General features: G+C 59.3%; 57 protein-coding genes, 4 tRNA genes and 1 pseudogene (2 of these 62 running past the window's edge). 37 read left to right on the forward strand and 25 right to left on the reverse strand.

The window, feature by feature from the left end:
• Together KGA98_RS01110 and KGA98_RS01115 are read right to left on the reverse strand one after the other, a co-directional pair.
• Positions 1-479 carry the start of a DUF4105 domain-containing protein gene (locus KGA98_RS01110; RefSeq protein WP_223500341.1) on the reverse strand. Its footprint begins 1,375 nt before the window's first position, so only the first 479 of its 1,854 coding nucleotides appear in the window; its start codon is at positions 477-479; the stop codon falls past the left edge of the window.
• A gap of 232 nt (positions 480-711) precedes the next feature.
• Positions 712-1,200 carry a DUF3015 domain-containing protein gene (locus tag KGA98_RS01115; protein WP_007970900.1) on the reverse strand — a complete coding sequence of 163 codons (489 nt, stop codon included), beginning with the start codon at positions 1,198-1,200 and terminating at the stop codon, positions 712-714.
• 420 nt (positions 1,201-1,620) lie between these two features.
• On the opposite strand from KGA98_RS01115, the gene KGA98_RS01120 reads away from it, so the two are divergent.
• On the forward strand, positions 1,621-4,059 hold the full coding sequence (locus KGA98_RS01120) for a Lon protease family protein (RefSeq protein WP_223500343.1): 2,439 nt from the start codon (positions 1,621-1,623) through the stop codon (positions 4,057-4,059).
• A 302-nt stretch (positions 4,060-4,361) separates the two neighbouring features.
• A complete protein-coding gene (locus KGA98_RS01125) occupies positions 4,362-4,703 on the forward strand; it encodes a hypothetical protein (RefSeq protein ID WP_008052055.1) in 342 nt (113 codons plus the stop codon).
• Between the two features lie 6 nt (positions 4,704-4,709).
• On the opposite strand, the gene KGA98_RS01130 is transcribed toward KGA98_RS01125, so the two are convergent.
• Positions 4,710-6,539, reverse strand: coding sequence for a hypothetical protein (locus KGA98_RS01130; RefSeq protein WP_223500346.1), 1,830 nt, complete (start codon positions 6,537-6,539; stop codon positions 4,710-4,712).
• 171 nt (positions 6,540-6,710) lie between these two features.
• Here KGA98_RS01130 and KGA98_RS01135 point away from each other — a divergent pair, with 171 nt between their 5' ends.
• From KGA98_RS01135 to KGA98_RS01145, 3 genes are all read left to right on the forward strand, one after another.
• Positions 6,711-7,199: a TIGR00645 family protein gene (locus KGA98_RS01135; protein WP_007970904.1), complete on the forward strand. Its 489-nt coding sequence runs from the start codon at positions 6,711-6,713 to the stop codon at positions 7,197-7,199.
• 216 nt (positions 7,200-7,415) lie between these two features.
• Complete coding sequence (locus tag KGA98_RS01140; protein ID WP_218497994.1) at positions 7,416-7,706, forward strand: DUF6482 family protein; 291 nt, start codon at positions 7,416-7,418, stop codon at positions 7,704-7,706.
• A gap of 121 nt (positions 7,707-7,827) precedes the next feature.
• Entirely contained in the window at positions 7,828-8,445 is a 618-nt protein-coding gene (locus KGA98_RS01145; protein ID WP_008022510.1) for an FKBP-type peptidyl-prolyl cis-trans isomerase, read from the forward strand.
• 132 nt (positions 8,446-8,577) lie between these two features.
• Here the strand turns inward: KGA98_RS01145 and KGA98_RS01150 are convergent, their stop codons facing one another.
• The 3 genes from KGA98_RS01150 to KGA98_RS01160 form a co-directional block, all read right to left on the reverse strand.
• Positions 8,578-8,835 (reverse strand): hypothetical protein, encoded by a 258-nt coding sequence (locus tag KGA98_RS01150; RefSeq protein WP_008052059.1) that lies wholly within the window; start codon positions 8,833-8,835, stop codon positions 8,578-8,580.
• 199 nt (positions 8,836-9,034) lie between these two features.
• Positions 9,035-9,376: a zinc ribbon domain-containing protein YjdM gene (locus KGA98_RS01155; RefSeq protein WP_008154270.1), complete on the reverse strand. Its 342-nt coding sequence runs from the start codon at positions 9,374-9,376 to the stop codon at positions 9,035-9,037.
• 203 nt (positions 9,377-9,579) lie between these two features.
• A complete protein-coding gene (locus KGA98_RS01160; protein ID WP_154910669.1) occupies positions 9,580-10,548 on the reverse strand; it encodes a polyprenyl synthetase family protein in 969 nt (322 codons plus the stop codon).
• 239 nt (positions 10,549-10,787) lie between these two features.
• Here KGA98_RS01160 and rplU point away from each other — a divergent pair, with 239 nt between their 5' ends.
• From rplU to KGA98_RS01185, 5 genes are all read left to right on the forward strand, one after another.
• Complete coding sequence (gene rplU, locus KGA98_RS01165; protein WP_003176051.1) at positions 10,788-11,102, forward strand: 50S ribosomal protein L21; 315 nt, start codon at positions 10,788-10,790, stop codon at positions 11,100-11,102.
• Positions 11,103-11,137: 35 nt separating this feature from the next.
• A complete protein-coding gene (gene rpmA, locus KGA98_RS01170) occupies positions 11,138-11,395 on the forward strand; it encodes a 50S ribosomal protein L27 (RefSeq protein ID WP_003281574.1) in 258 nt (85 codons plus the stop codon).
• 195 nt (positions 11,396-11,590) lie between these two features.
• Positions 11,591-12,814, forward strand: coding sequence for an Obg family GTPase CgtA (cgtA, locus tag KGA98_RS01175; RefSeq protein ID WP_223500355.1), 1,224 nt, complete (start codon positions 11,591-11,593; stop codon positions 12,812-12,814).
• A gap of 137 nt (positions 12,815-12,951) precedes the next feature.
• Positions 12,952-14,070 carry a glutamate 5-kinase gene (gene proB / locus KGA98_RS01180; RefSeq protein WP_057713234.1) on the forward strand — a complete coding sequence of 373 codons (1,119 nt, stop codon included), beginning with the start codon at positions 12,952-12,954 and terminating at the stop codon, positions 14,068-14,070.
• A gap of 12 nt (positions 14,071-14,082) precedes the next feature.
• The gene (locus KGA98_RS01185; RefSeq protein ID WP_223500357.1) at positions 14,083-14,547 is read left to right on the forward strand and encodes a CreA family protein; all 465 of its coding nucleotides are present in this window, start codon (positions 14,083-14,085) and stop codon (positions 14,545-14,547) included.
• Between the two features lie 184 nt (positions 14,548-14,731).
• Here KGA98_RS01185 and rpsT read toward each other — a convergent pair whose 3' ends face one another.
• The gene (gene rpsT, locus KGA98_RS01190) at positions 14,732-15,010 is read right to left on the reverse strand and encodes a 30S ribosomal protein S20 (protein WP_007970922.1); all 279 of its coding nucleotides are present in this window, start codon (positions 15,008-15,010) and stop codon (positions 14,732-14,734) included.
• Positions 15,011-15,262: 252 nt separating this feature from the next.
• Here rpsT and murJ point away from each other — a divergent pair, with 252 nt between their 5' ends.
• From murJ to ispH, 6 genes are all read left to right on the forward strand, one after another.
• The gene (gene murJ, locus KGA98_RS01195; protein WP_057713236.1) at positions 15,263-16,801 is read left to right on the forward strand and encodes a murein biosynthesis integral membrane protein MurJ; all 1,539 of its coding nucleotides are present in this window, start codon (positions 15,263-15,265) and stop codon (positions 16,799-16,801) included.
• Between the two features lie 129 nt (positions 16,802-16,930).
• Positions 16,931-17,869: a bifunctional riboflavin kinase/FAD synthetase gene (gene ribF, locus KGA98_RS01200; protein ID WP_173677972.1), complete on the forward strand. Its 939-nt coding sequence runs from the start codon at positions 16,931-16,933 to the stop codon at positions 17,867-17,869.
• 13 nt (positions 17,870-17,882) lie between these two features.
• Positions 17,883-20,714, forward strand: coding sequence for an isoleucine--tRNA ligase (gene ileS / locus KGA98_RS01205; RefSeq protein WP_218497997.1), 2,832 nt, complete (start codon positions 17,883-17,885; stop codon positions 20,712-20,714).
• A complete protein-coding gene (lspA, locus tag KGA98_RS01210; protein WP_007970932.1) occupies positions 20,707-21,219 on the forward strand; it encodes a signal peptidase II in 513 nt (170 codons plus the stop codon). Before ileS ends, lspA begins: the two co-directional genes overlap by 8 nt.
• A 7-nt stretch (positions 21,220-21,226) precedes the next feature.
• Positions 21,227-21,664 carry an FKBP-type peptidyl-prolyl cis-trans isomerase gene (fkpB, locus tag KGA98_RS01215; protein WP_172435403.1) on the forward strand — a complete coding sequence of 146 codons (438 nt, stop codon included), beginning with the start codon at positions 21,227-21,229 and terminating at the stop codon, positions 21,662-21,664.
• Between the two features lie 106 nt (positions 21,665-21,770).
• Positions 21,771-22,718, forward strand: a complete 948-nt coding sequence (gene ispH, locus KGA98_RS01220; protein ID WP_223500359.1) for a 4-hydroxy-3-methylbut-2-enyl diphosphate reductase — start codon at positions 21,771-21,773, stop codon at positions 22,716-22,718.
• Here the strand turns inward: ispH and KGA98_RS01225 are convergent.
• A complete protein-coding gene (locus KGA98_RS01225) occupies positions 22,687-23,226 on the reverse strand; it encodes a GspH/FimT family pseudopilin (protein ID WP_154947287.1) in 540 nt (179 codons plus the stop codon). The two genes, ispH and KGA98_RS01225, sit on opposite strands and share 32 nt — an antisense overlap.
• 130 nt (positions 23,227-23,356) lie before the next feature.
• Between KGA98_RS01225 and KGA98_RS01230 the strand changes: the two genes are divergently transcribed.
• From KGA98_RS01230 to thiO, 7 genes are read left to right on the forward strand one after another with little or no spacing between them, the layout of a single operon-like run.
• The gene (locus tag KGA98_RS01230; RefSeq protein WP_223500361.1) at positions 23,357-23,830 is read left to right on the forward strand and encodes a GspH/FimT family protein; all 474 of its coding nucleotides are present in this window, start codon (positions 23,357-23,359) and stop codon (positions 23,828-23,830) included.
• Positions 23,827-24,276 (forward strand): type IV pilus modification protein PilV, encoded by a 450-nt coding sequence (pilV, locus tag KGA98_RS01235; protein WP_223500373.1) that lies wholly within the window; start codon positions 23,827-23,829, stop codon positions 24,274-24,276. The genes KGA98_RS01230 and pilV overlap by 4 nt, the downstream gene beginning before the upstream one ends.
• On the forward strand, positions 24,273-24,980 hold the full coding sequence (locus KGA98_RS01240; protein ID WP_223500376.1) for a PilW family protein: 708 nt from the start codon (positions 24,273-24,275) through the stop codon (positions 24,978-24,980). The genes pilV and KGA98_RS01240 overlap by 4 nt, the downstream gene beginning before the upstream one ends.
• Before the next feature lie 10 nt (positions 24,981-24,990).
• Positions 24,991-25,470 carry a PilX N-terminal domain-containing pilus assembly protein gene (locus tag KGA98_RS01245; protein WP_223500378.1) on the forward strand — a complete coding sequence of 160 codons (480 nt, stop codon included), beginning with the start codon at positions 24,991-24,993 and terminating at the stop codon, positions 25,468-25,470.
• Complete coding sequence (locus tag KGA98_RS01250) at positions 25,457-25,870, forward strand: hypothetical protein (RefSeq protein ID WP_154862177.1); 414 nt, start codon at positions 25,457-25,459, stop codon at positions 25,868-25,870. Before KGA98_RS01245 ends, KGA98_RS01250 begins: the two co-directional genes overlap by 14 nt.
• 14 nt (positions 25,871-25,884) lie before the next feature.
• A complete protein-coding gene (locus tag KGA98_RS01255) occupies positions 25,885-26,286 on the forward strand; it encodes a type IV pilin protein (protein ID WP_223500380.1) in 402 nt (133 codons plus the stop codon).
• Positions 26,287-26,342: 56 nt separating this feature from the next.
• The gene (gene thiO / locus KGA98_RS01260; RefSeq protein WP_223500383.1) at positions 26,343-27,443 is read left to right on the forward strand and encodes a glycine oxidase ThiO; all 1,101 of its coding nucleotides are present in this window, start codon (positions 26,343-26,345) and stop codon (positions 27,441-27,443) included.
• 128 nt (positions 27,444-27,571) lie between these two features.
• Here thiO and KGA98_RS01265 read toward each other — a convergent pair whose 3' ends face one another.
• The 4 genes and pseudogenes from KGA98_RS01265 to KGA98_RS01280 all read right to left on the reverse strand — a co-directional run bounded on the left by KGA98_RS01265 (position 27,572) and on the right by KGA98_RS01280 (position 30,636).
• A complete protein-coding gene (locus KGA98_RS01265) occupies positions 27,572-28,909 on the reverse strand; it encodes a sigma-54-dependent transcriptional regulator (protein WP_150813480.1) in 1,338 nt (445 codons plus the stop codon).
• Positions 28,906-29,223 (reverse strand): annotated as a pseudogene (locus KGA98_RS01270) (hypothetical protein); the annotation flags it as partial. The pseudogene KGA98_RS01270 and the gene KGA98_RS01265, both read right to left, overlap by 4 nt.
• Positions 29,224-29,254: 31 nt before the next feature.
• A complete protein-coding gene (locus KGA98_RS01275; protein ID WP_057713250.1) occupies positions 29,255-29,488 on the reverse strand; it encodes a PP0621 family protein in 234 nt (77 codons plus the stop codon).
• A 125-nt stretch (positions 29,489-29,613) separates the two neighbouring features.
• Entirely contained in the window at positions 29,614-30,636 is a 1,023-nt protein-coding gene (locus tag KGA98_RS01280; protein ID WP_057713251.1) for an outer membrane protein assembly factor BamD, read from the reverse strand.
• 151 nt (positions 30,637-30,787) lie between these two features.
• On the opposite strand from KGA98_RS01280, the gene rluD reads away from it, so the two are divergent.
• The 7 genes from rluD (at position 30,788) to KGA98_RS01315 (ending at position 36,040) form a co-directional block, all read left to right on the forward strand.
• Positions 30,788-31,750, forward strand: a complete 963-nt coding sequence (rluD, locus tag KGA98_RS01285) for a 23S rRNA pseudouridine(1911/1915/1917) synthase RluD (RefSeq protein WP_008052092.1) — start codon at positions 30,788-30,790, stop codon at positions 31,748-31,750.
• Entirely contained in the window at positions 31,747-32,466 is a 720-nt protein-coding gene (pgeF, locus tag KGA98_RS01290) for a peptidoglycan editing factor PgeF (protein ID WP_223500392.1), read from the forward strand. Before rluD ends, pgeF begins: the two co-directional genes overlap by 4 nt.
• A gap of 295 nt (positions 32,467-32,761) precedes the next feature.
• Entirely contained in the window at positions 32,762-35,326 is a 2,565-nt protein-coding gene (clpB, locus tag KGA98_RS01295) for an ATP-dependent chaperone ClpB (protein ID WP_057713253.1), read from the forward strand.
• A 300-nt stretch (positions 35,327-35,626) separates the two neighbouring features.
• Positions 35,627-35,702, forward strand: a tRNA-Asn gene (locus KGA98_RS01300).
• A gap of 9 nt (positions 35,703-35,711) precedes the next feature.
• A tRNA-Pro gene (locus KGA98_RS01305) sits at positions 35,712-35,788 on the forward strand.
• A gap of 5 nt (positions 35,789-35,793) precedes the next feature.
• Positions 35,794-35,869 (forward strand) — tRNA-Lys (locus KGA98_RS01310).
• Between the two features lie 94 nt (positions 35,870-35,963).
• A tRNA-Pro gene (locus tag KGA98_RS01315) sits at positions 35,964-36,040 on the forward strand.
• 175 nt (positions 36,041-36,215) lie between these two features.
• Here the strand turns inward: KGA98_RS01315 and KGA98_RS01320 are convergent.
• The 4 genes from KGA98_RS01320 to KGA98_RS01335 are packed head-to-tail and all read right to left on the reverse strand — an operon-like array spanning position 36,216 to position 38,952.
• Positions 36,216-37,514, reverse strand: coding sequence for an NAD(P)/FAD-dependent oxidoreductase (locus KGA98_RS01320; protein ID WP_090451465.1), 1,299 nt, complete (start codon positions 37,512-37,514; stop codon positions 36,216-36,218).
• Positions 37,515-37,574: 60 nt separating this feature from the next.
• Positions 37,575-37,748 carry a DUF3094 domain-containing protein gene (locus tag KGA98_RS01325; protein WP_007970531.1) on the reverse strand — a complete coding sequence of 58 codons (174 nt, stop codon included), beginning with the start codon at positions 37,746-37,748 and terminating at the stop codon, positions 37,575-37,577.
• A 53-nt stretch (positions 37,749-37,801) separates the two neighbouring features.
• Positions 37,802-38,329, reverse strand: coding sequence for an MOSC domain-containing protein (locus KGA98_RS01330; RefSeq protein WP_057713255.1), 528 nt, complete (start codon positions 38,327-38,329; stop codon positions 37,802-37,804).
• Entirely contained in the window at positions 38,326-38,952 is a 627-nt protein-coding gene (locus KGA98_RS01335; RefSeq protein ID WP_007970534.1) for a DUF1780 domain-containing protein, read from the reverse strand. Before KGA98_RS01335 ends, KGA98_RS01330 begins: the two co-directional genes overlap by 4 nt.
• A gap of 219 nt (positions 38,953-39,171) precedes the next feature.
• Between KGA98_RS01335 and KGA98_RS01340 the strand changes: the two genes are divergently transcribed.
• From KGA98_RS01340 to KGA98_RS01350, 3 genes are read left to right on the forward strand one after another with little or no spacing between them, the layout of a single operon-like run.
• On the forward strand, positions 39,172-40,515 hold the full coding sequence (locus KGA98_RS01340; protein WP_223500398.1) for an aromatic acid/H+ symport family MFS transporter: 1,344 nt from the start codon (positions 39,172-39,174) through the stop codon (positions 40,513-40,515).
• Between the two features lie 3 nt (positions 40,516-40,518).
• Entirely contained in the window at positions 40,519-41,739 is a 1,221-nt protein-coding gene (locus KGA98_RS01345) for a benzoate/H(+) symporter BenE family transporter (protein ID WP_223500400.1), read from the forward strand.
• A gap of 16 nt (positions 41,740-41,755) precedes the next feature.
• A complete protein-coding gene (locus tag KGA98_RS01350) occupies positions 41,756-43,024 on the forward strand; it encodes an OprD family porin (RefSeq protein ID WP_223500402.1) in 1,269 nt (422 codons plus the stop codon).
• Between the two features lie 9 nt (positions 43,025-43,033).
• Here the strand turns inward: KGA98_RS01350 and KGA98_RS01355 are convergent, their stop codons facing one another.
• Positions 43,034-43,276 (reverse strand): DUF2790 domain-containing protein, encoded by a 243-nt coding sequence (locus KGA98_RS01355; protein ID WP_223500404.1) that lies wholly within the window; start codon positions 43,274-43,276, stop codon positions 43,034-43,036.
• A 121-nt stretch (positions 43,277-43,397) separates the two neighbouring features.
• On the opposite strand from KGA98_RS01355, the gene KGA98_RS01360 reads away from it, so the two are divergent.
• Together KGA98_RS01360 and KGA98_RS01365 are read left to right on the forward strand one after the other, a co-directional pair.
• Complete coding sequence (locus KGA98_RS01360; RefSeq protein WP_223500406.1) at positions 43,398-44,330, forward strand: LysR family transcriptional regulator; 933 nt, start codon at positions 43,398-43,400, stop codon at positions 44,328-44,330.
• Between the two features lie 71 nt (positions 44,331-44,401).
• Entirely contained in the window at positions 44,402-45,091 is a 690-nt protein-coding gene (locus tag KGA98_RS01365) for an energy-coupling factor ABC transporter permease (protein ID WP_007990394.1), read from the forward strand.
• A gap of 35 nt (positions 45,092-45,126) precedes the next feature.
• Here KGA98_RS01365 and yacG read toward each other — a convergent pair whose 3' ends face one another.
• The 4 genes from yacG to KGA98_RS01385 are packed head-to-tail and all read right to left on the reverse strand — an operon-like array spanning position 45,127 to position 48,035.
• Positions 45,127-45,327, reverse strand: a complete 201-nt coding sequence (yacG, locus tag KGA98_RS01370; RefSeq protein ID WP_007970539.1) for a DNA gyrase inhibitor YacG — start codon at positions 45,325-45,327, stop codon at positions 45,127-45,129.
• Positions 45,324-45,947, reverse strand: coding sequence for a dephospho-CoA kinase (gene coaE, locus KGA98_RS01375; protein ID WP_218498013.1), 624 nt, complete (start codon positions 45,945-45,947; stop codon positions 45,324-45,326). Before coaE ends, yacG begins: the two co-directional genes overlap by 4 nt.
• Positions 45,944-46,816 (reverse strand): prepilin peptidase, encoded by an 873-nt coding sequence (locus tag KGA98_RS01380; protein WP_223500408.1) that lies wholly within the window; start codon positions 46,814-46,816, stop codon positions 45,944-45,946. The genes coaE and KGA98_RS01380 overlap by 4 nt, the downstream gene beginning before the upstream one ends.
• Position 46,817: 1 nt before the next feature.
• Positions 46,818-48,035, reverse strand: a complete 1,218-nt coding sequence (locus tag KGA98_RS01385) for a type II secretion system F family protein (protein WP_057713263.1) — start codon at positions 48,033-48,035, stop codon at positions 46,818-46,820.
• A gap of 227 nt (positions 48,036-48,262) precedes the next feature.
• Here KGA98_RS01385 and KGA98_RS01390 point away from each other — a divergent pair, with 227 nt between their 5' ends.
• The gene (locus KGA98_RS01390; protein ID WP_057713264.1) at positions 48,263-48,682 is read left to right on the forward strand and encodes a pilin; all 420 of its coding nucleotides are present in this window, start codon (positions 48,263-48,265) and stop codon (positions 48,680-48,682) included.
• A gap of 300 nt (positions 48,683-48,982) precedes the next feature.
• Entirely contained in the window at positions 48,983-49,339 is a 357-nt protein-coding gene (locus tag KGA98_RS01395; protein WP_223500415.1) for a BON domain-containing protein, read from the forward strand.
• A 267-nt stretch (positions 49,340-49,606) separates the two neighbouring features.
• Here the strand turns inward: KGA98_RS01395 and KGA98_RS01400 are convergent, their stop codons facing one another.
• From KGA98_RS01400 to KGA98_RS01415, 4 genes are all read right to left on the reverse strand, one after another.
• The gene (locus KGA98_RS01400; RefSeq protein ID WP_173677975.1) at positions 49,607-49,900 is read right to left on the reverse strand and encodes a DUF2845 domain-containing protein; all 294 of its coding nucleotides are present in this window, start codon (positions 49,898-49,900) and stop codon (positions 49,607-49,609) included.
• Complete coding sequence (locus KGA98_RS01405; RefSeq protein ID WP_223500425.1) at positions 49,900-52,857, reverse strand: DUF748 domain-containing protein; 2,958 nt, start codon at positions 52,855-52,857, stop codon at positions 49,900-49,902. Before KGA98_RS01405 ends, KGA98_RS01400 begins: the two co-directional genes overlap by 1 nt.
• 93 nt (positions 52,858-52,950) lie before the next feature.
• Positions 52,951-53,967: a class I SAM-dependent rRNA methyltransferase gene (locus KGA98_RS01410; protein WP_223500435.1), complete on the reverse strand. Its 1,017-nt coding sequence runs from the start codon at positions 53,965-53,967 to the stop codon at positions 52,951-52,953.
• Between the two features lie 182 nt (positions 53,968-54,149).
• On the reverse strand, positions 54,150-54,712 hold the 3' portion of the coding sequence (locus tag KGA98_RS01415; protein WP_223500450.1) for an oxygenase MpaB family protein. Its footprint extends 307 nt past the window's final position; only the last 563 of its 870 coding nucleotides appear in the window; the start codon falls outside the window, past its right edge; the stop codon is at positions 54,150-54,152.

A 54,712-nucleotide genomic window follows, 5' to 3' on the forward strand; every position in this document is an offset into this window, starting at 1 on the left:
TTCACCTCGGCCTGGTCGATGCGCAACAGGGTATGGCCGAACATCGAGGACGGGCTGTTCAGGTAAGCCGCCGGGAAGATCATCACCGCGCTGTCGGGCGAGACGTCCTTGAACCATTGCTTGAACCCGGCGCAGTCCGGCGTCGGCAGTCCGGCCAGGCCGAGTTGGTCTTTCAGCCAGCGGGTGCGGGCAGGGTAGACGCATTGAGCGTGTGTTTCACCGGCACTGGCCGGGGCGTACAAGGCTTGTACAGTCGCCGCCAGTTCATGGTCCGGATGTTCATTGCCGTCAGCGGCGAGGAAGAACTTGCGGTCACTGACATAGCTGCGCCAGCCGCCGAGCTTGGCGGTTTCGTAATGGCCCAGGGATATCCAGAAAGGGTCGTTGGCCAGTTGCTGCAAACGTTGTGGTTCGATGTGAGGCGCGGCGGATAGCGGGGCGCAGACACACAGCGCCAGCCAGGCAAGGCGTTTGAGCATAGAAGGCAACTTAAACAGGGAAAAATAAAGACCCAACGAGGTGGATGCCGTTTGCCTGTAGGAGCTGGCTTGCCAGCGATGGTTTCAAAGGCGCTGTGTTTATCCAGTAAACACGCGTGATCGTTAACGACCATCGCTGGCAAGCAAACTCCTACAGTCAGAGACATTACCCAAAGAGGGGCAGGTCCAAAAAACAAAACCCGCTTCCCGAAAGAAGCGGGGCGGGTCGAGCTTAAGCCTGAGTCGCGTACTTGGCCAGACGAGGGTCGGCTTTGAGCACGGCCAGGGTATTGGTATGCACGTCTTCTGCGGTCACGTCAGCCTTGCTGAAGATCTGCTGGAAGTGCTCGTGAGTGACTGCGGCGAAGTGCGCACGGTCTTCCGGCGCCACGCCCAGTACCACGGCATAGGTGGTCAGCGCTTCGCCCTGACCCTTGGCCATGTCTTCGGACAGCTCGTTCATCATGCCATTCATGGCAAACCAGGATTTGCCGCCATAGGTCAGCGACGCATTGGTTGCGCAACCGTTGGTGCCGGAGGTCATGCCGAAGGTTGCGTTGCCGGAGGTGCCGTTGGTGGTGGATGCCAGGAAGTGAGCTGGAGTACCACGCTGGCCTTCGAACAGCATGTTGCCCCAACCGCAATCCGGACCGCCAGGCGCTTGCGCCATGGCATTGATGGATACAGCGGTGAAGAGAGTACCAAGAAGAATCCGTTTCATAGCTTTGTTCTCTTTGTGTGCGTACCAATAGACAAGGGAGTCTGGCCCCGGCTCTGCATGCAAACTGCCTGCGCGACGATCATGCTGCGTTGAAAGCAGGCTCGGAATGCTCATGTAGGCCCCTACACTCCGCTTCCTCGCCTGCTTTCGCCTTGCCTGATCGCCGCTCGGCGAGTTTTCCTGCAGACCCTTCCGCTGCCAGTGGGCCGGTCATTAGTCCAGCCGCGCAGTTTGGAGTTTAGGCACGATCACAGGGTTCCGTGATTTTTTGCAAAACATTCATGGAAAACGGCCGCGCAAGCCCGGCCCGCCTGGGGTTGGCCGGTTGACGGTGATCAGGCCTGCGGCGCTCCTTGCCAGTCGGGCATGGGCGGCGCCAGAATGCTGCCATCTGCCCCGCCTGATTGTTAAGGAAGCCCGATGCCTGATCCTGTTGCTGCCAGCTTGCGTCTAGCGCCCGAAGCGCTGACCCGTCCGTTTTCCGCTGAACAGTTCAGCTTCTCTACCACCAATGATCTGGAGCCCTTTCGCGGTGTGCTTGGCCAGGAACGTGCGGTCGAAGCCTTGCAGTTCGGTGTGGCCATGCCACGCCCCGGTTACAACGTATTCGTCATGGGCGAGCCCGGTACTGGCCGGTTCTCGTTCGTCAAACGCTACCTCAAGGCCGAAGGCAAGCGCCTGCAGACCCCGGCGGACTGGGTCTACGTCAACAACTTCGATGAACCGCGCGAACCACGTGCCCTGGAGTTGCCGTCGGGCACTGCCGGTAACTTCATTGGTGATATCAACGGTTTGATCGACAACCTGCTGGCGACATTTCCGGCAGTATTCGAGCATCCGTCCTACCAGCAGAAGAAAAGCAGTATCGACCGCGCCTTCAACCAGCGCTACGACAAGGCCCTGGACGTCATCGAGCGACTGGCGCTGGAAAAGGAAGTTGCGCTGTACCGCGACGCCAGCAATATCGCCTTCACCCCGATGAGCGACGGCAAGGCGTTGGACGAAGCTGAGTTCGCCCAGTTGCCGGAAGCCGAGCGCGAGCGCTTTCATGAGGATATTTCGGCACTGGAGGAGCGCCTGAACGAAGAGCTCGCCAGCCTGCCGCAATGGAAACGCGAGTCGAGCAACCAGCTGCGTCATCTGAACGAAGAAACCATTACCCTGGCCTTGCAGCCATTGTTGTCGCCATTGTCGGAGAAGTACGCCGAGAACGCGGCGGTATGCGGTTATCTGCAGGCGATGCAGGTGTACTTGCTCAAGTCCGTGGTCGAGCAGCTGGTAGACGATAGCAAGACCGACGCTGTCGCCCGCAAGTTGCTGGAAGAACAATACGCGCCGAGCCTGGTGGTCGGTCACTCGGCCAGCGGCGGTGCGCCGGTGGTGTTCGAGCCGCACCCGACCTACGAAAACCTTTTTGGCCGGATCGAATACAGCACCGATCAGGGTGCGCTTTACACCACCTACCGCCAACTGCGGCCGGGTGCCTTGCACCGGGCCAATGGCGGTTTCCTGATCCTTGAAGCGGACAAAATGCTCAGCGAGCCGTTCGTGTGGGATGCACTGAAACGCGCCCTGCAATCACGCAAACTGAAAATGGAATCGCCGCTGGGGGAGATGGGCCGTTTTGCGACCGTAACCCTGACGCCGCAACACATTCCGTTGCAGGTCAAAGTCGTCATCATCGGTGCCCGTCAGCTGTATTACACGCTGCAAGACCTCGATCCGGACTTCCAGGAGATGTTCCGCGTCCTGGTGGATTTCGACGAAGACATCCCGATGGTCGACGAGAGCCTGGAGCAGTTCGCCCAGTTGCTCAAGACCCGTACTTCCGAAGAAGGCATGGCACCGCTGACCGCTGATGCGGTGGCACGCCTGGCGACCTACAGTGCACGTCTGGCCGAGCACCAGGGGCGCTTGTCGGCGCGTATCGGTGACTTGTTCCAACTGGTCAGCGAGGCGGACTTCATCCGACATCTGGCCGGCGATGAACGGACCGACGCGGGGCATATCGAGCGCGCGCTCAAGGCCAAGGCCACACGGACCGGTCGTGTGTCAGCGCGGATTCTCGATGACATGCTGGCCGGGATCATCCTGATCGACACCGCGGGCGCGGCGGTCGGCAAGTGCAATGGTTTGACGGTGCTGGAAGTCGGCGACTCGGCCTTTGGTATACCGGCGCGGATTTCCGCCACCGTGTACCCGGGCGGCAGCGGTATCGTCGACATCGAGCGCGAGGTCAACCTCGGTCAGCCGATCCACTCCAAAGGCGTGATGATCCTTACCGGTTATCTGGGCAGCCGTTACGCCCAGGAGTTTCCGCTGGCGATTTCCGCGAGCATCGCCCTGGAGCAATCCTACGGTTATGTCGATGGCGACAGCGCTTCTTTGGGTGAGGCTTGCACCCTGATCTCGGCCTTGTCGAAAACCCCGCTCAAGCAGTGCTTTGCCATCACCGGTTCGATCAACCAGTTCGGCGAAGTGCAGGCGGTCGGCGGAGTCAACGAGAAGATCGAGGGCTTCTTCCGTTTGTGCGAAGCCCGCGGGTTGACCGGCGAGCAGGGGGCAATCATTCCTCACGCCAACGTCGCCACCCTGATGCTCGATGAGAAGGTGCTGGCGGCGGTGCGTGCGGGTCAGTTCCATGTCTACGCGGTCCGTCAGGCCGACGAAGCCTTGAGTCTGCTGGTCGGCGAGCCGGCCGGCGAACCGGACGAGAATGGCGAGTTTCCTGAAGGCAGCGTGAACGCGCGGGTCGTGGAGCGCCTGCGGGTTATCGCGGAAATGATCAGCGAAGATGATCTCAAGGAAGCCGAGAAGGAGTTGGCGCAAGAGGCTTTGGCGGAAACCAAGCCGGCCTGATGCAGTAACCCATGTGGGAGCGGGCTTGCTCGCGAAAGCGGTGAATCAGCCAACATAAATGTTGGATGTTTTGACGCTTTCGCGAGCAAGCCCGCTCCCACATTTGTTTGTGTGAACACTGGAGAAGCGTCGTCGAAATGACGTCAATATTCACACTATGACCATTCGGCGCCTTTCGGTCTTGCCTCGGCCTGCAAGGCAGACTTTTCTTCTATTCTCTGCTCAAGGATATCGACGTAATCACAGGATCGAAACAGCCTTCCCATGGGGGCTGAATACCGGATCTACCGAGGGTCGCCGCCATGTCGCGCAACCTCTGCCTCACCCGTCAATGCCTGGGCCTTGTGACCCGTATCGAATGTGCCATCCGTCCATTGGCGGGAGATACGGGCATGTGGACTCTGTTGTTCGCCGCCGGAATGGCCGGTGAACAACCTTCGGCCATCAAGGCCCAAGGCCCGTTCCACGGTCCGTTCGTCGCTGAATCAATCCTCGACACCATCGTTGAAAGCCTGACCCTGCACGGCTACGAGTTGGCCGACGATCCGCAAATCTGGTGCCTGCACCTGCAAGCCCAACTGCGGGAAATCAACGGTGGTCGCTGCCGGAACATGGGCGGCTTCGAGTTTCACCCCGAGCACTGAGTGGCACTATTGATCAAGGCGCGTCATGTCGGCCTTGTCGAGTTTGACTTCGAAACCATATTGCACGGTGGTGAGATCAGTGCGCTGATAGGTTTCCAGGCGCGTAGGCTGCCCGTAGAAGTAATGCACGGCAAACTGCGCCGGCCCCTGTGCGCTCGCGCCATGACTGACCGATAGAATCTCCTTCAAGTAACTACCGCTGTCGTCCTTGGCGAAAAAGCGCCAGTCCTGGGCGGGAAATACCTTCAGGTCCACCACCAGTGCATTGTCTTTGAGCGCGAGGCCCTTGGGCAGTTGACGGGCTTCGACGGTTTGCTTGTCGACCGTGGCCAGGAACAACGGCATCGAGCCCACCGCATAGGCCGGGGTTTGTGGAAACAGATTCAGATCGTAAGTGATGATGCCGCGCAGGGGATCGATCTGGTACGCCTCTGACGGCAGTTCGATCGGCTCGTCGCGATTGCCACGAGTGTCTTCGGTAAAGAAGCTCACCGGACTTTCACCGGGGTTGAACGATGTGCCGAGCAGCTCATCGTTGAAGGTACGCAGGTGAGTGAATTCGATTCGCGCAGCGCTGGGGTCGTCGACCGACTGACTGATGCTGACGTTCTTTTTCAGCTGATCCTCACTCAGCGTTGCCCCTTTCAGCCAGCCCGCCGCCTGGTCGTCATAGACCACCACGGACAGGTTCAAGGGCTGGATGGACTTGTCCGTGGTATAGGCATCGAAGCGCCGGATCGGCAGGTCGAGGTCCTTTCGGGTGACCGTGACGGCGGAAAAATCCAGCATGCTGACTTCGAGAGTTTCGATTATCCCGTTGAAGTACACCTTCGAATAATGTCGAGCCTGCTGTTTCTCAAAATTGCGTTGTTCTTCATCGAGCTGTTTTTCCAGGGACTCGCTCCAGCTCTTTTGCTGCTGCATCTTGGCCAGTTGCTGCTGATAGAAGGCAATTTGTACCGAGGTTTCGTTGATTGAACCGGCGCGCGCGATGAATTGCCCGGTGCTGTCCCTGGCCTGGACGATCAGCGGGTTGAGCGGTGCTTCACTGACTTCGGGGGCCAGCGGCGTGCTGTTGTTGTATTCGATTTCCGCGTAGTTGTTCGTCAATGTGAGGAGGGTGACGCTCAGGTTGTCATTGGTGCGGGTCTGGCCTACGTCCTTTTTCGTCAGGTCGAAGCTGTAGAGGCGCCGTGGCGCGATGACTTCGACTTTGCCTTGCAGGCTCACCGGTTGCGGTTGCTGCTTTCTGTCAATGTCGAGGCCTTCGATGAAGGGGTAGGCCACGGTCAGGTCATCGGGGTTGGTCAGGTTGGAGCTCGATGGGCTGAGCTGAATGCCGGGGTCGGTTTCCGACCATTCCGGCTGGAAGGGAATCACTCGTTTGTTGCTTAGCGTGACCGACTGCCATTCCAGGCCATGGGGAAACAAAAACGCGGCAGGAACGCTGAACGTGAAGGGGAACACGGGCTGCAGATCGATCAGATAGTCGGAACTGGAGTCCTTTTGCAGCACGAACAACCCGTTGATGTAGGTGTCGACCAGGGCCTGCGGGCTCGGGTAGTGCTTGAGCATGGCGAGGGCGTCTTCGCCGTATTCGGTTTCCACCGGCTTGCTGTCGAGCTTGAGTTGCGCGCGTTCGAGCAGCAGCAGTGAGCCACCCAGTTCCGACACGGCATCCTTGAGCTTCGGATCCTGAATGGCGTCCAGCGACTTTTCGAACTGCGCGGTTTTTTCTTCGAGGCTGACCTGGCGTTTTTCTTCGCTGGGTGAGCAGCCGCTCAGCAGCAGCGCCAGGCAAATTCCGGCACTCGTCAAAGGCAATTGCACATCCATTTCCAGTCTTCCTGTCCGACATCACTGAGCAGTCAATGATTTGGACACTAGCAGAAAAACTTTGATACACAGGCGCAGGTGACGGATTTTTCGACGGTTTCTGGCTGCTTCTGGGTATGGACGGGTGGCTGGTATACTCGCCGCCATTTCCAGTCCAACGTGTGAGATTCAATGGAACGCTTTATCGAAAATGCAATGTACGCCTCGCGCTGGCTGCTGGCGCCGATCTATTTCGGCCTGTCCCTCGGACTGCTGGCGCTGGCACTGAAATTCTTCCAGGAAGTCTTCCACGTCATCCCGAACGTGTTTTCGATGGCCGAATCGGACTTGATCCTGGTACTGCTGTCGCTGATCGACATGGCCCTGGTGGGCGGTTTGCTGGTGATGGTGATGATTTCCGGCTACGAAAATTTCGTCTCGCAACTGGACATCGACGACAGCAAGGAAAAACTCAACTGGCTGGGCACCATGGACTCTTCGTCGCTGAAGATGAAGGTGGCCGCATCGATCGTGGCGATCTCGTCCATTCACCTGCTGCGCATCTTCATGGACGCCAAGAACGTCGATCCCGAGCATTTGCAGTGGTATGTGATCATCCACATGACCTTCGTGGTCTCGGCCTTCGCCATGGGTTACCTGGATAAAGTCACCAAGCACTGATTTACCCATCTGCTGTAGGAGCGAGCCCGCGATGGACTCAAGATCGCCGCGGGGTGTCAGGTTTCCCGCGTCATCGTTGGCAAGCATCGCGAGCGAGCTCGCTCCTACAGAGGGGCGTGATGAAACAGACGGGCGGCGTCGTTTGTGGCTTGTGCTTTGATGCGCCGAGGCCTATCCCTGTAAGTATGTTGGTTCGCCACTGCGTGAGGTGCGTTCATGACCCTGAATGAGTTGAATGCGTATGCCGTCGCCGGGAAGGTCGATGAGCTGAACCTGATCTCGATGGAGGGGGGCATCTACCTGCTGGAGGCGCGGATGCATGGCGCGGCGTATCCATTGAGCGATACCCACGGACACATGATGAGCCTGCGTTCGGTGGAGCATGCCCGTGATGTGCTGCGCTCCTTTCCCAAGTTGCACTTCAACCTTGTGCACACGGTCGTGCACGACGAAATGTGCGGTCTGGTTGCCGATGTTGAGGAAAACCTGAAGGTGCCGATCGCCTGAGGTCCCTCATCAAAGGCATGACATCTGTGCTAGTCTGCTGGCCCTTTTGGTTCCGGGCGCTCCGGGACGCGCTGTGCACGCATGGCAAGTTCCCGAGCCGTCCGCACAGCGGAGCAGTGTCATGTCCGAAGTAAATCTGTCCACCGACGAAACCCGCGTCAGCTACGGTATTGGCCGTCAGCTGGGCGACCAACTGCGCGACAACCCGCCACCGGGCGTAAGCCTGGACGCGATCCTGGCGGGTCTGACCGACGCATTCGCCGGCAAGCCAAGCCGTGTGGGTCAGGAAGAAATGTCCGCCAGCTTCAAAGTCATCCGCGAAATCATGCAGGCCGAAGCTGCAGCCAAGGCTGAAGCGGCTGCTGGCGAAGGCCTGGCCTTCCTGGCTGAAAACGCCAAGCGTGAAGGCATCACCACTCTGGCTTCCGGCCTGCAGTTCGAAGTCCTGACCGCTGGCGAAGGCGCCAAGCCATCCCGTGAAGACTCCGTGCGTACTCATTACCACGGCACCCTGATCGACGGCACAGTGTTCGACAGCTCCTACGAGCGCGGCCAGCCTGCGGAATTCCCGGTTGGCGGCGTGATCGCCGGCTGGACCGAAGCCCTGCAACTGATGAACGCCGGTAGCAAATGGCGCCTGTACGTGCCGAGCGAGCTGGCATACGGCGCTCAAGGCGTTGGCAGCATTCCGCCGCACAGCGTACTGGTATTCGACGTCGAACTGCTCGACGTTCTGTAAGACCCGCTGATTACCTGTAGGAGCGAGCCTGCTCGCGATGGGCGTCAACGATTACGCGGCCATACTGAATGAACGCGGTGTCTTTGAGTTTTTCGCGAGCAAGCTCGCTCCTACAGAGTCTTGCAGTGATTTTCATATTTCGATCTTGTGGTGCAGTTCACTGTGCGGGCGCAACGCCCGGGCATAGCAGAACAGAAACAGATTTCGCACCAGTTCCTTGAGCACCACCGGCTCGCTGGAACTCAGGCCATTGAGGTCAAGATCACCTTGGTCCTGCAGTTCGCTCAAGGCTTCCTCTTCAAGCACTGCACAGACTTCCCCGGTTTCCCGATGCAGGATCCTGAGGTAAGGGTGTGGGCGGTCCAGCCAGGCATCGATCAGATAAGTCATGGTTCTCATCTCCATTGAAGGTTTGATGAGAATAATTCTTATTCATCAAATAGCAAGGGCCTATTGGCGGTTTGCGCTTTTTTCCGGGTAAAGATTGCGTCAGGTCAAACCGATCGGCGTTTGGCTATTGCGAGGATTTATTGGGTGAAGCAGGGAGGGAGGGCATCCCGCGCCAGGCGCGGGATGGATAACAGCAGGCTCAGACTTTTCTGACGAACTCGGACTTGAGTTTCATCGGGCCGATGCCGTCGATCTTGCAGTCGATGTCGTGATCGCCATCGCACAGGCGGATGTTCTTGACCTTGGTGCCGACCTTGACCACCAAAGACGTACCCTTGACCTTGAGGTCCTTGATCACGGTGATGGTGTCGCCGTCTTGCAGGACGTTGCCGACCGAATCCTTTTTCACTGTGTCATCGGACACCGCTTCGGCTTCACCGCTGGCGGACCATTCGTGGGCGCACTCGGGGCAGATCAGCTGGGCACCGTCTTCATAGGTGTATTCGGAATTGCATTTTGGGCAGGGTGGCAACGTGCTCACTAAGGCTCCTTGGATTCAGGATCGCTAAAAAGCGCACATTGTATAGGGTTTTAGCAGGGAGGGGTGCAGCGCAGGAAAACCTGTGGGGAACAAACCTGTGGGAGCGAGCTTGCTCGCGATGGCGTCCTTTCAGTCAACAACAATGTTGAATGTAAGTGCCTAATCGCGAGCAAGCTCGCTCCCACAGGGGGCTTGCAGTGTTGTCAGTGCGTACGCGCGACCGCGAACTCGCTCAGTTCAACGAGTGCATCGCGGTACTCGCTGGCAGGCAGCGCTTCGAGACACTGGATTGCGCGTGCCACATAGTCGCGTGCCAGTTGCGCGGTGTACTCCAGCGAGCCCGAGGCTTCCACGGCTTCGCGGATGCTTTCCAGGTCTTCGATTCCGCCTTTCTGGATCGCCTTGCGCACCAGGGCGGCCTGTTCCGGCGTACCTTCGCGCATGGTGTAGATCAGTGGCAGGGTCGGCTTGCCTTCGGCCAGATCGTCACCGACGTTCTTGCCCAGGGTTTCGGCGTCGCCTTTGTAGTCGAGCAGGTCGTCGACCAGTTGGAAGGCCACGCCCAGGTGATCACCGAATGTACGCAGGGCTTCGGCCTGTTCCGGCGTGGCCTGGCACAGGGCGGCGGCGCTGTGGGTCGAGGCTTCGAAGAGCATCGCGGTCTTGCCGCGGATGACTTCCATGTAGGTTTCTTCGGTGGTGCTGACGTCCCGCACCTTCGACAGCTGCAATACTTCGCCTTCGGCGATGATGCGCGTGGCTTGCGAAAGGATCTTCATCACCGGCATCGAGCCAAGTTCGACCATCATTTCGAATGAGCGCGAATACAGGAAGTCACCGACCAGTACGCTTGGCGCGTTGCCCCACATGGCGTTGGCGGTCGAGCGGCCACGGCGCATGCCGGACATGTCGACCACATCGTCATGCAGCAGGGTGGCGGTGTGCAGGAATTCAATGGTCGCGGCCAGCAGGCGCAGGTCATCGCCTTCGCGGCCCAGGGCCTTGCCACACAGCAACACCAGTAAAGGACGCAGGCGTTTGCCGCCGGCCGAGGTAATGTAATCGCCGATTTTCGATACCAGCGGCACTCGGGAAGTCAGCTGCTTCTTGATGATGCCGTCGACGGCGCTAAAATCGTCCGCCACCGCGCGGTAGAAAGCTTGGGGTTGCATCAGCGACAGTCGCTCCAGAAGGGTTGCGCGGCATGCTAGGACCCACGCTTGCAGGTGTCAAGGCGCGATGGACGGCCTCTTGCAAGGCTAGCGTGGCTTGCGTACAATCGCGCACCCTGAACTTCCTGGGCAGCACCTGCCTTACGCAATTGCAAGCGGGCCTCCAGCCCCACGCAGCCATGCCAGCCAATACCTCTTCTTATAAAGAGCTGGGTGAGCAGGATTATCGGAGAAATACCATGTCTTATGCAGTAATCGTTACTGGCGGCAAGCAGTACAAAGTCGCCCCAGGTGAATACCTGAAGATCGAAAAACTGGAAATCGCTACCGGCGAATCCGTTACCTTTGATCGCGTTCTGTTGGTTGCCAACGGTGACGACGTGAATATCGGCGCTCCAGTTGTTGCTGGCGCTACCGTTGTGGCTGAAGTGATCTCCCAAGGTCGTCACGATAAAGTCCGCATCATCAAGTTCCGTCGCCGTAAGCACCACATGAAGCGTATGGGCCACCGCCAGTGGTACACCGAGATCAAAATCACCGGTATTCAGGCTTAATTACAGCCTAATTCCTCACTAGGAGAATTGAACTCATGGCACACAAAAAAGCTGGTGGTAGTACCCGTAACGGTCGCGACTCAGAAGCCAAACGCCTTGGCGTGAAGATGTATGGCGGCCAGGCTATCAAAGCAGGCAACATCATCGTGCGTCAGCGCGGCACCCAATTCCACGCTGGCTACGGCGTTGGCATGGGTAAAGATCACACCCTCTTCGCTAAAGTCGAAGGCGTGATCAAGTTCGAAGTAAAAGGCGCCTTCGGTCGTCGTTACGTGAGCGTAGTCGCAGCTTAATTGCGCGATCGCTGGAAAAGCCCTGTCTCGCGACGGGGCTTTTTCGTTTGTGGGGTGAGTCTCTTGCAAAGCTGTTTGTATGGGCTGTCGGCGTACGATGTAGGTATCGTGGTTCAGGGTCGCTGCGCTCATTTTTGCAAGAGTCTTATGTCTTGATTGTTTTTCGGCTCGTCCGTATGGCGAGAGGCGTTTGTTATGAAGTTTGTTGATGAAGTATCGATTCGCGTAAAGGCTGGTGATGGCGGCAATGGCGCCATGAGTTTCCGTCGGGAAAAATTTATCGAGAACGGTGGCCCGAACGGCGGTGATGGCGGTGACGGCGGCTCCATCTACATGATGGCCGACGAAAACCTCAACACCCTGGTGGACTACCGTTACACCCGGCACTTCGATGCCGAGCGTGGCTCCAACGGCGGCAGCACCGACTGCACCGGTAAGAAGGGTGAAGACCTGATCCTGCGTGTTCCGGTCGGCACCACGGTGATCGACTCCGCGACTCAGGAAGTCATCGGCGACCTGACCAAGGCCGGTCAGAAGTTGATGGTGGTGCAGGGCGGCTGGCACGGTCTGGGCAACACCCGTTTCAAATCCAGTACCAACCGTGCGCCGCGCCAGACCACTCCGGGCAAGCCGGGTGAGCAGCGCGACCTGAAGCTGGAAATGAAAGTACTGGCTGACGTAGGTCTGCTGGGTTTGCCGAACGCCGGTAAAAGTACCTTTATCCGTTCGGTTTCGGCTGCCAAGCCGAAAGTTGCCGACTACCCGTTCACCACGCTGGTGCCGAACCTGGGTGTGGTCAGCGTCGATCGCTGGAAGAGCTTCGTCATTGCCGATATTCCGGGTTTGATCGAAGGCGCTTCCGAAGGTGCTGGTCTGGGCATTCGCTTCCTCAAGCACTTGGCGCGTACGCGTCTGCTGCTGCACCTCGTGGACATGGCGCCGCTGGATGATGCCAGCGCACCGGATGCCGCTGAAGTGATCGTCAACGAGCTGATCAAGTTCAGCCCGTCCCTGGCGGAGCGTGATCGCTGGTTGGTCCTGAACAAGTGCGACCAGATCCTTGATGAAGAGCATGATGCTCGCGTCAAGGAAATCGTTGATCGCCTGGAATGGGCTGGTCCGGTCTACGTGATCTCGGCCATCTCCAAGCTCGGTACCGAGCGTCTGTGCCACGACATCATGCGTTACATGGAGGATCGTGCCGATCGCCTGGCCAATGACCCGGCCTACAAGGAAGAGCTGGCTGATCTCGATCAGCGCATCGAAGACGAAGCTCGCGCGCAACTGCAGGCGCTGGATGACAAGCGTGCCCTGCGTCGCAGCGGCGTGAAGTCGGTCCACGACATCGGCGACGATGACTGGGACGAAGAAGATGTGGATGACGAAGACGGTCCGGAAATCATTTACGTGCGTGACTGATTCGTTGCGATAAACTTAAGCGCCGCTCAATCGAGCGGCGTTTTGGTATCTGGAAATCGATTGTTGGCCACGAGTAACCACGAATAACGTCACGGGCAGTGCTAGGTCGCGCTGCCCTCAAGCTAAGGTTGAAGATGATGCGGAGCAAGGTGACAGGTGCGCAGCGTTGGGTCGTGAAGATCGGCAGCGCTTTGCTGACGGCGGACGGCAAAGGCCTGGATCGCGCGGCAATGGGTGTCTGGGTTGAGCAGATGGTGGCCTTGCATGAGGCGGGTGTCGAGCTGGTGCTGGTGTCCTCCGGGGCGGTGGCGGCCGGTATGAGCCGTTTGGGCTGGACCTCGCGACCCAGTGCGATGCACGAGCTTCAGGCTGCCGCCGCAATCGGCCAGATGGGGTTGGTGCAGGCCTGGGAGTCAAGCTTCGCCAAGCATGGCCGGCATACCGCGCAGATTCTCCTGACTCACGACGACTTGTCCGACCGCAAGCGCTACCTGAACGCCCGCAGCACCTTGCGTGCGCTGGTCGAACTGAAGGTTATCCCGGTGATCAACGAGAATGACACCGTGGTCACCGATGAAATCCGTTTTGGCGACAACGACACCCTGGCGGCGCTGGTGGCGAACCTGGTCGAAGCGGACTTGCTGGTGATCCTGACGGATCGCGACGGCATGTTCGATGCTGATCCGCGCAACAATCCGGATGCTCAGCTGATTTACGAGGCGCGCGCCGATGATCCGGCGCTCGACGCGGTGGCGGGTGGCACCGGTGGTGCGCTGGGGCGTGGTGGTATGCAGACCAAATTGCGTGCTGCGCGTCTGGCGGCCCGTTCCGGTGCTCACACCATCATCGTTGGCGGGCGGCTTGAGCGTGTGCTGGATCGCCTCAAGGCGGGCGAGCGCATCGGCACCCTGCTGTCGCCGGAGCGCGGCATGTTGGCGGCGCGCAAGCAGTGGCTGGCCGGTCATCTGCAAACCCGTGGCACCCTGGTGCTGGATGCGGGTGCGGTGACTGCGTTGTCTCAGGGCAACAAGAGCTTGCTGCCGGTTGGGGTCAAATTGGTGCAGGGCAGCTTCCGTCGCGGCGAGATGGTGGTTTGCGTGGCGCCGGACGGTCGCGAGATTGCCCGTGGCCTGGCCAACTACAGTGCGCTGGAGGCGCAAAAAATCATCGGTCAGTCGTCTGAGGCGATTGTCGGTCTGTTGGGTTACATGGCGGAACCGGAGCTGGTTCACCGCGATAACCTGATCCTGGTCTGAAGGAATACCTGAATGCGCGTGGCAAAAGGATTGTTGGGATTGCTGGTGGCGATGCCGCTGCTGGCGTCGGCCGAAGAGATCGGTCAGGTGTCGACGGTGTTCAAGTTCGTCGGGCCGAATGACCGGATCGTGGTCGAGGCCTTTGATGATCCCAAGGTCGACGGCGTGACCTGCTATCTGTCGCGCGCCAAGACCGGCGGGGTGAAGGGTGGTCTTGGTTTGGCCGAGGACCGTGCCGAAGCGTCTATCGCTTGCCGGCAGGTCGGACCGATCAGCTTCAAGGGTGAGCTCAAGGATGGTGACGAGGTGTTCAAGGAGCGCACGTCCCTGGTGTTCAAGACCATGCAGGTGGTGCGCTTCCTCGACAAAAAGCGCAATACGCTGGTGTATCTGGTGTACAGCGATCGCCTGATCGAGGGTAGTCCGCAGAATGCGGTGACGGCGATTCCGATTTTGCCGTGGACGAACGCTCAGTAACCTTACGCAAAACGAAATGTGGGAGCGGGCTTGCTCGCGAAGAGGGGGTGTCAGTAGACGCACATGTCATCTGATACACCGCATTCGCGAGCAAGCCCGCTCCCACATTTTTTTGTGTCGCGTTCATCAAATCGCAGGCAATAAAAAACCGACCCTGAGGTCGGTTTTTTAATGAACGAGTCGCTTAGGCAGCAGCGGCAACGTTCAGGGCCTTCACGTGGCCATTCAGGCGGCTCTTATGACGAGCGGCCTTGTTCTTGTGGATGATGCCTTTATCGGCCATACGGTCGATAACTGGCACAGCCAGAACGTAAGCAGCTTGAGCTTTGGCAGCGTCTTTTGCGTCGATGGCCTTAACTACATTCTTGATGTAGGTACGAACCATGGAACGCAGGCTGGCGTTGTGGCTGCGACGCTTCTCAGCCTGTTTTGCACGTTTTTTGGCGGAAGGTGAGTTGGCCACCGTCGAGCTCCTCGAAAGACTTTTTAGGAAATAGCAAACAAAATAGGCCGCGAATCATGCCGATGAGTTGAGGTCTTGTCAAGGGCGGTTGAGACGTTCCGCTAAGTGGTAGGTGCTACACCTCTGGATATTTCTTTCCAGCGTGCGACCTGTAAACTCGCGAGCTTTGGCTCTGTGCTGTTGCGGCGCGGAGTATCGCATAAGTGGGCGCTTAGTTCGCCTGCTGTTTATCGACAGGCACAAACTCTTTCAATGAATCTGCTCAAATCGTTGGCCGCCGTCAGCTCTATCACGATGCTTTCCCGGGTTTTGGGATTTGTTCGTGACACCCTAATTGCACGTGCATTCGGCGCGGGAATGGCGACCGACGCCTTCTTCATCGCCTTCAAACTGCCCAATCTGTTGCGGCGGATTTTCGCCGAAGGGGCGTTTTCCCAGGCATTCGTACCGATTCTTGCCGAATATAAAAGTCAGAAAGGGGATGAGGCGACGCGAACCTTCATTGCCTATGTTTCCGGCCTGCTGACGCTGGTGCTGGCACTCGTCACGGCGTTGGGCATGATTGCCGCCCCGTGGGTCATCTGGGTGACCGCGCCGGGTTTCATTGATACGCCCGAGAAGTTCGAGCTGACCACGAGTCTGTTGCGGGTGACCTTTCCTTACATATTGCTGATTTCCCTGTCGTCGCTGGCGGGTGCGATCCTCAACACCTGGAACCGTTTTTCGGTCCCGGCATTCGTGCCGACGCTGCTCAACGTCAGCATGATTATTTTTGCGTTGTTCCTGACACCGTACTTCGATCCGCCCGTAATGGCGCTCGGTTGGGCGGTACTGGTGGGTGGCCTGGCACAGTTGCTCTATCAACTGCCGCACCTGAAAAAGATCGGCATGCTGGTGTTGCCGCGCCTGAACCTGCGCGACAGCGGCGTCTGGCGGGTGATGAAGCAGATGTTGCCGGCGATTCTCGGGGTATCGGTGAGCCAGATCTCGCTGATCATCAATACGATTTTCGCTTCGTTCCTGGTCGCAGGTTCCGTGTCCTGGATGTACTACGCCGACCGTTTGATGGAGTTGCCATCCGGCGTGTTGGGCGTGGCGCTGGGGACGATTCTGCTGCCGACTCTGGCCAAGACTTACGCCAGCAAGGATCGCCACGAATACTCGCGCATCCTCGATTGGGGCCTGCGTCTATGCTTCGTGCTGGTATTGCCTTGCGCCTTCGCGCTGGGGATTCTGGCCGAGCCGTTGACGGTTTCGCTGTTCCAGTACGGCCAGTTTGATGCCCATGATGCGGCCATGACTCAGCGCGCGTTGATCGCCTATTCCGTCGGCTTGCTCGGAATTATCGTGATCAAAGTGCTCGCGCCGGGCTTTTATGCGCAACAAAACATCCGCACGCCGGTAAAAATCGCAATTTTCACGTTGGTCGTCACTCAGTTGTTCAACCTGTTGCTGATCGGTCCGCTGGCTCACGCGGGACTGGCGCTCGCCATCAGCGCCGGTGCCTGCCTCAATGCAGGGCTGCTCTTCTATCAGCTGCGTAAACAGCAGATGTACCAGCCGCAACCGGGCTGGGCAAAGTTCGGCTTCAAGCTGGTGGTTGCGGTAGCGGTGATGTCTGGCGTGTTGCTGGCAGGGATGCATTTCATGCCGGCGTGGGGCGAGGGGCAGATGCTTGAGCGTTTCCTGCGTCTGGGTGCCTTGGTCGTTGCCGGTGTGGTGGCTTATTTCGGCATGTTAGTGTTGATGGGCTTCCGTTTGCGCGACTTCAATCGCAAGGCGCTGGGCTGAGGTTCTGGCCTTGATAAACACGGGCGAGCCGGCGGTTTTGTCGGCTCGATCACTTTGGGTTACGGTGTTGCCTGTCGTCGGCCGCCGGGTGTGGTTATAATCGACCACTTTATGAGCAAGAAGCGCGTTATGCAGCTGGTTCGAGGCCTCCACAATCTGCGCCCCCGGCATCGGGGCTGTGTCGCCACTATTGGCAACTTTGACGGTGTACACCGCGGCCACCAGGCTATCCTGGCGCGCCTGCGTGAGCGTGCGCTCGAGTTGGGCGTGCCCAGCTGCGTGGTGATTTTCGAGCCGCAACCGCGAGAGTTCTTCGCTCCGGACACCGCGCCGGCTCGTCTGGCCCGCCTGCGGGACAAGCTGCAATTGCTGGCCGCCGAAGGCGTCGACCGTGTTCTGTGCCTGGCCTTTAACCAGCGCCTGAGCAAGCTCAGTGCCAGTGAGTTCGTCGATACCATTCTGGTCGACGGTCTTGGCGTCCAGCACCTGGAGGTCGGGGATGACTTCCGTTTCGGCTGTGACCGCGCGGGAGATTTCGATTTCCTGCAACAGGCCGGCATCGTTCAGGGTTTTACCGTCGAGGCGGCGCAAACCGTTGAGCTGGACGGTATTCGCGTCAGCAGCACTCAGGTCCGCAATGCCCTGGCCGCAGCTGATTTTGCCTTGGCCGAGCGACTGTTAGGTCGGCCGTTCCAGATTACCGGGCGGGTACTCCACGGCCAGAAGCTGGCTCGCCAGTTGGGTACGCCCACGGCCAACATACAACTCAAGCGCCGTCGCGTTCCGCTTTCCGGGGTTTACCTGGTCAACGTCGACATCGACGGCAAGACCTGGCCAGGCGTCGCCAATATCGGCGTGCGGCCAACGGTACAAGGTGATGGCAAGGCCCACCTCGAAATACATCTTTTAGATTTTGCCGGCGATCTGTATGACCGGCGTTTAACGGTGGTTTTCCACCACAAGCTGCGTGAAGAGCAGCGTTTCGCCTCTCTGGAGGCGTTGAAAACGGCGATCAACGCGGATGTCGCCGCCGCCCGTGCACTAGCCGCACCTAGCGCCCATCGCTAATGAAGAGCCTTAAATGACCGACTATAAAGCCACGCTAAACCTTCCGGACACCGCCTTCCCAATGAAGGCCGGCCTGCCACAGCGCGAACCGCAGATCCTGCAGCGCTGGGACAGTATTGGCCTGTACGGAAAGTTGCGCGAGATTGGCAAGGATCGTCCGAAGTTCGTATTGCACGACGGCCCTCCGTACGCCAACGGCTCGATTCACATCGGTCATGCGCTGAACAAGATTCTCAAGGACATGATCATCCGCTCGAAAACCCTGTCGGGCTTCGACGCGCCTTATGTTCCGGGCTGGGACTGCCACGGCCTGCCGATCGAGCACAAGGTCGAAGTGACCCACGGCAAGAACCTGGGCGCGGACAAGACCCGCGAACTGTGCCGGGCCTACGCCACCGAACAGATCGAAGGGCAGAAGTCCGAGTTCATCCGCCTGGGTGTGCTGGGTGACTTCGCCAACCCGTACAAGACCATGGACTTCAAGAACGAGGCCGGTGAAATCCGTGCCTTGGCCGAAATCGTCAAGGGCGGTTTCGTGTTCAAGGGCTTGAAGCCTGTGAACTGGTGCTTCGACTGTGGTTCGGCCCTGGCCGAAGCGGAAGTCGAGTACGAAAACAAGAAGTCCTCGACCATCGACGTGGCCTTCCCGATTGCCGATGAAGCCAAACTGGCTGCCGCCTTCGGTCTGCCATCGCTGGGCAAGCCTGCCTCGATCGTGATCTGGACCACCACCCCGTGGACCATCCCGGCCAACCAGGCGCTGAACGTTCACCCGGAATTCAACTACGCCCTGGTCGACGTCGGCGACAAACTGCTGGTGCTGGCTGAAGAGCTGGTCGAGTCGTGCCTGGCGCGCTACTCGCTGGAAGGCTCGGTCGTTGCGACCACCACCGGCAAAGCGCTGGAACTGATCAACTTCCGTCACCCGTTCTACGACCGTCTGTCGCCGGTTTACCTGGCCGACTACGTTGAACTGGGCGCCGGCACCGGCGTGGTTCACTCATCTCCGGCCTACGGCGTGGACGACTTCGTGACCTGCAAGAAGTACGGCATGGTCAACGATGACATCCTCAATCCGGTACAAAGCAACGGCGTTTACGTGCCGTCGCTGGAGTTCTTCGGCGGCCAGTTCATCTGGAAGGCCAACCCGGCCATCGTCGACAAGCTGACCGAAGTCGGTGCGCTGCTGCACACCACCGTCATCGAACACAGCTACATGCACTGCTGGCGCCACAAAACCCCGCTGATCTATCGCGCTACCGCGCAGTGGTTCATCGGCATGGACAAGCAGCCGACCACCGGCGACACCCTGCGTCAGCGCTCGCTCAAAGCCATCGAAGAGACCCAGTTCGTTCCGGCCTGGGGCCAGGCGCGCCTGCACTCGATGATCGCCAACCGTCCGGACTGGTGCATTTCCCGTCAGCGCAACTGGGGCGTGCCGATCCCGTTCTTCCTGAACAAGGAAAGCGGCGAACTGCACCCACGTACCGTCGAGCTGATGGAAGTCGTGGCCAAGCGCGTTGAAGTCGAAGGCATCGAGGCCTGGTTCAAGCTGGACGCAGCCGAACTGCTGGGCGATGAAGCGCCGCAGTACGACAAGATCAGCGACACCCTGGACGTCTGGTTCGACTCGGGTACTACGCACTGGCACGTTCTGCGCGGTTCGCACCCGATGGGTCACGAAACCGGCCCGCGCGCCGACCTGTACCTGGAAGGTTCGGACCAACACCGTGGCTGGTTCCACTCGTCGCTGCTGACCGGTTGCGCCATCGACAACCACGCACCGTATCGCGAACTGCTGACTCACGGCTTCACTGTCGACGAGTCCGGCCGCAAGATGTCCAAGTCCCTGGGCAACGTGATCGCGCCACAGAAAGTCAACGACACCCTGGGCGCCGACATCATGCGTCTGTGGGTCGCTTCGACCGACTATTCGGGTGAAATGGCGGTTTCCGAGCAGATCCTGCAACGCAGTGCGGACGCCTACCGGCGTATCCGTAACACCGCGCGTTTCCTGCTTTCGAACCTGACCGGCTTCAACCCGGCCACCGACCTGCTGCCGGCCGAAGAAATGCTGGCTCTGGACCGTTGGGCCGTGGACCGTACCCTGCTGTTGCAACGCGAACTGCAAGAGCACTACGGCGAATACCGCTTCTGGAACGTGTACTCGAAGATCCACAACTTCTGCGTGCAGGAACTGGGCGGCTTCTACCTCGATATCATCAAGGATCGTCAGTACACCACTGGAGCCGACAGCAAGGCTCGTCGTTCGTGCCAGACTGCGCTTTTCCACATCTCCGAGGCGCTGGTGCGCTGGATCGCGCCGATCCTGGCGTTCACCGCCGACGAACTGTGGCAGTACCTGCCGGGCGAGCGTAACGAGTCTGTCATGCTCAACACCTGGTACGAAGGCCTGAGCGAACTGCCGGAAGGCATCGAGCTGGATCGCGCTTACTGGGACCGGATCATGGCGGTCAAGGTCGCGGTCAACAAGGAAATGGAAATCCAGCGTGCAGCCAAGGCTGTCGGTGGCAACCTGCAGGCCGAGGTGACGCTGTTCGCCGAAGACGCGCTCACCGCCGACCTGGCCAAGTTGAGCAACGAACTGCGCTTTGTACTGATCACTTCGACCGCCAGTGTTGCGCCATTGGTGCAAGCACCGGCCGATGCCGTGGTCACTGAAGTCAGCGGCCTGAAGCTGAAAATCGTCAAGTCGGGCCACGCCAAGTGCGCTCGTTGCTGGCACTGCCGTGAAGACGTCGGTGTGAACCCGGAGCATCCGGAAATCTGCGGCCGTTGCGTCGACAACATCAGCGGCGCTGGCGAGGTCCGTCACTATGCCTAATGCCGTTGGCCGTTTCGGACGGCTGAGCTGGCTCTGGTTGAGTTTGCTGGTCCTGGTCATCGACCAGGCCAGCAAGTTCTACTTCGAAGGCAAGCTCCAGATGTACCAGCAGATCGTGATCATCCCCGATTACTTCAGCTGGACCCTGGCCTACAACACTGGCGCGGCATTCAGTTTCCTGGCTGACAGCTCCGGCTGGCAGCGCTGGCTATTCGCGTTGATCGCTGTCGTGGTCAGTGCGGTGCTGGTGGTGTGGCTCAAGCGTCTGGGGCGCAACGAGACCTGGCTGGCGGTTGCGCTGGCACTGGTGCTCGGCGGCGCGCTGGGCAATCTGTATGACCGCATTGCCCTGGGCCATGTGATCGATTTCATTCTGGTGCATTGGCAGAATCGCTGGTATTTCCCGGCGTTCAACTTTGCCGACAGCGCAATCACGGTTGGTGCTGTCATGCTGGCACTGGATATGTTCAAAAGTAAAAAGACCGGAGAAACCGTTCATGACTGAACAGGTATTGGCTGAGCAACGCATCGGCCAGAACACGGAAGTCACCTTGCATTTCGCATTGCGCCTGGAGAACGGCGACACGGTGGACAGCACCTTCGATAAAGCCCCGGCGACCTTCAAGGTCGGTGACGGCAACCTGTTGCCAGGTTTCGAAGCGGCGCTGTTCGGTTTCAAGGCCGGTGACAAGCGCACGCTGAGCATCGAGCCGGAAAACGCTTTCGGCCAGCCCAACCCGCAAAACGTGCAGATCATCCCGCGTTCACAGTTCCAGGATATGGAGCTGTCGCCAGGTTTGCTGGTGATCTTCAACGATGCGGCCAATACTGAATTGCCGGGCGTGGTCAAAGAGTTCGATGACGCGCAAGTGACCATCGACTTCAACCACCCGCTGGCGGGCAAGACGTTGACCTTTGACGTAGAGATCATCTCCGTCAAAGCGCTGTAAGGCACTACGGGGCAGCTTCTGTTGCCACCGGACCCTGTGGGAGCGAGCTTGCTCGCTCCCACAGTTTGTTTTTCATTGTTTTCGCGCGCAAGACACGAGGCACAGCATGCAAATCAAACTCGCCAACCCCCGTGGCTTCTGCGCCGGTGTGGACCGGGCGATCGAAATCGTCAACCGCGCCCTGGAAGTCTTCGGGCCGCCGATCTATGTGCGCCACGAAGTGGTCCACAATAAATTTGTCGTCGAAGACCTGCGCTCCCGCGGTGCGATCTTCGTCGAAGAGCTGGATCAGGTGCCGGACGACGTCATCGTGATCTTCAGTGCCCACGGCGTTTCCCAGGCCGTGCGCAGCGAAGCGGCTGGCCGTGGGTTGAAAGTGTTCGACGCCACGTGCCCGCTGGTGACCAAAGTCCACATCGAAGTGGCGCGCTACAGCCGTGACGGCCGAGAGTGCATTCTCATCGGCCACGCCGGTCACCCGGAAGTCGAAGGCACCATGGGCCAGTATGATGCCAGCAATGGCGGCGCGATCTACCTGGTCGAAGACGAGAAGGATGTCGCGGCTTTGCAGGTGAAAAACCCTGAAGCGCTCGCCTTCGTGACCCAGACCACATTGTCGATGGACGATACCAGTCGCGTTATCGACGCTCTGCGTGCGCGCTTCCCGGCCATCGGTGGACCGCGCAAGGACGACATTTGCTACGCCACGCAAAACCGTCAGGACGCGGTCAAGCAACTGGCCGACGAGTGTGATGTGGTGCTGGTGGTTGGCAGTCCGAACAGCTCGAACTCCAATCGCTTGCGCGAATTGGCAGAGCGCATGTCCACTCCGGCCTACCTGATCGACGGTGCCGAAGACCTGCAAAAGAGCTGGTTCGACGGCGTCGAGCGTATCGGCATCACCGCTGGCGCATCCGCCCCTGAAGTCCTGGTGCGCGGCGTAATCCAGCAGTTGCAGGCCTGGGGTGCCACCGGTGCCGATGAATTGGCCGGTCGCGAGGAGAACATCACGTTCTCTATGCCTAAAGAACTGCGCGTTCGTTCGTTGCTCTGAATTTATTCCTTTTTTCGCATAACGGCTGCCCAACCTTGTCGTTGCGCAGGCTGACGCGACCGGTCCGTGCCAACACCACTTGATGTTGGCTTACCGGTTCGCGAACGGTGCAAATGTATAACGTCCCTCCAATCAGTGACTCGCCCTGACCTCTGAATCGTATGGAACTTTCGACCGGACCGTTCCCCACAATCGACACGCGTGCGCCGCTCTGGCGTTCGGCCAGCAGTGGATTGTCGCTGTCCATCTCCCCCTTGCCGCTGATATCCAGAATCATCCGCCAGCCTTGGCTCCAGTCGCCATTGATGCCGTGAATCACCACGGCCTGGTTGCGGACGATGGCTTCGCTCCGGGCGGTGCGAATACTGCTGAAAAGGGCCTGCGCCGCTTGCTGTCTCTGGTTCGACTCGATCAGCGTTGCGAACGCCGGGCTGACCAACTGCAGAACAATTCCTGTAATTGCCAGTCCCATGAGCAGTTCGATCAGGCTGAAGCCTTGTTGCCGCATGACATCTCCCTCCGTGGCGTGCTGTAGCCCGCGCAATCCCTGCACGAGAAATGGCAACGCAAACGCACCGCATCGCTCGAATGTTGTGCTGCGCAAGAGCAGGTATAGCCGAAGGAAGCAGAAGGCCCCGATGGATCATCCTACAAAAGGTTTCACGCTGATCGAGTTGCTGGTCGCGATCGCGATCCTTCTGATTCTGCTGACTCTGGCTGTCCCGGCGTTTACCCGCTCGATGCAAACAACGAGGGCGGATACTGAAATCGCTGACCTGCGACGAGCCCTGAATTTTGCCCGGCTCGAAGCCATCGAGCGGGGCAATGCCACACGGGTGCGACCGACGGCCGGTGGGGATGTCTGGAGTGGGGAACTGACGGTTTACGACGGTACTGGCGCTTTGGCCAATGTATTGCGGGTTGTTCCGGCGATGAGCGGCGGTGCAACTCTGGCGCTAACCTCTGACGTCACTGCCATCGATTTCAACAGTATGGGCGGATTGTCATCACCGTCCTCAGAGGTGGTGATCAGCTATGGGCGGGGCGCACAAAGCAGGACGCTGACGGTGTGTTTGAACGGACGAATTCTATTGGGTGGAAGTTGCGGATGAGGGCAGGGAGGCAAGGCGCGCAGGAGGGCATGACGCTGGTCGAAGTCCTGGTGGCGTTAGTCATTCTGGGAGTGGGCCTGCTGGGGGCGGCGGCGTTTCAGCTCAATGCGCTGAAGTACACGGACAGTGCGCGCATGACCAGTCAGGCCAGTTTTATCGCCTATGACCTGATGGACCGCATTCGCGCCAACGCCGCAGCGGATTACACCATTGCGCCGCCGGCCACGGGCAATCCTGACGTTACCCGGGATCAGGACCTGTTTGATTTCAACGCCAACATCGTCAGTTCACTCGGAGCCTCCGCGACGGGCAGTGTTACCGTCAACCAGCAGGTGTACACCATCACGATTACCTGGGACGACTCACGGGCCGCGAATACTGCCGATTCGCGACGCAGCTTCATCCTGAGCAGCCGCGCGGCCATTGATCCGATGGTGATCCCGTGAGGCGCAGCAGCAGGGGTTTTAGCCTGGTCGAGTTGTTGATCGCCATGGCGTTGAGCCTGATCGTGGTGCTGGGCGTGGTGCAGGTTTTCATCGCGGCCAAGAACACCTATCTCAGCCAGAATGCGGCCGCGAACATGCAGGAGGATGCACGTTTCGTGTTGAGCAAAATGATTCAGGAGATTCGCATGGTCGGGATGTTCGGTTGCCTGGAAAGGATCACTGATTCCAGCAAGAAAGGTGATTTCCATGCCAATCGTGTAACGCCGATCCGTTGGGACAATGGCAGTCGCAGTTTGACGCTGGTTACGGCGGATGTCGGCAGCAATGGCGACAAGCCGGACTGGACCGTGCTTTCCGATTGTAGAACCAATTCGACGGCCTACAGTGAAGGTCGGATGCCAGTGGCAGGGCAACTGGCATTTCCGATCCGGCGGCTGATTTACAGCTTCAACAACAACCAACTGTTGATGAAAGGCGGGACCGCAGCAGACCAGGTATTGGTGGATAACGTCAGCGCTTTCGACGTGAGCTTCGGCCTGGCCAGTACGGCCACTGATCTGGCTGCTTCGCGCTACAGCAGCAACCCGCCGAACCCCGCGCTGATTCGTAGCGTTCGCCTGAGCCTGACCCTCACCGATCCGAATCACCGCGTGAGCGATCAAACCTTCAATGTGGTTGCCGCTCTGCGCAACCGCTTGCCATGAGAGGGTGCCAATGAATCGGTCTCCCATGACGTGTTACACCCAGCGCGGCATGGCCCTATTGGTCAGCCTGGTGTTCTTGCTCTTGCTGACGTTGATTGGCCTTTCATCGATGCAAAGCGCCACCTTGCAGGAAAAAATGGCCGGTAGTGTCGCCTTGCGCAACCAGTCGTTTCAGCGTGCCGAAGCCGCATTGCGGGTGGGCGAGAGTACAGTGCAACGGGACAGTTATGCGCTACCTGTTTGTAGCGGCATCGTTCAATGTGCGCCACCGTCCGAGTCTTCGACTATTACCGCTGCCGGTTTCAACGCTTCTTCCGGAGTGACCTGGATTGCATCGGGCAACGGCTTTTATGGTGTGCAAAATATTGGTGACAGCCAAGGTGCGGTGAATGTGCCAATCAATACCCCGGCGATGTTGTATCGGGTAACGGCGGTCGGCATCGCGGGGCATTCGCGCAGTGTGGTGGAGAGCATCTATGCGAAGTACTGAGCGACCTGTCAGGTTATGGCCACAACTGTTTGGTGCCGTCGTCGCGCTTAACCTGTCGGTGTCGGCGCACGCTGCCACATCAGCGGATTCGCCAGCGCTGAACCGGCCCACCTGTCTGGCCAATGGCAACTGGTACGGTTTTTACCATGGCAATCAGGGGTTGAAGGCCGTCTGCCTGAAGCTGCCCGCTGCGATCAGCGTTAAGATGCTCGACAGCAACGCCGATGGAGTGGTCGACAACAGCGACACGCTATCCGATGGCGTGATCTTTATCGGGGAACATTCGACCCAGGACGCCAGCGACAATGGCGGGGCCGTGAACGATTCCACTGGCGACGGTACTGCGGGGATGGAAAAATCCGGCGGCAGCCGTCGCATCATGTGGCGACAAATACAGTGAGTGAGAATTGAGGCATGCGTAGTTCCAACCGCGGTTTTACCCTGATCGAAATCATGATCGTGATTGCGATCATCGGTATTGTCATGACCATTGCTGCCCCGAGTTTCACCGAATACCTGAACAAGGGCCGTCGCGCAGAAGTAGCCGGTCTGCTCTCGGAGCAGGCGCAGCTCCTGGAGCGCTTCTACTCGCAGAAAAATGCCTACACCGATGCGACGGGCCTCAGTGCCGGCAATGATTACTACAGCATCACACCGACCCTGACCGACCAGAGTTTTCTGCTGACGGCGGTGCGCAAGGCTGACTCGAGCATGGCCACTGACAAGTGCGGTGATCTGACCATCACCAACACCGGTGTGCTCGGTATGGTCAACGCGAAATCCGGCCTGACCAGCAAAGACTGCTGGGGGCGCTGAGTTTCTATTTCGGGTGCCTTTCGTACCCTCTGTCTATTTAACGATTGGATCAGAACATGACCAGGCAACAGCAAGTGGTGATTGTCGGCGGTGGGGTGATTGGATTGCTGACGGCCTTCAATCTCGCCTCCGAAGTGCAAAGCGTTGTGCTGCTGGATCGCTCGAGCGTCGGCCAGGAATCGTCCTGGGCCGGCGGCGGCATCGTTTCGCCGCTTTACCCGTGGCGCTACAGCTCGGCGGTCACCGCGTTGGCTCACTGGTCCCAGGACTTTTATCCACAGCTGGGCGAGCGCTTGTTTGCCGCCACTGGCGTTGATCCTGAAGTGCACACCACCGGTCTGTACTGGCTGGATCTGGATGACGAGGCTGAAGCGCTGGCTTGGGCTGTCCGGGAAAATCGCCCGCTTAGCGCGGTGGATATTTCGGCAGCACACGACGCCGTGCCGGTGCTGGGCAGCGGTTTTTCCCGGGCGATCTACATGGCCGACGTCGCCAATGTGCGTAATCCGCGTCTGGTGAAGTCACTCAAGGCTGCGTTGCTGGCGCTGCCGAACGTGACGATCCATGAGCAGTGCGAAGTCAGCGGGTTTGTTCGTGAGGGCAATAAAGTGGTCGGCGTGCAGACCTCCACAGGTACTGTTCCGGGCGATCAAGTCGTCCTGACGGCGGGGGCCTGGAGCGGTGATTTGCTCAAGCTTCTTGATCTGACGCTGCCGGTCGAACCGGTGAAAGGGCAGATGATTCTCTACAAGTGTGCGGCGGATTTCCTGCCGAGCATGGTCCTGGCCAAGGGCCGTTATGCGATTCCCCGGCGCGACGGACACATACTGATCGGCAGTACGCTGGAGCATGAAGGCTTTGACAAGACGCCGACCGGGTCGGCACTGGAAAGCCTGAAAGCGTCCGCGGTGGAATTGATCCCGGCGCTGGCCGATGCCGAAGTGGTGGGGCATTGGGCCGGATTGCGCCCGGGATCACCCGAGGGCATTCCCTACATCGGTCCGGTGCCGGGTTTTGATGGGCTCTGGCTCAACTGCGGACATTACCGAAACGGGCTGGTGCTGGCGCCAGCGTCATGCCAGCTGTTTGCCGATGTAATGCTGGGCCGTGCGCCGATTATCGATCCGGCGCCTTATGCGCCTGCCGGGCGGCTCTGACTGCTGGATCGCAGTCGTTTATACGGTCGCTATCGCGAGCAAGTTCGCTCCTGCAATGGTTCTGAGGTGTTCGCAGTTGTTGTGTTCACCAATGACCCCGTGGGAGCGGCTTGCTCGCGATAAGGGCTTCAATCCAATCCAAACTTCTTGAGCCTATAGCGCATCGACCTGAATGACAGGTTCAACCGCTGAGCCGCCGCCGTGCGGTTCCAGCGGGTTTCCTCCAGGGCCTGGAGCAGTAGTTGGCGTTCGATGTTTTCCAGGTAGGCTTCCAGATTGTCGATCCGGGTCAGGTCCGGCACGCCACCCTCAGCCCCACAGTTGCCTTCAGCCAGGCGCAGGTCGCCGGCTTCGATCTGTTTGTTCTCACACAAGGTGTGCGCCCGTTCGAGCATGTTTTCCAGTTCCCGCACATTGCCCGGGAAGCGATAGCTCTTCAGCGCATCGAGGGCTTGGGGGTGGAGTCTCGCCGCAGGTTGACCGGTATCGGCGGCCAGACGCTTGAGAATGTGGCTGGCTAGCATTTCGATGTCATCACGACGCTCGCGCAAGGGTGGCACCCGGAGTTCGATCACGTTCAATCGGTAGTAAAGATCATGACGAAATCGTCCGGCGGCGACTTCGGCGCCAAGGTCCTTGTGCGTGGCGCAGAGAATGCGCACATCCACCGCCACTTCCTGCTGCCCGCCAACGCAGCGTACGGATTTCTCCTGAATCGCGCGCAGCAATTTGACTTGCATGGACAGCGGCAGGTCGGCGACTTCGTCGAGGAGCAGGGTGCCGCCGTGGGCTGTCTGGAACAAACCGGGCTTATCTTCGATAGCGCCGCTGAAACTGCCTTTGCGATGGCCGAAAAACTCGCTCTCCAACAGTTCCGAGGGAATCGCCGCGCAGTTGATCGCAATGAACGGCTGATTGGCGCGAGGGCTTTGATCGTGGATCAGGCGCGCGACCAACTCCTTGCCGCTGCCGGACTCTCCGCTGATGTATACCGTCGCATGGCTGCCAGCCAGTTTGGTGATGTGTTCGCGCAGGTTGCGCATGGGCAATGAGTCGCCCAGCAAGCGACGATCGATGCCGACCCCGCGGGCAGGAACCAGCAGGGCGCTGGTGACCAGCTCACGCAGACGCGTAAGGTCCACCGGTTTGGTCAGGAAGTCGAATGCCCCGGCCTTGAGCACATTGATCGCGTTTTCGAGACTGTCATAGGCGGTGATCATTGCCACCTGGACCCGGGGGTGGCGTTGCTGGATGTGCTGCACCAGCTCCAGGCCGGTACCGTCCGGCAACTGCATGTCGGTCAGGCATAGATCGAAGGTTTCGCGTTTGAGCAGGGATTGCGCTTCGCCGACGTTGCGGGCGTTGAACGTCTCCAGCTTCATCCTTCCCAGGGTGATTTCCAGGAGTTCGCGAATGTCCGGTTCGTCATCGACAATCAAGACTTTTTGTCGTGGTTTGGTGTTCAACGTAGGTTCCGTCCGTGAGCAAAGGTCATGCAAAAGCAGCCGCTTTCCTGGCGTGCCTTGAAGTTTAGGCGGGACGGAATGCTTTCGCCCGGCTGGCCGGACAGATAAAGCCCCAGGCCCCTGATATGGCGGGCTGGGGCTTTATTTTCGAGTATTTCCAGTGATTTCAGCTCGAGCCGTAGCGGCGACATTTGCTCGCGGCGCTGCAGGTGCAGGACGTTTTCGATTACCCGGTTCATTCGCAGAGAGAGGTCTTGAATAATCTGTGTCAGACGTCGATCTGCGCCTTTCAGTTCCTTGGGTGCGCGCGATAGTCCTTAATCGGCCGCTATTTCGGGTGACGTGTCAGCGGCCGCTGGAATCCTTGTCTTGCTCGAGGTGAGCCTGGCTGCAATACCATCGTTGGTCGAGGCTCAGCGCGCGGTCGCGGGGCAGGTGGACGCCACAATGGGCGCAACGGACCATGGGCGCCGCGTCCCGCTCGGCAGGGGGCCTGGGGGTGGAAGCCTGACCCTTGAACTTGCGCCAGAACCACACTGCAGCGGCAATCAGGGCAATCCAGAACAATAAACGAAGCATGGTGAGCAGCTTTTTGATTGATGAAGCGGCAGTTTAGCCAAGGACCTGACAGGCGCACAGTGTAATAAAGCGCCGAAATAAAAAAGGGAGACTCGAAAGTCTCCCTTTTTGCACAACCCGGGGTGTCAGTCGAACACGCCGAAGGTCATGTAGCTGAACCACGAGCGGTCACTGTTGTTGCCTTCCGCTTCGTGATTTTCTTCTTCGATCGCGTCGCCATTGTCGTCTTTAGGCTTGAGCTCGCTCGGGATGGCGTCCTTGGCGTCCTGGAACTGCCTCTGTACGTCCTGGTTGGCGCGGGTTTCGCCTGGTGGCAGCGGCGGACGGGACTCGATCAGGCCCAGGGTCGCCTTGCTCAGCCACGAACGGTTGTCCGCTTCGGCGACGGTCGGTACGAACTGGCCGTCCACCAGCGTCGGGTGGTTCGGGTAGTTGAGCTTCAAGGTTTCCAGGCTGGTGGCAGCCAGTTCGTCCAGGTGCAGGCGCTGGTAGGCCTCGGTCATCACCGCCAGGCCGTCGCCGACCGAAGGGGTTTCCTGGAAGTTTTCCACCACGTAACGACCGCGGTTCGCGGCGGCGACATAGGCCTGACGGGTCAGGTAGTAGTCGGCCACGTGAATTTCGTAGGCCGCCAGCAGGTTGCGCAGATAGATCATGCGCTGCTTGGCATCCGGTGCGTAACGGCTGTTCGGGAAGCGGCTGGTCAGCTGGGCGAACTCGTTATAGGAGTCGCGGGCGGCGCCCGGGTCACGCTTGGTCATGTCCAGCGGCAGGAAACGCGCCAGCAGGCCGACGTCCTGGTCGAAAGAAGTCAGGCCTTTGAGGTAGTAGGCATAATCGACGTTCGGATGCTGTGGGTGCAGACGAATGAAGCGTTCCGCAGCGGACTTGGCCGCTTCTGGCTCGGTGTTCTTGTAGTTGGCGTAGATGAGTTCGAGTTGTGCCTGATCGGCATAGCGACCGAACGGATAACGCGATTCCAGAGCCTTCAGCTTGGCGATGGCACTGGTGTAGCTACTGTTGTCCAGGTCATTTTGAGCCTGTTGGTACAGCTCGACTTCACTGAGGTTTTCGTCTACGACTTCCTTCGATGAGCAAGCAGCGGTCAATGCGAGGATGGCGATCAGCAGCAGGTGTTTCACTTGCATGGCGGCTTGCGTCCCTATGACGGCCGCTGTCTTGGGCGTGGCCGTCCTGTTATGATGAGCGCCCCGTTGAATAGCCTCGGGGCAAAAGACGCCGTATTTAACCACAAGCGCGCAGCCGAAACCAAAGGCTGTGCCGACGCCTAGTCTGAGCATGTCCGATAAAATTGAACTTCGCGCAGAGGTGCCGTCCGAATTGGGCGGCCAACGCCTCGATCAAGTCGCCGCACAATTATTCGCTGAGCACTCGCGCTCGCGCCTTTCCGCCTGGATCAAAGACGGCCGCCTGACTGTGGATGGGGCGGTTATCCGCCCGCGAGACATCGTCCACGGCGGCGCCATCCTTGAGCTGACTGCCGAGCAGGAAGCTCAGGGCGAATGGGTCGCTCAAGACATAGCCCTGGATATCGTCTATGAAGACGACGACATCCTGGTGATCAACAAGCCTGCGGGCCTGGTGGTGCACCCGGCTGCCGGTCATGCCGACGGCACCTTGCTCAACGCCTTGCTGCACCACGTGCCGGACATCATCAATGTGCCCCGCGCCGGTATCGTGCATCGCCTGGACAAGGACACCACCGGTCTGATGGTGGTGGCCAAGACCATTCAAGCGCAGACGCAGCTGGTTACACAGTTGCAGAGCCGCAGCGTCAGCCGGATCTACGAGTGCATCGTGATCGGTGTGGTGACAGCCGGTGGCAAGATCAACGCACCGATCGGTCGTCACGGCCAGCAACGCCAGCGCATGGCCGTGATGGAGGGTGGCAAGCAAGCTGTCAGCCATTACCGCGTGCTCGAACGCTTCCGCTCCCACACCCATGTGCGGGTGAAGCTGGAAACCGGTCGTACGCACCAGATTCGCGTGCACATGGCGCACATCAACTATCCGTTGGTCGGAGATCCTGCCTATGGCGGTCGTTTCCGTATTCCGCCGGCCGCCAACCCAACCATGGTCGAGTCGCTGAAAAACTTTCCGCGTCAGGCGCTGCATGCGCGTTTCCTGGAACTGGATCATCCGACCACCGGTCAGCGCATGAGCTGGGAATCGCCATTGCCGGAAGATTTCGTCTGGTTGCTGACCCTGCTCAAGCAAGACCGTGAGGCGTTCATCGGATGAGTGACTGGCTGATTCCTGACTGGCCCGCGCCGGCCGGGGTCAAAGCCTGTGTGACCACCCGAGCGGGCGGCGTCAGTCTGGCGCCGTTCGACAGCCTCAATCTCGGCGATCACGTCGACGACAGCCCTGAAGCTGTTGCCGAGAATCGCCGTCGTCTGACCGATCATTTCTCCATTCAACCGGCCTGGCTGCAACAGGTCCACGGGATTGTCGTGGCCCATGCCAATCCAGGCCGGGTGGACACTGCCGATGCCAGTTGGACATCAACGCCGGGCGTCGCCTGCGCGGCGATGACCGCCGATTGCCTGCCTGCGCTGTTTTGCGACCGTGCCGGTACTCGCGTCGCGGCAGCTCATGCCGGTTGGCGTGGGTTGGCGGCGGGTGTGCTGGAAGCGACCCTCGATAATCTGGCCGTACCACCTGCCGAGGTGCTGGTATGGCTCGGTCCGGCCATTGGTCCACAAGCGTTTGAAGTTGGCTCCGAAGTGCGCGAAACCTTCGTGCAGCAACTGCCTCAAGCCGCAGAAGCCTTCGTGCCAAGTCAAAACCCCGGCAAGTTCATGGCTGACATCTATATGCTGGCGCGTTTGCGTCTGGCGGCTCGCGGTGTAACGGCTGTCTATGGTGGCGGTTTCTGCACCGTGACCGATCCTCGCTTCTTTTCTTACCGCCGTGCGCCCCGCACTGGCCGATTCGCCTCCCTGATCTGGCTGTAGCGCCCTGTCTCACGAATACTGTTCCTCTTTGACGGCGTCTGTTGCCGTCATGCTGCGTTGCCGCTCCTCGCCATAGCGGGCTATGACTCGTCGCGGCGCCTTGCCTGACGACAACAGCCACTCGCCAAAGAGGAACGTATTCGTAAGGCAGGGCGCGACCGCTAGACTTGCCTGACCTGCATCAACGTCCCGACGCTTGAAACTCCCAGAATCGACCACATCTATTGTGGTATCTGGCAGGTTTCTTCATTCAGGATGTTTTATAGGTCCGGCCTGCTCAAAAGGAAGGTGACCCATGCGTATAGACCGTTTAACCAGCAAATTGCAGTTAGCGTTGTCCGATGCCCAATCCCTGGCAGTCGGCCTCGATCATCCGGCCATCGAGCCGGCGCACTTGATGCAAGCCTTGCTCGAACAGCAGGGCGGCTCGATCAAGCCCCTGTTGATGCAGGTGGGCTTCGACGTCAACAGCCTGCGTAAAGAGCTGACCAAAGAGCTCGACCAGCTACCGAAAATCCAGAACCCGACCGGCGACGTGAACATGTCGCAGGATCTGGCGCGTCTGCTCAACCAGGCCGACCGTCTGGCCCAGCAGAAGGGCGACCAGTTCATCTCCAGCGAGCTGGTGCTGCTCGCCGCCATGGACGAGAACAGCAAGCTCGGCAAGCTGTTGCTCGGCCAGGGCGTGAGCAAGAAAGCCCTGGAAAATGCGATCAACAACCTGCGTGGCGGCGAAGCGGTAAACGACGCCAACCACGAAGAGTCGCGTCAGGCGCTGGATAAATACACCGTCGACCTGACCAAGCGCGCCGAAGACGGCAAGCTCGACCCGGTGATCGGCCGTGACGATGAGATTCGCCGGACCATCCAGGTGCTGCAACGTCGTACCAAGAACAACCCGGTGCTGATCGGTGAGCCTGGCGTGGGTAAAACCGCCATCGCCGAAGGCCTGGCCCAGCGCATCATCAATGGCGAAGTGCCGGATGGCCTCAAGGGCAAGCGCTTGTTGTCTCTGGACATGGGGGCGCTGATCGCCGGTGCCAAGTATCGCGGTGAGTTCGAAGAACGCCTGAAATCCCTGCTCAATGAGCTGTCGAAGCAGGAAGGGCAGATCATCCTGTTCATCGACGAACTGCACACCATGGTCGGCGCCGGCAAGGGCGAAGGTTCGATGGATGCGGGCAACATGCTCAAGCCGGCCCTGGCCCGCGGTGAGCTGCACTGTGTGGGCGCCACTACGCTCAACGAGTACCGCCAATACATTGAGAAGGACGCCGCTCTCGAGCGACGTTTCCAGAAAGTGCTGGTGGACGAGCCGAGCGAAGAAGACACCATCGCCATCCTGCGTGGCCTCAAGGAGCGTTATGAGGTTCACCACAAGGTGGCGATTACCGACGGCGCGATCATTGCCGCGGCCAAGCTGAGCCATCGCTACATCACTGACCGGCAGTTGCCGGACAAGGCCATCGACCTGATCGATGAAGCCGCCAGCCGCATCCGCATGGAGATCGACTCCAAGCCGGAAGTGCTGGACCGTCTGGAGCGTCGCCTGATTCAGTTGAAGGTGGAATCCCAGGCGCTGAAGAAAGAAAGCGACGACGCGGCGAAGAAGCGTCTGGAAAAATTGCAGGAAGAAATCGCACGTCTAGAGCGTGAGTACTCGGATCTCGAAGAAATCTGGAACTCGGAAAAAGCCGAAGTCCAGGGTTCTGCGCAGATCCAGCAGAAAATCGAGCAGTCCCGTCAGGAGCTGGAAACGGCCCGCCGCAAAGGCGACCTGAACCGCATGGCGGAGTTGCAGTACGGCGTGATCCCGGACCTGGAACGCAGCCTGCAAATGGTCGACCAGCATGGCAAACCCGAAAACCAGCTGCTGCGCAGTAAGGTGACTGAGGAAGAGATCGCCGAAGTCGTTTCGAAGTGGACCGGTATTCCAGTGTCGAAAATGCTCGAAGGCGAGCGCGAAAAACTGATGAAGATGGAAAGCCTGTTGCACCAGCGTGTGATCGGCCAGGACGAAGCGGTCGTTGCGGTTTCCAATGCGGTGCGGCGTTCCCGCGCCGGGTTGTCCGACCCGAACCGGCCAAGCGGCTCGTTCATGTTCCTCGGCCCGACCGGTGTCGGTAAAACCGAGCTGTGCAAGGCCCTGGCCGAATTCCTCTTTGATACTGAAGAGGCGATGGTGCGGATCGACATGTCCGAGTTCATGGAGAAACACTCCGTGGCTCGCTTGATCGGTGCGCCACCAGGCTATGTGGGGTATGAAGAGGGCGGTTACCTGACCGAGGCCGTTCGTCGCAAGCCGTATTCGGTGATCCTCATGGACGAAGTCGAGAAGGCGCACCCGGATGTGTTCAACATCTTGCTGCAAGTGCTCGAGGATGGTCGTCTGACCGACAGCCATGGCCGCACGGTGGACTTCAAGAATACCGTGATTGTCATGACCTCCAACCTGGGGTCGGTACAGATTCAGGAACTGGTCGGTGACCGTGAGGCGCAGCGCGCGGCGGTGATGGATGCGATTTCCAGCCACTTCCGGCCGGAGTTCATCAACCGGGTCGACGAAGTGGTGATCTTCGAGCCGTTGGCGCGGGATCAGATCGCCGGCATTACCGAGATCCAGCTGGGCCGTCTGCGCAGCCGCCTGACCGAGCGTGAGCTGAAGCTTGAACTCAGCCCTGAAGCCATGGACAAGCTGATCGCGGTCGGTTACGACCCGGTATATGGCGCACGGCCGCTCAAGCGCGCTATCCAGCGCTGGATCGAGAACCCGCTGGCGCAGTTGATCCTGTCCGGTCGATTCATGCCGGGCGACACGGCTCATGGTGTGGTGGAAAACGACGAAATCGTCTTCGTCTGATCCAGATCGGCAACAAAATTGAAAAGGCCTCGCATTGCGAGGCCTTTTTTTCGTTAGGCTGTTGAACTCAAAGGAAAAGGCTTGTAAAGTGCGCCCCGCAGTAAGTCACCCGCCAGGGTTTCCGCTCCCCAAGCAGGAATCCAAAATAAGTTGCAAATCATTAACTTGAAAGCAATTTAGGGGGTTGACAGAGGTGCTGAAGATTGTAGAATAGCGCGCCTCAGACACACGAACGCAGCGATGCGAACGGGTTGAAGAGAACGCAGTAAAGCTTCAAAGTTGTAAATTGAAATGTGTAGTTCCGTGATAGCTCAGTCGGTAGAGCAAATGACTGTTAATCATTGGGTCCCAGGTTCGAGTCCTGGTCACGGAGCCAATTTCAAACCGGGGTATAGCGCAGTCCGGTAGCGCGCCTGCTTTGGGAGCAGGATGTCAGGAGTTCGAATCCCCTTACCCCGACCATTTTTGGGTCGTTAGCTCAGTTGGTAGAGCAGTTGGCTTTTAACCAATTGGTCGTAGGTTCGAATCCCACACGACCCACCATTTTTGAAACCAGTTAGCGCTGGAATCGAATCTTAAGATCAGAGGCCAAAAGCACTGATCGAAGAAGGCGCCTTCAAAGGTGCCTTTTTTTTACCGGGGTATAGCGCAGTCCGGTAGCGCGCCTGCTTTGGGAGCAGGATGTCAGGAGTTCGAATCCCCTTACCCCGACCATATTAAAAATCCTCGTATCGAAAGATACGGGGATTTTTTTTGTCCGCAGGAAACTCAAGAACGCCGCAAAACCAATGTGGGAGCGGGCTTGCTCGCGAAGGCAATGTGTCAGTCGACATAAATGCTGAATGACATGGCCTCTTCGCGAGCAAGCCCGCTCCCACAAGGGGGTGTTTTAGTGCAACTTCAGGCGCGGCTCGGTGCCACGTCCGATCTTGCTGCCGAGCATCAGCATCGCCGTGCGGAACGGTCCGTACAGCGCCATCTGGTGCATGCGGTACAGCGACACGTAGAACATCCGCGCCAGCCAGCCTTCGAGCATCACGCTGCCGGTGAGGTTGCCCATCAAGTTACCCACAGCCGAAAAACGCGACAGCGAGATCAGCGAGCCGTAGTCGGTGTACTTGTACTCCGGCAACGCCTTGCCTTCGATGCGCAGTTTCAACGATTTGGCCAGCAGCGAAGCCTGTTGGTGAGCGGCCTGGGCGCGTGGCGGCACATTGCGGTCGCTACCCGGTTGCGGGCAGGCGGCGCAATCACCGAACGCGAAGATGTTTTCGTCGCGGGTGGTTTGCAGGGTCGGCAGCACTTGCAGCTGATTGATGCGGTTGGTTTCCAGGCCATCGATGTCCTTGAGGAAACCCGGTGCGCGAATCCCCGCGGCCCAGACTTTCAGGCTGGCCTTGATTTCGTTGCCGTCGGCGGTGATCAGGCTGTCGGCCGTCACTTCGCTGACAGCGGCATTGGTCATGACGTTGACCCCGAGTTTCTCCAGGGTTTTATGCACAGGCCCGCCAATGCGCTCCGGCAGCGCCGGCAGCACCCGTGGACCGGCTTCGATCAGGGTGATGTGCATGTTTTCCGGTTTGATCCGGTCCAGGCCATAGGCTGCCAATTCGTGGGCGGCGTTGTGCAGTTCGGCGGCCAGTTCGACCCCGGTGGCACCGGCGCCGACGATGGCCACGCTGATTTGCTCGATCGTGTCGGTCTGACCGGCGTGCGCGCGCAAATAGTGATTGAGCAGTTGCTGGTGGAAACGCTCGGCCTGTTTGCGGGTGTCGAGGAACAGGCAGTGTTGCGCCGCGCCCTGGGTGCCGAAATCGTTGGTGGTACTGCCGACGGAAATCACCAGCGAGTCGTAAGGCACTTCGCGGGCCGGCACCAGCTCCAGACCGGCTTCGTCGTAGGTGGCGGCCAGCTGGATTTTCTTCTTCGCGCGATCGAGCCCGCTCATGCGGCCCAGCTGGAACTCGAAGTGGTTCCATTTGGCCTGGGCGACATAGTTGAGTTCGTCTTCGGAAGAGTTCAGGGAACCGGCCGCCACTTCGTGCAACAACGGTTTCCAGATGTGGGTCAGGTTCGCGTCGACCAGCATCACGCTGGCCGTACCGCGCTTGCCCAGAGTCTTACCCAGACGGGTAGCCAACTCCAGACCGCCGGCGCCGCCGCCGACAATGACAATACGATGGGACATAAGGATAACTCGCAAGGCTAAAAGAAATCGGTGCAATTACCCGAGCGAGCGCAAGGCAGCTCATAGCGTCAGGTAACTGATAAGTCGGCTCAACAGGCCCAGACCAATGGTCACTGCCAATACCAGTACAAGGAGCATCCACGGCCGGAAAGGCCGGCGCTCGACTTGGTGCTGGGACAACTGCAGGTACTCTTCGACATGCTTTTGGTCGTCGGGGTTCAGGCGGCTGGTCATATCGGGCCTCGTCAGGAGTAGACGTTGCTGAATGTGTAGAAGCTACAGTGTTTTTACCCAGGGTTGAACGCAGCATAGCCGCTGTCCGGAATGGGTTCGACGCTAACGATGTCGTCCAGGCGAATGATGCCACTTTGTAACACCCGGGCAGTGATTCCGCCATGTCCGCGCACGGCCTGAAAGGTGCCGATGCCCAGGTTGCTTTCCAGGCGCGCGCAGGGCTGGCACCAGCCGGTGGTTTCGAACGTTGCCTGGCCGATCCGGAAGCGGCGGCCCTTGAGGCTGAACAGATTGATGCCACTGATAACGAGATTGCGTCGCAGATCTTCAGGCCGGACCGGATGATCCTGTGCTCGCCCCATCAGTGAACTGATCACCGCCAGGTGCTCCCACTGAATCAGCGTGACCTGCCGCGCATTGCGCACGCCGGGGCGGGCGTGGTCGCCGGTCAGGCCGGCCTCCAGGCGCGCTTCCACGGCATCGAGTTCAAGCATCGCCGAACGTGATTGCGGGCGCACGCCGATCCAGCGTACACGACCCTGTTGTGGCACCTCGGCGATCAGCTCCTGCAGCGGGCTCACAGACTGATCCCGACGTCGAACACAATGCTGCGCCCCAGGTTGCTGCGCAAGAAGTCCGGCGCATCCGGGTGAGCGAACAGCACGCGGGCGAATGTCGGCCCAACCAATGACAGCGAGCGCCAGCCCTGGCGCAGGTATTCGGTCGGCGGCGGGAAATGGCTGTTGAGGTCCAGTACTTCGCGTTTGAGGCTGGCGAAGGCAATGATGTCCAGTTCACCCAGATCCATGCCGCGCTCTTTGTAGTTGTGCGCTTTTTTGCGCAAGGTCGGCGCCAATCGCAGCAAGAACTCGTTGGCGGGGATACGTCGTGGCTTGGCCTCGCGGCGCACCAGTTGGCTCAGGGAAAACGCGCTGCGTCGGCGCTGCAGTTCGTCGCGCCATTCATCGTTGAGGCGCCGGCCCTCGTCGAGCACGAAGAACACCTCGAAACTGGCATCGCGAAACAATACATCCGGCGGCTCCCCGGCGGGGGCGAACTCATCGGCGCGATAGGGAATGTTCAAGCCTTGCAGCAGGCGCTGGCAGACCCAACGCTCACGCTCCCACTTGCGGGCATTGGACAGGAACGCATTGGCTTGCTCGGCCGCGATGGTCAGCAGGCGTAAGTAATCTGAGTCATCCATAGGCCCAAGCTTAGCGTTCAAATGTGATCGCAAAGAAGACAATTTGTCGGAGAGGGTCAATGCCTCCCGCTTCCATGCCCGTTTCAGGGCCCTGCACAAAATGGATAGTGATCTGCGCGCACTGGATATTGCCACGTATCGGGCGGCTCTACCCTCGGCTGTACGGACGTAAGCCGTGTTACCGCCGCTCTAAAAAAACAACAACAAGAGATATATGCCATGCGCAAGATCGACGTACATGAGGTTATCGACAACGCTCGTTTCAACCGCTTTCACTGGATGGTGCTGTTCTGGTGTGCCCTGATCATCATCTTCGACGGTTACGATCTGGTGATCTACGGCGTGGTCTTGCCGATGCTGATGAAAGAGTGGGCGCTCAGTCCTCTGCAAGCCGGTGCACTGGGCAGTTATGCACTGTTCGGCATGATGTTCGGTGCGCTGTTCTTCGGTCCGCTGTCGGACAGGATCGGTCGCAAAAAAGCCATCACGATCTGCGTGATGCTCTTCAGTGGCTTCACCGTGCTCAATGGTTTCGCCCGAAACCCCACCGAGTTCGGCCTCTGTCGCTTCATTGCCGGGCTCGGCATTGGCGGCGTGATGCCTAACGTCGTGGCACTGATGAACGAGTACGCGCCGAAAAAAATCCGCAGCACTCTGGTCGCGATCATGTTCAGCGGTTACTCGGTGGGCGGCATGCTGTCCGCCGGACTGGGCATTGTGCTGATCCCGAGTTTCGGCTGGCAGTCGGTGTTTTACGTGGCGGTCCTGCCGTTGCTGTTGTTGCCGCTGATCATGTATTTCCTGCCCGAATCGGTGGGCTTCATGTTGCGTCAGGGGCGTAATGAAGAGGCGCGCAATATTCTTCAGCGCATCGATCCGGCCTACGTCGCGCAAACCTCTGATCAATTGCACATGGCCGAAGTGAAAGGCACGGGCACCCCGGTGTTGCAGTTGTTCCGTGAAGGCCGTGCGCTGCGCACGCTGATGCTGTGGCTGGCGTTTTTCTGCTGCCTGTTGATGGTGTACGCGCTGAGTTCCTGGCTGCCGAAACTGATGGCCAACGCCGGTTACAGTCTGGGTTCGAGCCTGTCGTTCCTGCTGGTGTTGAACTTCGGGGCTATCTTCGGCGCGGTCGGTGGCGGGGTGCTGGGCGACAAACTCAATCTGCCGAAAGTGCTGGCGGTGTTTTTCGCCATGGCGGCGGTGTCGATCACGCTGTTGGGCTTCAACAGCCCGATGCCGGTGTTGTACCTGCTGATCGCCATTGCGGGTGCCACCACCATTGGCTCGCAGATTCTTTTGTACGCCTGCGCCGCGCAGTTCTATTCCATGACGATTCGTTCTACCGGTCTGGGCTGGGCATCGGGCATTGGGCGCAACGGGGCCATCGTCGGTCCGCTGCTGGGTGGTGCCTTGCTCGGGATCAGCTTGCCCCTGCAACTGAACTTCATGGCGTTTGCCCTGCCCGGTGCGGTGGCTGCCCTGGCCATGACCGTGTTCGCCATCAGCAGCCGACGCAGCGCTGCGGGCGTCAACCCAGCGTTGTCAGCGACCGGTGCCTGAATCATGAAAGCGTTTTTCCAGGACTTCTCGTTGTCAGCCGCCGTGTCTGGATTCATTGCCACGGTGATTTCCTACGCCGGCCCGTTGGTGATCATCTTTCAGGCGGCAGAAGCGGCACATCTTTCGCGGGAAGTGTTGTCGTCCTGGATCTGGGCGATCTCCATTGGCAGTGCCGTGCTCGGTATCGGTTTGAGCCTGCGCTACCGCGTTCCGGTGATCATCGCCTGGTCGGCGCCGGGCTCGGCGTTGCTGGTGACGCTGTTGCCGGACATCTCCATGGCAGAGGCGGTGGGGGCGTATCTGGTCAGCAGCCTGATCATTTTCGTGGTTGGCATCTCGGGCGCTTTCGACCGGATCATCAGCAAACTGCCCGCCGCCATCGCGGCGGCGATGCTGGCGGGGATCCTGTTCAGTTTCGGCACTGGCTTGTTCGTGTCGATGCAGCGCAAGCCGTTGCTGGTCCTGGCGATGTTTGCCTGCTACCTGATCTGCAAGCGTGTGATGCCGCGTTATGCGGTGATGATGGTGCTGCTGATGGGCTGTTCGATTGCCGCGTTCACCGGTGATTTGCATCGTGACGCGCTGGTGATCGGCCTGGCCACGCCGGTATGGATCACGCCCGAGTTCAGCCTGGGCGCGATCCTGAACATCGCCTTGCCGCTGGTGATGGTGGCGCTGACCGGTCAGTTCGTACCCGGCATGGCGGTGCTGCGCGCCAGTGGCTATCCGACGCCAGCGAGCCCGATCATCGCCAGTAGCGCGCTGGGCACGGCATTGCTGGCGCCGTTTGGTTGCCATGGACTGAATCTGGCGGCGATCACCGCGGCGATCTGCACGGGTCGCGAAGCCCACGAAGATCCTCGCAAGCGCTACGTGGCCGGGGTCGTTGGCGGCCTGTGTTACCTGCTGTTGGGGATCTTCGGCGCGACGCTGGTCTCGCTGTTTTCAGCGTTCCCCAAAGAGTTGATCGCGGCGCTGGCCGGGCTGGCCTTGTTCGCCGCCATTGCCGGCGCGTTGACCGGCGCGATGGCAGTACCAAGCGATCGCGAAGCCGCGCTGGTGACCTTTCTGGTCACGGCTTCGGGCATGTCGTTGTTCGGGTTGTCCGCGGCGTTCTGGGGGCTGATTTTCGGCATGGTCACCCATGTGCTGTTGGGCGCTCGTCGTCCCGTTCCCCTTCGCAAATCCACTGCAACTGAAGTCCTTCAATCAGTCGATCAATAACAATAAGAGAAAAACGATGAAACAGATTCTCCCAACAACCGGTTCGGCGTTGTCCCTGGCTGTCGTCTCGGGTTTTTCCACCGGTGCGATGGCAGCTGAAACCGGCTTTATCGAAGACACCAGCGCAACGTTGCAGGCGCGCAATTACTACTTCAGCCGCGACTATTCCGACATCGTCGGCGCCAACCAGCAATCGAAGGCTGAAGAGTGGGCCCAGGGTTTCATCCTCAACGTGAAGTCAGGATACACCCAAGGCACCGTCGGGTTTGGGGTGGACGTCATCGGCTTGCTCGGTCTCAAGCTCGACAGCGCTCCGGACCGGACCAATACCGGTTTGTTGCCGGTGCAGGACGACGGCCGCGCGGCAGACAACTACAGCCGTCTGGAAGGCGCGTTGAAGATGCGCTACTCCAAAACCGAGCTGAAGGTCGGCGAGTTGCAACCCAACCTGCCGGTGTTGGCATTCAGCGATATTCGCCTGCTGCCACCGAGTTATCAGGGCGCAAGCATTACCTCCAATGAGATCAATGGCCTGACTGTGCAGGGTGGTCACTTGAGTTCAACCAGCCTGCGCAACGAAGCTGGCGACGAAAAGATGCAAGCGATGCTGGGTCACGTGCCGCAGCGTCAGGTCAGCAGTGACGGTTTCAATTTTGCCGGCGCTGACTATGTCTTCAACGACAAGCGCAGCTCGGCCAGTACCTGGTACGGGCAACTGGAAGATATCTACAACCAGCGTTTTCTGGGTTTAAAGCACAGTGAGCCGGTGGGCGACTGGATCCTCGGCGCCAACCTCGGTTACTACGATTCGCGCGAGGACGGCAAAAAACTGCTGGGCAACATCGACAACCAGGCGTTCTTCTCGCTGCTGTCGGCCAAGCGTGGCGGTCATACGTTTTACGTCGGCTATCAGGGCATGTTCGGCGACAGTGCATTTCCACGGGTATTTGCCAACATCTCGCCACTGGGCAACGAGGTGCCGACCTACGAGTTCGCCTTCACCGATGAGCGTTCCTGGCAGGCGCGTTACGACTACGACTTCGCGGCGCTCGGCGTACCGGGGCTGACCAGTACCGTGCGCTACATCAGCGGCAACAATGTCGATACCGGCAAGGGCTATGAGGGCAAGGATCGCGAACGTGACCTGGACATCGGCTATGTGTTGCAGAGCGGCAGCCTCAAAGGTTTGGGCATTCGCGTGCGCAATGCGATGGCGCGTTCAAACTACCGCAGTGATATCGACGAGAACCGCTTGATCCTCAGCTACACGTGGACCTTGCTGTGAGCCCGGTGATCACAGGTTGCTGGTGCAATCACCCATGACGTTGTAGGTCACACGGTGGGTCTGGCCTTGATGATCGACATACACCATGGTCGCCGGTACGACCCCGCACGCTGTCGCGGTGTTCGACACAGAAACCACGCTGGCGATGTCCAGTGGCTGCGCCGGGTTGTACAGGACTGCGAGGGGTTCGTTGTCAGCGGCCATGGCCGAGGTGGCGATGACGGTCAGCAACAGGCTGATCAACGTTTTCATGTTGGCGTGCTCCGTGTCGGTTTTGATGTCTGAATTTTAGTCTTTGCCACCGACGGATAAAGGGGCGAACGGCGGATGCAGCCTTACATAAAACGTAACAGTCATCGCCCGAGGGGGGCTTATGGATGTGCTTAACAACTTGCGCGTATTCATCCGGGTGGTGGACTGCGCCAGTTTCACCGGGGCTGCCGATGCGCTGGATCTGTCGACCGCGCAGGTATCCCGATTGGTGGCGGATCTGGAGGAGCATGTTCAGGCGCGACTGCTGCAACGCACCACGCGGCGCTTGAGCCTGACCGATGCCGGCGAGCGCTTCCTGCTGCGCAGCCGGCAAATCGTCGAAGCCATGGATGAGGCGACGGCCGAGGCCCGTGGCGCTCATATCAATCCGGCCGGACGCCTGCGGGTGCACAGCATGAACGGCCTGGGTGTGCTGCTCACGCCGTTGATCGCCTGCTACAGCGAGCTTTATCCCGATGTAGTGTTCGAGCTGACCTTGTCGCAGCGCAATCCCGATCCGCTGGAGGAGGGGCACGATGTGGTGATTTCGATCGCTCCGGAACTTGCCGATTCGCAAATGGTTGCGCAAGCCATCGGGCAGATTTACAGCGTGCCCTGTGCCTCCCCGGCCTATCTGCGACGCCGGGGTGTGCCGCAGCAGCCGCTGGCGCTGAGCGATCATCAATGCCTGCGCATGCTCGACCCGCTGTACGGCGATCAATGGCTTTTCCAGGACCAGGACGGCGAGCACGCCGTCAGCCCGGCCAAGACCTTTCAGTGCAATGTTGCCGAGTCGATGGTCAAGGCTTCGGAGGCGGGCATGGGCATCAGCCTGCTGCCGTTCTACACCGCGACGCGGCCCTTGAGCGACGGTACTTTGCTGCGTGTGTTACCTGCATGGCGTCTGCGCGAACGCAATGTGTATGCGCTGTATCCTTCGCGACGCTTTCTCGATGCCAAGGTCCGCACCTGGGTGGACTTTCTCAAGTCTGAGCTACCGAAGCTGTTCGCCGAACATGACGCGGTGATGAACGATCCGCGGCATTGGGCTTGAAGTCGAAGGGCATGCGGGCGGCGGTGTAGACTGAGTGCCTGTTGTTCTTCGCCTGGGAGGCGCACGTAGCCATGATCGGTGCAGAGTTGCTGTCATCGCAAACCCTTGCGGTCGGCTGGCTGATCTATGTGCCGGTGTTGATCTGGGCGATCTGTCGCGCGCCGTGGGTTGAACTGTTCACCGACAGCCGTCGTCAGCATCTGCTGTTTGGAACGGTGTTTGCGCTGTTTCTGTTGTGGCTGGTGCGGCGCGACTTTGATACCGGGGTGTCTTACCACTTCATCGGCATGACCGCAGTGACGCTACTGCTGGACTGGCCGCTGGCGCTGGTGGGTGGCCTGGTGGCGCAAACGGGGCTGGTGTTGCTCGGCCGACAGGACCTGGCGGCGGTCGGGGTCAATGGCGCGCTGTTGATTGCGTTGCCGGTGCTGGTCACCGAGTGCTGCGCCATTCTGGTGGAGAGGGCGCAGCCACGAAATCCCTTCGTGTATATCTTCGTTTCCGGATTTTTTGCCGCCGCGCTGTCGGCGTTGCTGTGTTTGCTGCTGGCGCTTTGGTTGTTATGGTTCGACGAGCGTTTTGCCATGCCGTACTGGCTGGAAGATTTTGTCGGATATCTATGGCTGATCATTTTTCCCGAAGCGTTTATCAACGGCATGATCGTCAGTGCGTTGGTCGTGTTTTGTCCGGAGTGGCTTGAGACGTTCAACCGCACACGCTACCTCTCGGCTCCCTGGAAGGACGACGACCCCAAGTCCTGATCCGCATCAAAACCTGGAATCGCCCACTCGATGGATCAATGGCGCGGGTCGAAGTCACCGCTGAACATCTCGTCCTCGGCATCGGGAGCCACTGGAATCTTGTGTTCTTCGGACGCCCAGGCACCCAGGTCGATCAGTTTGCAGCGGTCGGAGCAGAATGGCCGGAATTTGCTCTCGGCGGTCCATTCCACGGGGGCGCCACAGGTTGGGCATTCGACGGTTGTTGGTTGGCTCATGACTGGCCTCCACGCAAAGAAAGATAAAAATGATGCAGGCGTTCGACCTCGCTGTGCAGCCAGGCAAGGTCGCGGTCGTTGACCACGACGTCGTCGGCATGGCTCACGCGATCCTGGCGACTGGACTGGGCCTTGAGGATCGCCTGGACCTGCTGCTCGCTGGTCTGGTCACGTTGCAGGGTACGTTCGATCTGCAATTGTTCGGGGGCATCGATCACCAGCACCCGTTGGGTCATGGCGTATTGCCCGGACTCGATCAGCAGCGGCGAAACCAGAATCGCATAAGGCGATTTTGCCAGCGCCAGGTGGTGAGCGATTTCTTCGCCGATCAGCGGATGCAGGAGGGCCTCCAGCCAGCGGCGTTCTTCTGGCACTTCGAAGATCAATTTGCGTAGCGCGGCGCGGTCCAGTTGCCCGTCGGCCTGCAACACGCCGGTGCCGAAGTGTTCGGCGATTTGTGCCAGTGCCGGGCGGCCGGGTTCAACGACCCAGCGAGCGGCGTGATCGGCGTCGACCACATGCACGCCCAGATCGATGAAGTGTTGGGCGGCCGCACTTTTGCCGCTGCCGATGCCGCCGGTCAGGCCGAGAATCCAGGGTTTTTCCACAGGGCTATTCATTTAAAACCGACAAACTGCCAATAGAGGTCGGTTATTTGACCACCCCAGAGCAACGCAATCCAGCCGGCAATGGCCAGATAGGGACCGAAAGGGATCGGCGTCGAGGTTTTTGCATTGCGCCAGCGCAGCAGCATCAGCCCGATAATGGCCCCCACCAGCGAGGACAGCAGGATGGTCAGCGGCAAAATCTGCCAGCCACCCCAGGCGCCCAGCATCGCCAGCAACTTGAAATCACCGTAGCCCATGCCGTCCTTGCCCGTGATCAGCTTGAACAGCCAGAACACCGACCACAGCAGGCTGTAGCCGGCTATCGCCCCCCAAAGCGCCTCGTGCAACGACACGAACAGGCCGAAACTGTTGACGATCAACCCCAGCCATATCAACGGCAGCACCAGCACGTCCGGCAATATCTGATGCTCGGCGTCGATCAGGCTCATCGCCAGCAAACCCCAGCTCAGGACCAGCATCAGGCAGGCGGGCCAACCGAAGCCGAAGTGCCAGGCAACAAATGCCGACAACAGGCCGCAGGCCAGTTCGGTCAACGGATAGCGCGGGCTGATCGCGGCCGCACAGGCTGAGCAGCGGCCGCGCAAAAACACATAGCTGAGCAGCGGGATGTTTTCCCAGGCGCGGATTCGGTGACCGCAGTTCGGGCACTGGGAGTGGGGCAGCAACAGGTTGTAGGTCGGCAGCGGCGTTTCGCCTGGCAGCCCGAGAATGTCATGGGCCTGCTCACGCCAGTCGCGTTCGAGCATTTTCGGCAGGCGCCAGATCACGACATTGAGGAAGCTGCCGACCAGCAGGCCGGTGATGCCTGCGAGAAGGACAAAGGCCAGCGCAGAGTGAATCAGAATGTCATTCAAGGGCATGTCAGATCGCTGAGCCAAGTTGGAAGATGGGCAGGTACATGGCAACTACCAGTCCACCGACGATAACACCCAGCACCACCATGATGAACGGCTCCATCAGGCTGGTGAGGTTATCGACCATGTTATCGACGTTGTCTTCGTAGAACCCCGCGACTTTGTCGAGCATAGCGTCCAGGGTGCCGGACTCTTCACCAATTGCAGTCATTTGTATCGCCATGTTCGGAAAGACGCCGCAGGTGCGCATGGCGAAATGCAATTGCATGCCGGTCGAGATGTCCTGCCGGATGCGCAATACCGCGCGCTTGAACACGCTATTGCCGGTCGCACCGGCCACTGATTCCAGGGCCTCCACCAGCGGCACGCCGGCAGCGAAAGTGGTCGACAAAGTACGGGCGAACCGGGCCACGGCGGACTTGTGCATCAGGGTGCCCACCAGCGGCAGTTTCAGCAGCCAGGTGTCCATCCGGTCACGCAAGGCCGGGGATGTCCTGAGGGCGTGGCGTACGCCGAAGGTCATCGTGATCAGCGTGCCAAGGACCACCCACCACCAGGCCTGCATGAATTGCGACAGGCCAATGACCATCACGGTGAAGGCCGGCAGTTCGGCGCCAAAGCCTTTGAACACCGATTCGAACTGCGGCACGACATTGACCAGCAGGATCCCGGTGACAATCGTCGCGACAAACACCACCACCAGCGGGTAGGTCATGGCTTTCCTGATCCGGGCCTTGAGGCTTTCGCTTTTTTCCTTGTAGGTCGCGACCCGCTCCAAAAGGGTGTCGAGGGCACCGGCCTGCTCGCCGGCATCCACCAGATTGCAGTACAGCTCATCGAAATACCGGGGCTTCTTGCGCAGGGCGGCGGCGAAACTGCTGCCTGCCGCAACTTCCTGTTTCAGTTCGTCCACCAGCTTGCGCATGGCGGGATTGTCGAAGCCCTCGCCGATAATGTCGAAGGACTGCAACAACGGCACGCCGGCCTTCATCATCGTCGCCATTTGCCGGGTGAACAGGGCAATGTCCTGGGCCTTGATACGCTTGCCCATGCTGAAAACCGAATGGTTTTTTTTGCGAACCTTGCCCGGACTGATGCCTTGCTTGCGCAGTTTCGCCTTGATCAGCGCCGGGTTTTGAGCGCTGAGTTCGCCGGTCACTTTTGTGCCTTTGCGGTCGATGCCTTCCCATGCATACACGCTGATTTTCGCTGCCTTGACCGCCATGTTCAGTCCTGGGTATTCCGATTGAATTGCTCTTATAGCCTAGTCAAAGGATGGGGCCAAACCCGCAAGGGTGATGTGACAAAAAACGTCAGATAGTACTGATCTTGGTAGTAAGTAAGGGCTTTGCGAACACCACGCCCCCGGCCAACAGGGGCTTCTGGCCTTGGCACAGGCTGTGCTGCCATGGGGCAGGTCATGAGCCTTCGACTCATGCATGGAGCTTGTACATGAACTATCAGAAAGGTTTTACCCTGATCGAGTTGCTCGTCGTGGTAGCGATCATCGGGATCTTGGCAACACTGGGCCTGCCGATGTATTCCAAGTACCAGGCGCGGGCCAAGGTCACGGCGGCGATGGCCGAGCTGACTGCAATGAAGGTGCCGTTCGAGGATGTGATCAGCCAAGGGGAAACGCCGACAATTGCCAACGTGGCGCCCGCTGGCAAGACATCGACCAACCATTGCGCCCTGTCTGTGACGGCTACAACGCCGGGGGCGGGATCAATCGTTTGTACGTTGCACAATGCCCCGGGGGTGGTCCAGGGCAAAACCGTCACCCTGACACGGGACGAAGCCAAAGGCTGGTCATGCAAGAGCAGCGTTACCGAGGACTACTTGCCTAAAGGGTGTTCCGGTTCTGCGGCATGAATTGCTGAATCAAGTCCCCGCTTTTGCGGGGATTTTCCTGTTTGTCGACCCGTCGTCAAATGTTGCAGATAAAGCTCAGAAATTTCAGCATCTTAGGAACTTTCCATAAACCCGCAACTTGCATGCAGTGTTTCTGCTTCTCGTGCATTTTGCATGATTCCGAAAATTGGCTGATTTCATAACTTTTTGATTTGTAAGGTTTTTATCTTTGTTTCAAAGTTGGCACAGCGTTCGCAATACCCTTGGTAACCCTGCCGACAAGACATCCGGCAGACTTTCCGAAAAACAGGAGTTACTCGTATGAAGAAGTTCGCTATCACTGCCGCTGCTGCTACCGCGCTGACCCTGACCATGGCCAACGCCGCGTTTGCTCAAACCACCCAGGCAACCCAGTCGCCAATGGTGCTGGCTGCCGGTGAAATGACCGAAGTGAAAGAAGATACTTCCGATACCTGGATCACCACCAAAGTCAAGGCTGACCTGATGACTGAAAAAGGCATTCCAGGTAGCGACATCAAAGTTGAAACCAAAAAAGGCGTGGTATCGCTGTCGTCGACCACCGCCGTGACCGATTCGCAAAAAGAAGCGGCTGTGGCCATCACCAAGAAAATCAAAGGCGTCAAGGCGGTCTCCGCTGACGGCCTCAAAGCCGAGTAAGGCAAGGCTTCTCGCCTGGACCGGGAGAAGGCGCGACAGACGGGCAGAGTCATACGTCTGTTGCAACCTGAGTGTTCATGCGAAAGGCCATAAGGATGTGGCCGTCACAGGCCCCGTGCATTTATTGCCGGGGCCTGTTCTATATGTAACGCTGAAAACCCAATGTGGGAGCGGGCTTGCTCGCGAAAGCGGTGTGTCATTCAACCAATAAGTTGACTGATCTATCGCCTTCGCGAGCAAGCCCGCTCCCACATTGGATAGTGCTAATCAATTGCCGCGTTTACTGGTGATCTGTTTCAGCCGATTACCTTCGAACCGCAAGTATTGATACATCCCGCCATTCGGTCCGTAGGTCCACTCCTCGACCTGAAACTCCTCGCGTCGATCGGCACTGCGCTTGTACCCCAGCAAGTCGCGGCTGACCGGCTCACCGCATTTCTGCACGACCTCACTCGAGCGATCGCCGACGCTGATCAACTGGCTGCCACAGCGCAGGGTATCGGCCGCCCAGGCCTGACTGACGGAGAGCGCCAGAGCCAGGCCTGCCAGCTGCCGATGCATCACTCGGCATCCAGATGCATCGGCGTCACCACGCGGCCGTCGCTTTGCGCCTCGCCCAGATTGGCATCGATGAAGTACACCCGGTCATCTTCCAACTGGGCCTTGTCGACCAGATAATCCTTGATGCTGCTGGCGCGTTCCTGGCCCAGTTGACGCAACAGTACGTCGCTGGCACTCCAGAACTTGATCACCTCGGCACGCATTTTCGCGGTGCGTTCTTCCTTGCCCAGGTCCTTCCATTCGGCAGGGGGCTGGGTTTTCAGGCGGGTGCGGTAGATACCTTCGAGCAGCGGGCCCTTTTCTCCGTCCGGCACTTCCAGCAACGAAGCCTGGGCCGGGACCTTGTCACCGCGGCGCTGGAGCATTTTGTAGTAGTTGTACTGGTATTCACGCTCCAGGCGTTGTTCGGCGATCAGCGGGCCATCGCTGCTCTGGGCGGCGGTGCCTTCGATTTCCAGGCGCAGGGCCGGGCGTTCCTTGAGCGCCTTGGACAGTTTGTCTAGGGCGCCTTCGGCGTCCTTGCTCAATTCGCTGGAACCGGCTGCGAATGAAACGCTGCCCAGGTCTTCCGAACCACCACCGTTGACCAAGCCGCCAATGAGTTTGAACGGTGCTGCCGCGGCCTTGACGATCAGGTTGCGCAGGGTCTGCCAGATAATCGGCATGACGCTGAACTGAGGGTTGTTCAGGTCGCCAGTGACCGGCAGTTCGATGGAGATCTTGCCGTCGACGTCCTTGAGCAAGGCAATGGCCAGTTTCAGTGGCAGGCTCACGGCATCCGGGCTGTCGACTTTTTCACCCAGTTGCAGTTGTTCGACCACCACTTTGTTTTCAGCTTTGAGCTGACCCTTGGTGATCTGGTAGTGCAGGTCGAGATTGAGCCGGCCCTTGCGGATACGGTAGCCGGCGAACTTGCCGGAGTAGGGCGTCAGCGTGGTCAGTTCCACGCGTTTGAAGCTGGTGGCGATGTCGAGGCTGGCCATCGGGTCGAACGGATTAACCGAACCCTTGATGGTCACCGGTGCGTAGCGATCGACCTTGCCCTTGACGTCGACACTGGCCGGTTTCGGCCGGCGGCTGTCGATGGTGCCGATCTGCCCGTTGAGTTGCTGGATGGCGGTGGCGAAGTTCGGGGTCAGGCTGAAGTCGGCGAAGTTGGCCGAACCGTCATTGATGAAAATGCCGCCGATGTGGATACCCAGCGGTTTTTCGTTGCTGGCCGGTTTGTTTGCCGCCGGTTTTGCCCCGGAATCCGCTGGCTGTGGAATCAGCAGGTCATCGATGTTGGTGGTGCGATCATCGTTGATCATGAAACGCGAATAGGGCTGGAACAGGTTGATCTTGTCGATCGACAGGCTGTCCCCATGCTGATAGTTCAGGCCTTCGACCACGACCTGCTGCCACTTGAGGAAGTCGCGGGTTTTCAAGGTGTCCAGGGTATGCAACTGATCGACCTGGGCACGGCCGGTGACGCCGAAGGCCAAGGGCTCGGTGCTTTTCAGGTCTACCGCCAGATCGCTGCCGAGCATGCCGCTGCGCAGTTCCAGGCGAATGAACGGCGTGATGTAGGACTGGGCAACCCGCAGGTCGATGTCCTTGGTCTGTACCTTCAGCCTGGCGCTGACCGGGGCCAGGTTGACCTCGCCGTCGGCCATGATCTTGCCTTGCTTGCCTACACCGGTATCGAGCTTGAGGGTAAAGGGGGAACCGTTGAGGCTGTCGAAATTTTGCAGGTCGAGGTTCAGCGGACTCAGTTCCAGGGCGACGGCGGGTTGTGCCCTGCGGTCAGCCAGATGCACCTTGTAGTCGCGCAGTTGCACATCCTTGAGCAGCACTTGCCAGGGTTTGTCTGGCGCGGCCGGTTCAGGTTTCGGTGAGTCTGCCGCCGCCGGAGTGCCGGTCGGTTCGGCATCCGCCTTGGCTTTGGCAGCGGGTTTGGCCGGGTGGCTGGCGAACAGTTTCTGCCAGTCGAGTTGGCCGTCCGATTCCAGCGCGGCCCAGGTTTCCAGTTTGTGGCTGCGGATCTTGCCCACCACCACTTGCTGCTTGGCCAGGTCCACGGTGGTTTCGCTGACGTCCAGGCGCTCGAGCTTTACCAGCGGCCGGCCATCCGGAGCCTTGATCGCGAAGGGGGCGATGCTGACCGCTACATTGCTCAGTAGCAGCTCGGTTTCCTTGGCCAGGTTGAGTTTGTAGTCGGTGCTGATGCTCATGACGCCGTTTTCGAGATCCAGTGGCACGGCATCGCGCACATAGGGCCAAAAGGCTTTCATCTTGCCGTCAGTGATTTTCAGCTTACCTTCGGAGGCGATCGGGATCAGGCTGAAGTTGCCGGTCCAGTCGATCTGTCCGCCATTGGGGCCGACGGCCACCAGGGTCATGTCGGCGCTGTCATCGGGCAGGGTACTGAGGTTCTTCAGTTCGAAATCGAGTGTGTCGTAGAGAAACTCGATGGGCTCGCTGGGCCGGGCATCTTCAAAATGCACGGCGCCGCCCGCCAGTTTGATCCGCTCGATGCGCAGTGGAAACGGCTTGGCATCCGGGTCGGCCGGCGTGGGTTCGCTCGCTGGCAGTTTGAACAGCCCGAGCAGATTGAGTTTGCCGTCCTTGCTGAACAGGATTTCGGTCTTGGGCTTGGTCAGTTCGACATCAGACAGGTGCACCGCCTTGGTCCACAGGCTGTCGAATTGCAGATTGGCGTACAGGCGCTCGAAACCGACCTGCTCCTTGCCGGGTTCGCCGATGTTCAAGCCCCAAAGGGTCAGTTCAAGGCTGAACGGATTGAATTCGATCCGCTGGATGGTCGCGGGTGTAGTGGCGTAGTTGGCCAGTTGCTGGTTGGCAACGCGCAACGCGACACCCGGTAAAATCAGAAAACCCAGCAAGCTGTAGAGGGCCAGAGCAGTCAACAAGGCGCCGATGGCGCGAATCAATCCTTTGTACATGTGAGGCTTCATCTGTCTGAATCGGAGTGCGTTGGAGTATGGCACGCGTTTCCGGTTCCGAAGTGATTGGCCTGTTCATGAATTTTCAGATTTCTCCGACGACGGTCAGAGCTGCAGGATCAGGGTTTTCAGCGGTGGCTGTTGATCCATTGACGGAAAATCGGCGCCCGGTTTCATCACGGTCCATTCACGCACCGGCCGCCCGGCCTTCTCTGCACAACGCAAAACCTGTTCGCGCCAGTCGTCCATGCTGACTTTCGCCAGGTTGTTGCAGCAGATCAGCACGCCGTTGTCGGCGGTGGCCAGCAAGGCCGGTTTGAGCAGGCTCTGGTAGTCGCGCAGCAGGTCGACGGTGCCAAATGCACTCTTGGCCCAGGCCGGAGGGTCCAGCAGCACCAGATCGTACTGGCGCTGTTCCAGGCGCTGATAGCTCGGAAGTTTTTGCCCGCGGCGCTGGCTGATCGGCAGGCCGGCCAGTTGGCGAATGGCCGGGAAGTAGTCGGACTGGATAAATTCCATGGTCGGCAACTGCGGGTTGAGCTGCCCGTTCTCCCGACCGACCGCCAGGTTGCCTTCGGCGAAGTCCAGGTTGCACACCTCACGCGCGCCACCGGCGGCGGCACTGAGGCCGACACCACAGGTGTAGGCAAACAGGTTCAGCACGCTTTTGTTCTTGCTGTGATCCTTGACCCAGCCGCGGGTGTTGCGCAGGTCGAGGAACAGCAGCGGGTCCTGTCCGGCATGGCGACCGCGCACCCGATAGTTCAGGCCCCATTCGTGGCCGACCAGGTCTTGCAGGGCGGCTTCGTCGGCGCGGTAGACGATGTCATCGCGATCGATGCGCGAGTTGCCACGGGAGCGGTCGTTGTAGACCAGCAGGGTTTCAAAACCCAGGTGTTGATTGATCGCTTCGTGCAGTTGCAGCAGCGTCTCGCGCTCCAGCGCCTGGTGGAAACTTTGCACCAGCAGCTGCGGGCCGTAGCGGTCGATGGTCAGGCCACCGGCGCCTTCCTGGCTACCGTGGAACAGGCGATAGCAATCGGTCCCTTGCAGGTGCAGTTCGGCAAGCAGGTCCTGGCGTTGATCGAGGGCGGCGCGCAGCGCCTGATTCAAGGAAGACATGCTGGGCGCCTTGCAGGAGGGAATTGGGCGCGGGAGTTTAACAGTTTTGGCGCGGGACCGAGGCGCTGCCTTCGCGAGCAAGCCCGCTCCCACATTGGATTTTCTGTGAACATAAAACTTGCGATCGACATAGATCCAGTGTGGGAGCGGGCTTGCTCGCGAAGCTTTTGACTTTGTTCTTTCTAAGTAATCCCCATCCGCCGCTTGGCCCGCTGCACCGACCCATTACGCACCGCCCAGCGCAACATCGGCGCACTGCGATTGACGCTGGCGCGGATCAGCTTGCGTTGCAGCGGGTTCTGGCTGACGCCGAGCATGTCGCTGGCCCAGTCCGGCAGCAGGTCGATCCCGGCCTGCATCATCAGGCCGCCGAAAGGCTTGGCCAAGCGACTGGGGGAAGGGGCGTTCAGCAACAGGCGCAGGACTTCCCGACTGCGTTCGTCGCACAGCAACTGAGGGCGCATACGCTCAAGATAGTCGGCAATTTCCTGCCGCGAGCGGGGCACATCCCGGGCGCCCAGGCGTTCGGCGACCAGGGCGATTTCCGCGTAATAGCGATCCTGGTCGGCAGGTGAAAGATGCGGGTTGCGATAGCGCAAATGCGCGGCGAGGAAGTTGCTGACTTCCGCCACATGCACCCACGTCAGCAGTTCGGGATCGCTGGCGGCGTAGGCACGTCCGTCCGGCGCTGTACCGGTGATCTGCAAATGGATGGTGCGGACTTTTTCGATCAGCCAGTCGGCAT

Origin of the sequence: Pseudomonas sp. BF-R-24 (assembly GCF_019947335.1) — a bacterium.
GTDB classification, from domain to species: domain Bacteria; phylum Pseudomonadota; class Gammaproteobacteria; order Pseudomonadales; family Pseudomonadaceae; genus Aquipseudomonas; species Aquipseudomonas jessenii.

Excerpts from the sequence above, each read along its gene's own strand:
- rplU (WP_003176051.1), top strand. The coding sequence starts at position 10,788 with ATGTCTTATGCAGTAATCGTTACTGGCGGCAAGCAGTACAAAGTCGCC.
- murJ (WP_057713236.1), top strand. The coding sequence starts at position 15,263 with ATGAATCTGCTCAAATCGTTGGCCGCCGTCAGCTCTATCACGATGCTT.
- KGA98_RS01340 (WP_223500398.1), top strand. The coding sequence starts at position 39,172 with ATGCGCAAGATCGACGTACATGAGGTTATCGACAACGCTCGTTTCAAC.
- KGA98_RS01280 (WP_057713251.1), bottom strand. The coding sequence starts at position 30,636 with ATGCAAGTGAAACACCTGCTGCTGATCGCCATCCTCGCATTGACCGCT.
- KGA98_RS01325 (WP_007970531.1), bottom strand. The coding sequence starts at position 37,748 with ATGACCAGCCGCCTGAACCCCGACGACCAAAAGCATGTCGAAGAGTAC.
- KGA98_RS01245 (WP_223500378.1), top strand. The coding sequence starts at position 24,991 with ATGAATCGGTCTCCCATGACGTGTTACACCCAGCGCGGCATGGCCCTA.
- KGA98_RS01160 (WP_154910669.1), bottom strand. The coding sequence starts at position 10,548 with ATGCAACCCCAAGCTTTCTACCGCGCGGTGGCGGACGATTTTAGCGCC.
- KGA98_RS01385 (WP_057713263.1), bottom strand. The coding sequence starts at position 48,035 with ATGGCGGTCAAGGCAGCGAAAATCAGCGTGTATGCATGGGAAGGCATC.
- KGA98_RS01320 (WP_090451465.1), bottom strand. The coding sequence starts at position 37,514 with ATGTCCCATCGTATTGTCATTGTCGGCGGCGGCGCCGGCGGTCTGGAG.
- KGA98_RS01355 (WP_223500404.1), bottom strand. The coding sequence starts at position 43,276 with ATGAAAACGTTGATCAGCCTGTTGCTGACCGTCATCGCCACCTCGGCC.
- KGA98_RS01405 (WP_223500425.1), bottom strand. The coding sequence starts at position 52,857 with ATGAAGCCTCACATGTACAAAGGATTGATTCGCGCCATCGGCGCCTTG.
- clpB (WP_057713253.1), top strand. The coding sequence starts at position 32,762 with ATGCGTATAGACCGTTTAACCAGCAAATTGCAGTTAGCGTTGTCCGAT.
- proB (WP_057713234.1), top strand. The coding sequence starts at position 12,952 with ATGCGGAGCAAGGTGACAGGTGCGCAGCGTTGGGTCGTGAAGATCGGC.
- KGA98_RS01135 (WP_007970904.1), top strand. The coding sequence starts at position 6,711 with ATGGAACGCTTTATCGAAAATGCAATGTACGCCTCGCGCTGGCTGCTG.
- KGA98_RS01150 (WP_008052059.1), bottom strand. The coding sequence starts at position 8,835 with ATGACTTATCTGATCGATGCCTGGCTGGACCGCCCACACCCTTACCTC.
- KGA98_RS01410 (WP_223500435.1), bottom strand. The coding sequence starts at position 53,967 with ATGTCTTCCTTGAATCAGGCGCTGCGCGCCGCCCTCGATCAACGCCAG.
- KGA98_RS01350 (WP_223500402.1), top strand. The coding sequence starts at position 41,756 with ATGAAACAGATTCTCCCAACAACCGGTTCGGCGTTGTCCCTGGCTGTC.
- KGA98_RS01120 (WP_223500343.1), top strand. The coding sequence starts at position 1,621 with ATGCCTGATCCTGTTGCTGCCAGCTTGCGTCTAGCGCCCGAAGCGCTG.
- KGA98_RS01130 (WP_223500346.1), bottom strand. The coding sequence starts at position 6,539 with ATGGATGTGCAATTGCCTTTGACGAGTGCCGGAATTTGCCTGGCGCTG.
- KGA98_RS01345 (WP_223500400.1), top strand. The coding sequence starts at position 40,519 with ATGAAAGCGTTTTTCCAGGACTTCTCGTTGTCAGCCGCCGTGTCTGGA.
- ispH (WP_223500359.1), top strand. The coding sequence starts at position 21,771 with ATGCAAATCAAACTCGCCAACCCCCGTGGCTTCTGCGCCGGTGTGGAC.
- KGA98_RS01395 (WP_223500415.1), top strand. The coding sequence starts at position 48,983 with ATGAAGAAGTTCGCTATCACTGCCGCTGCTGCTACCGCGCTGACCCTG.
- KGA98_RS01335 (WP_007970534.1), bottom strand. The coding sequence starts at position 38,952 with ATGGATGACTCAGATTACTTACGCCTGCTGACCATCGCGGCCGAGCAA.
- yacG (WP_007970539.1), bottom strand. The coding sequence starts at position 45,327 with ATGAGCCAACCAACAACCGTCGAATGCCCAACCTGTGGCGCCCCCGTG.
- KGA98_RS01185 (WP_223500357.1), top strand. The coding sequence starts at position 14,083 with ATGCGCGTGGCAAAAGGATTGTTGGGATTGCTGGTGGCGATGCCGCTG.
- thiO (WP_223500383.1), top strand. The coding sequence starts at position 26,343 with ATGACCAGGCAACAGCAAGTGGTGATTGTCGGCGGTGGGGTGATTGGA.
- KGA98_RS01250 (WP_154862177.1), top strand. The coding sequence starts at position 25,457 with ATGCGAAGTACTGAGCGACCTGTCAGGTTATGGCCACAACTGTTTGGT.
- KGA98_RS01225 (WP_154947287.1), bottom strand. The coding sequence starts at position 23,226 with ATGCGGCAACAAGGCTTCAGCCTGATCGAACTGCTCATGGGACTGGCA.
- KGA98_RS01365 (WP_007990394.1), top strand. The coding sequence starts at position 44,402 with ATGATCGGTGCAGAGTTGCTGTCATCGCAAACCCTTGCGGTCGGCTGG.
- KGA98_RS01145 (WP_008022510.1), top strand. The coding sequence starts at position 7,828 with ATGTCCGAAGTAAATCTGTCCACCGACGAAACCCGCGTCAGCTACGGT.
- KGA98_RS01125 (WP_008052055.1), top strand. The coding sequence starts at position 4,362 with ATGTCGCGCAACCTCTGCCTCACCCGTCAATGCCTGGGCCTTGTGACC.
- KGA98_RS01400 (WP_173677975.1), bottom strand. The coding sequence starts at position 49,900 with ATGCATCGGCAGCTGGCAGGCCTGGCTCTGGCGCTCTCCGTCAGTCAG.
- rluD (WP_008052092.1), top strand. The coding sequence starts at position 30,788 with ATGTCCGATAAAATTGAACTTCGCGCAGAGGTGCCGTCCGAATTGGGC.
- KGA98_RS01380 (WP_223500408.1), bottom strand. The coding sequence starts at position 46,816 with ATGCCCTTGAATGACATTCTGATTCACTCTGCGCTGGCCTTTGTCCTT.
- ileS (WP_218497997.1), top strand. The coding sequence starts at position 17,883 with ATGACCGACTATAAAGCCACGCTAAACCTTCCGGACACCGCCTTCCCA.
- lspA (WP_007970932.1), top strand. The coding sequence starts at position 20,707 with ATGCCTAATGCCGTTGGCCGTTTCGGACGGCTGAGCTGGCTCTGGTTG.
- KGA98_RS01115 (WP_007970900.1), bottom strand. The coding sequence starts at position 1,200 with ATGAAACGGATTCTTCTTGGTACTCTCTTCACCGCTGTATCCATCAAT.
- cgtA (WP_223500355.1), top strand. The coding sequence starts at position 11,591 with ATGAAGTTTGTTGATGAAGTATCGATTCGCGTAAAGGCTGGTGATGGC.
- KGA98_RS01390 (WP_057713264.1), top strand. The coding sequence starts at position 48,263 with ATGAACTATCAGAAAGGTTTTACCCTGATCGAGTTGCTCGTCGTGGTA.
- KGA98_RS01140 (WP_218497994.1), top strand. The coding sequence starts at position 7,416 with ATGACCCTGAATGAGTTGAATGCGTATGCCGTCGCCGGGAAGGTCGAT.
- pgeF (WP_223500392.1), top strand. The coding sequence starts at position 31,747 with ATGAGTGACTGGCTGATTCCTGACTGGCCCGCGCCGGCCGGGGTCAAA.
- rpmA (WP_003281574.1), top strand. The coding sequence starts at position 11,138 with ATGGCACACAAAAAAGCTGGTGGTAGTACCCGTAACGGTCGCGACTCA.
- KGA98_RS01255 (WP_223500380.1), top strand. The coding sequence starts at position 25,885 with ATGCGTAGTTCCAACCGCGGTTTTACCCTGATCGAAATCATGATCGTG.
- KGA98_RS01230 (WP_223500361.1), top strand. The coding sequence starts at position 23,357 with ATGGATCATCCTACAAAAGGTTTCACGCTGATCGAGTTGCTGGTCGCG.
- KGA98_RS01275 (WP_057713250.1), bottom strand. The coding sequence starts at position 29,488 with ATGCTTCGTTTATTGTTCTGGATTGCCCTGATTGCCGCTGCAGTGTGG.
- pilV (WP_223500373.1), top strand. The coding sequence starts at position 23,827 with ATGAGGGCAGGGAGGCAAGGCGCGCAGGAGGGCATGACGCTGGTCGAA.
- coaE (WP_218498013.1), bottom strand. The coding sequence starts at position 45,947 with ATGAATAGCCCTGTGGAAAAACCCTGGATTCTCGGCCTGACCGGCGGC.
- ribF (WP_173677972.1), top strand. The coding sequence starts at position 16,931 with ATGCAGCTGGTTCGAGGCCTCCACAATCTGCGCCCCCGGCATCGGGGC.
- KGA98_RS01360 (WP_223500406.1), top strand. The coding sequence starts at position 43,398 with ATGGATGTGCTTAACAACTTGCGCGTATTCATCCGGGTGGTGGACTGC.